We start from the raw sequence: 57,671 nt of genomic DNA on the forward strand, positions 1-57,671 counted from the left end.
ATATTACTTACATGGGAATTATGATTGCTTGCTCTGTTTCAGTTACAGTTGTTATTTCATTAGTTGCACCAATTACAGTATTTCCACCAATTAGAGTTGCCTTTGAAGGTATTATGATCAAAATTACAGGAATGATTTTTGGACCAATCATTGGTTTAATTGTTGGATTGATTACTGAGTTATTAACTATGCTATTTATTCCGTCATTTATTCACCCTGCGTATTTTGTTGTTGCAATTGGATTTGGATTCTGAGCAGGATTAGCTTCATTTACTTTTAAATTTGAAGCCAAAAAGCAATGAATAACTATTGCTATCATTACAGTATTTATTATTCTAGCAACTCTATTCTTATACAACACACTTCAATACTTGGATGCTGATGAAAATGGAAATGTAAAATTATTTGGCATTCATGTTAAAAAGGAACTTATTCCAAGTTTATTCTTAATAATGATGGGAATAATGTTAGGGATATGCTACACAATGTGTGGTGTTTTAGTATTATTAAAAAAACAAAGATGATTACAAGTTATCTTACCAATTTTTTTAATCTGTATTGTGACAGAAATTATTGTTACAATTTTAACTGCTGCTTGAGGAGATGCAAGCTTATTAACTTCAAATAGTGATGAAGGATATATTAGTATGGTTGCATTAAGGGTAATTCAAATGCCAATAAAAATAGTATTTAACACAGCTTTATTAGCAACAGTTTATTCTGTGCTAAGACCATTAATTAAAAAATAATAAGGAAGTGATCTATATGAAATTATTTGATACATTAACTCAAGAACAAAAATTATTGGATAAAAAAAACATAAATATATATTCATGTGGACCAACAGTTTATGATTTTATTCACGTTGGTAATGCTAGACCAATAATTTTAATGGATACTTTAATTAGATTTTTAGAAGCAAATAATGTAAAAGTTAATTTTTTACAAAACATAACTGATATTGATGACAAAATCATTGAACGAGCAATTGCTGAAAATATTACAGAAGAAGAAATTGCAGACAAATATACAAAAGCTTTTAAAGATAATCTTAAAAAATTAAATATTAGAATGCCAGATAAGTTAATTCCTATTAGTGACAAGATAAAACAAATGGAAACATTTATTTTAGAATTACTAAATACTTCTGATGCATATGAATCAAATCGAAACATTTATTTTAATATAAAAGAAAATGCTGACCAGTATGGTAAATTATCAAAAGCCAAAATTGAAGATTTAATTTCAGGTGCTAGAGTTCAAGCAGATGAAAATAAACAAGATCCTTTAGATTTTGCTTTATGAAAAAATACTGAAAAAGGTAAGAAATGAAATATTGGCAATAGTGGAAATTTAGGAAGACCTGGATGACACACTGAATGTGCAGTTTTAATTGATGAATATTTCAATAAAGAAACAGTAGATATTCATTCAGGAGGAATTGATTTACAATTCCCTCATCATGAAAATGAAAGAATTCAATATATTGCTAAAAATAAAAAAGAAATTGCAGATATTTGAATGCACAATGGTCACTTAACAATTGATAGAGAAAAAATGAGTAAGTCTTTGGGTAATGCTATGACATTAACTAATTTCTTAGAAAAATATAATCCTGACATTTTAAGATGAATATTCTTAATAACTTATTACAAACAACCAATTAATATTTCAGATGACTTAATTGAACAAGGAAATAAATTTATTGTAAAACTTAATAATTTAAATAAGAAAGTTAAGCAGTTAGTAATAACTGATAACTTTAAATTAGATGATTCAATTGATAAAGAAATAATTGACGAATTTAATAATTTTATGAATGATGATCTAAATACATCAAGGGTTTTAACATTAATTGAAGATGTCTTAAAAGATATTAATAAAGTTTTATTATCTAAAGACTTTTTAGTGATAACTAAAAAGATTAATGCACTAAACTTTGTTTTAAATACATTAGGTTTATCAATTAAAATAGATGCAAATGTAAATGTAAATGATAAACAAACTTTCTTAATGTGAAAAGAATTAATTTCTGCAAAAGACTTTGAACAAGCAGACAAAATCAGAGAATCATTAGTAGAAAAAGGAATCTTATAGTATGGAAAATTTAAGTTTAATATATGGAAAACATGCTGTAAATGAATTTATTAAAAATCATTCAAACTTAATTAAAAAAATATATGTTTCTAATAATTTTAAAGTTGAATCAAGTGAATTTGATTTTACAGTTATTCATACTGATATTAAAAAAATTGAAGCTATGGTTGGAGTAGAAGTAAACCACCAAGGTGTTGTAGCGGAAGTTAAAGAATTTAATTACAAACCATTTGGTGAAGCATTAAATGAACTAAATAATGAAGGACCAAAACTAGTTTTAATTCTTGATCAAATTCAAGATCCTTACAATTTTGGTGCAATTATTAGAAGTTCTAGTTTATTAGGTGTTGATCAAATTGTTATATTAGATCACAAACAAGTATTTGTTAATTCAACAGTTGTCAAAACATCAGCTGGAATAGTTTATGATATGAAGATTAGTAAAGTTACTAATCTAAGTAATGCAATTAAAGATTTACAAAAAAATGGGTTTTGAATTTATTCAACACATTTAAACTCTGAATCTAATGACATGCGAAAAGTAGACTTTGCAAATAAGACTGCAATCGTAATAGGAAATGAACATAAAGGTGTTAGTGAATTAGTAATGAAAAACAGTGATATGAATGTTTATATCCCTTCAACAAATACAATTGATTCATACAATGCTAATGTGGCAACTTCTTTAATTCTTTATCATGTTGCTAATTATATTGGAAAACTAAAATAATAAATGTATAATAAACATAGTTATTAGGAGGTCAACCTCCTTTTTAATTAGACAAATACTTTATTTAGGAGGGTTAATATGCAAAAATCAAAATTAACCAAAAAGATAATTTTAGTATGTGAAGATTGTTTAAGTAGAAACTATTCACTGAATAAAAACAGTTTAACTCAAAAAGAACGTTTAGAAATTAAAAAGTTTTGTTCTATGTGCAACAAACATACATTACATAAGGAAACAAGATAATGGCAAAGAAAAAAGATAAAGACATAATTGTTGAACAAGTAGTTGAACCAATTGAACCAATTGAAATAATTGAACTTGTTGAACATGTAGAAACAAAAAAAGCTAAAAAACAAAAAATTAAAATTTCTAAAGAAACTAAAAAATCAATTAAAGTTAAAAAACAAAAAGAAAAGAAAAATTTTAAATTGGCAATGAAAGAATTGCCAATTAAAATAGTAAAAGAAATAAATAAAATCAAATGATCGGGTTGAGACAATTTAAAGAAAAAATACATAATAGTGTTATTATTTATGATATTTTTCGCTGTCTTATTCTTCTGCATTGGATTAGGTATAGAAGCAATATTTAGATTAATTAAAGTTTATTAAAAGGAGCTAGTATGAATAAAGAAGAAATATTAAAATTAGAGGCCGAGATATTATCATCAAAAGGACAATGATTTGTTGTTAACTCTCAAACAGGACATGAAGAAAAAGTTTTAAATGATTTAAAAAATAAAATTAAAGCTGAAAAAATGGAAGATCAAGTTTTTGATATTAAAATTTCAAAAGGATGAGTTTTAACTAAAGCTGGAAAAGAAAAAGAAAAAAACTTATTCCCAGGATACTTATTTATTAACATGATTATGTCTGAAGAGTCATGATTTGTTGTTCGTAATACTCCAGGAGTTACTGGATTTATTGGTTCATCAGGACGTGGTGCAAAACCATTTCCATTAACAGTTGATGAAGTTGTTGAAATGTTAATTCCAAAAACTGAAGTAATTAAAGAAGAAACACAAACTGAAAATGAAGCAGTTGCGAAAAAACCTTTATTCACTGCACCATTTGAAATTGGTGACTTTGTAAGAGTTAAAGAAGGAATCAATGCTGGTGAAGAAGGCGAAGTAAGTTCAATGGACTTTGAAAAAGGTGTTGCTGTTGTACTTATTGAAATGTTTGGTAGATATACAAACTTAGAAATCGCTTTTGATAGCGTAGAACCTGTTAAAGAATATTAATAATTATTAAGTGACGTCAGTCATTTTTTATTTTTTCTTTTATATGTTAAAATATTTAAAAGCAAAACTGATCTAATCTAACGTTAATCGCGATTAGTGAATAATAAATTATAATTATGAATTAATAATAAGGAGAAACTAAATGTCAAAAATTAAATTTATGGCACTTGGTGGACAAGATGAACGAGGAAAAAATCTTTATGTCTTAGACATTGATGACAACCTACTCATTTTAGATGCCGGTGTTAAATATCCTGATAAAGGAATTTTAGGTGTAGATATTGTTACACCAAAACTAGATTATTTAAAAAATAATAAACAAAAAATCAAAGGAATTTTTTTAACAAACTCAGCAAGTTACAACATGGGAGCTGTTCCATTTATTTTAAAAAGTATGGATGTTCCAGTTTACTGTAACGAAATTACTCAATTAGTTGGTAAAATTAAAATTTCTAGAATGCGTATTAAAAATACAAAAGACCAAAACTTTGTTGTAGTTAAAGATAAACAAATCTTAAACTTTGGAAATATTAAAGTTGAAGTATTTAGAACAACATCAGCTTCACCACAATCTTATGGTTATGCTTTCCATACAGAAGAAGGAACTATTGTTTATGCAGGTGATTACATTATTGATGGTAAAGAACAATCATACTTTTCAACAGATTTTAATCACATTAATGAAATTGGAAAAAAAGGTGTTCTTGCATTAATTGCTGATAGTGAATATGCTTCAAGAAGTGGTTTCACTGTACCTAATCATAAAATTGAGAATTTTATTTCTACTTCATTTAAAGAAAAGAAAACAAAAATTGCAATTGGAATTTTTGAAGAAGATATTTTTAAATTAGGTGAAATATGCATGGCAGCAAAAGAAAACAATCGTAAGATTGCTGTTTATGGAAGAACAATGACTGAAATTCTTAATTCAAACTTAATCAATGAAAACTTGAAAATAGTTTCAGATGATTTAATCACAGTTGAAGAATACATGGAATCAGAAAATGGGTTATTAATTATTTCAGGAACAGGAGATATACTTTATTCAAAACTAGCAAAAATTGCTACAGGGAATGATGAAGTTGTTGAGTTTACTGAAAAAGATTTAATTATTTTAGCAACACCTCCAGCACCTGGTGTTGAAAAAAGACATGCTCAAATTCTTGACGAATTAGCAAGAACAGATGCAAGATTAATTGCTTTAAGTGATAGAAACATTTGATCAATGCATGCATCATATGAAGATGTAAAAGTTTTTACAAGTATGTTAAATCCAAAATACTTTATCCCAGTTAAATCATTATTTAAAGATTCATTAAAAGCTGAAAAAGCTGCAATTGAAGCTGGAGTTAATGAAAAAAATGTTGTGATATTAGACAATGGACAAGTTGCTAATATTTCAAAATCAGGAATTTCTGTTGCTGACAAAAAAGTTGATATTGGTAATTCATATGTTGACCAAGCAGGAGTTGGAGACGTTGGAGCAATAGTTTTAAATGAAAGAAAACTATTAGCAACTGATGGTGTAATGATTATTGGAGCAACTATTGATACAAGAAATAAAGAATTAATTTCAATGATCGATACTCAAATGCGTGGAGTTTTATATATTAAAGAAGAAAATCCAATTTTTAAGATCATTCAAAAAGAAATTGAATTACTTTTAGAACAAGGACAAAGTCTATTTAAAGAATCACCAAATAAATATGATATAAATGAAATTAAAAAAGATATTGCAACAAAAGTTAGATCATTAATTAAACAAGAATCAGGTAAACAACCAATTGTATTAGTTATCGTAAATGAATATGAAGGAAAAGACTACGTTTTTAAACCAAGAAATAATTCAAATAGAAATAACTTTAAAAATAATAATAATAATAATAATAAAAAAGGATCAAATTAATTGATCCTTTTTTCTATACACAATACATAACAATTGTGAAAATTATAAATAACATTAAACAGATTGTAACAGTATTTCTTCATTTAATTAAAATAGATTCTCTTTTAGTATAAGTCTTTTGGTATCTTAATCTTTTATCATTAAAATAATTAACTGCTTTTTTATTTCTCACATAATTAATAATAAAGATTGTTAAGATTTCAATAAATAAAAATGCTGTAGCAACAAAAGCTGTTGCTTGTAAAAATCTTTTATCACTACTTAGGTTAGGAGCAATACTAGCAACATTTCTAAGGGCATATCCTAATCCAAAACTAAAACCAATCCCAATTAAAGTTATTAAAAAAATTGCAATTCAACTAATTCAATCTAATTTTTTATTTTCACGAAAATTTTTCATTTTTGTGTAATTTTCAGCTGCTTTTAAATCACTATTTAATTCTTTGTTAACATCCTTATAGTGCTTGTCTAGCCCTTCTTTTCTTAATTTCTTAAGGTTTTTTAATTCGTCCTTTGCCATATTTGCTCCTTTCAATTGACTTACATACTCTTTTAGTTTATCATATTAAAAACTAATATAAATATGGAGGCAAAGACCGTGATTAAATCAAAAAACAAAAGTACATTAAAAAACTTTAATTTAGACGCTTTGGATTTAGATCTAAATGAAGAGTTAATTTATGCTCAACCAACATTCTTAAGAACTGTTTCATATAGACTTGAAGAATTAAAAGAAGAGACTTCAAAATATTTTAGAAGACATCCTCTAATTGGATACTCATTTAAACGTATTGTTTATGGGTTATTAACATTAATTGTAAGTATTGCAATAGTTTTCTTTTTAGTTAACTTTGTAACACCTGACTCATCATACTTACCTGATCCTCAAGAAATGGCAAAAATGGGAATAGGTGACTCTGGTGCACGTTATGATGCATTCTTACAAACAAGATTAGAATTATTTGGAGTTAGTGGGTCTGCTATTGAAAGATTATTAACATATTTCAAAAACATTATTCCATTTATTCCAAAACACATTTTAGTTGGACAAGCAGTTGAATTTCCTGAAAGTTCAACAACAGATGCTATTATTAAAAACACAATTTTTTATACTGGTGGACAAGTTGATTGAATTCTTAGATCAGGTTCACAAGAACTAATTGATTTAGTAAAAGTTCATGCAAACTATAAAACTATCTGAGTATATTTAGGAATTGTTAAATCAAATTCAATGGGAATGCCAGGTTCAACTGAGGTAACTTCTCTATTTGCAGACGCAATTCCTTACTCATTTGGAATTGGAAGTATTGCAGTTTTAGTTTCATACATAATTGGTATTCCACTAGGCATTGAAGCAGCTAAAAGAAAAGGTAAAACAGCAGATGGTGTTATTAATGGAGCATCAACATTTTTATTAGCAATACCTTCATTAGTTATTGTTATTGCTGTTTACTTAACATCAATCTTAGTTTTCGGACATTCATCAATTTTTAGTTCTGGTTCTTTCTGAACTAGATTCTGACCAGTTGTTGCATTAATTATTTTAATGGCACCAACAACAATTATTTTAACAAGACGTTATGTTGTTGATGAAATGACTGCAGAATATACAAAATTTGCATATGCAAAAGGTTTAGGAGAATCAAAAGTATTCTATATCCACATTTTTAGAAACACTGGAGTAAGAATTTTACGTGAATTACCATTAGACTTAGCATTTACATTATTCGGAGCTTCAATTTTAACTGAATCTCAATGAAACATACCTGGTATGTCTCAATTAATTATTAGTGGGGTAAACAACCGTGACTCATTTGTTATTTTAGGATTTATTACTTTTGCATCATTAATTAAAATTGCTGCAACATTAATATCAGACTTATTTATGGTATTGATGGATCCTAGAGTTAAATTAAGCGGTAAATAAGAAAGAGGGGGAAATTATGATAAACATCGATAGAGAAAAATTCGAAAGAGAAAACAAAGTTGATTTTGATAATATTGATTCAAAAATGTTTGAAATGGTCGAAGAACAAACTAGCGAAAGCGAAAGATTAAATTCAAAACCATATAGTTATTGAAAATCTGTAGGTAAATTATTAATTACATCTCCTACTTTTATGATTTCTATTTTAGTTTTAATTGGAGTTGTACTGCTAGCTTTCATTGTTCCAGTAGTAACAGGTTATAAAAATGGAGCAAGTACAATTGGTGATCCAGCATTACCATCATGAGAGCACTTATTTGGAATCGGTATGAATGGTGAAGATTTATTTCAAAGAGTTTGAGCTGGAACAAGAACAACATTATTGTTTGCTTTCTTAATTGCAGCAATTCAATTAGTAGTTGGGGTTGTTTTAGGTTCAATTTGAGGTTATTTTAGAAAATCAGATTTAATTTTCATTCAAGTAGCAAATATTATTACAATTGTTCCTCAATTCATTCTATTACTATTAATGGTTTTCTTATTTAATAGTAAAGGTTACTGAGTTATTGTTTTTGCGATATCACTTCAAGCATGAGTTGGTATTGCTCAAATGGTAAGGGTACAAATTATGCTAGTTAAAAATACTGACTACAATACAGCATCAATTAGTTTAGGTTCAAGTTCATACAGAATTATTAACAAAAACATTATGCCAAAAATTTTACCAGTTATTGTTCAAACAACTGCGTTTGCAATTCCAACTGCTATTTCAATCGAAGCATCACTTGCATACTTAGCATTTGACTTCATTCCAGCAGGACAAACATCACTTGGACAAATCTTAAACCAAGTTATGAACGAAACAAAATGACAAATTTATCCAAACTTATTAATTGCTCCAATGGCAGTTATTATGGTTGTTTCAGTTGTATTCTTTTTAGCTGCTAGAGTATTTGCTGACTCATTAGATCCAAAAAATCATAGATAGGAGACCAACTTATGGCTACAAATAAAGAAAAAATTATTTCGCTTCAAGACGTTGTTGTAAAATTCAACGTTCGTGGAAAAATGTTAACAGCTATTAGAAACGTTTCTTTTGATATTTATGATGGAGAAACAATTGCAATAGTTGGTGAATCTGGGTCAGGTAAATCAGTTTTAACTAAAACATTAACTAACATGTTAGAAAATAATGGTTACATTTCAAATGGAACAATTATGTATTTTCTAACTGAAGAATCAAAAAACAATCCTGAAACAGCAATTAGAGAAGATGTTAACTTAGTAAACTACCACAAAGGTTCATTAACTTCTGACACAAGAAGAAAAATTAAAAAAAGTAATTACAAAACAATTAATAACGCAAAAATTCGTTTAGAAGCATTAAACGCACGTTTAGGAATTAAAGGTGCAGATTCTAATGAAGTTTTAGAAAAAATTAAAGAAGAAAGTGAAATTATTCATGATGCATATTTTGAACTTTCAACATTCTCAAGATTAAGAAAAAGAACTGTTTTACGTTTAACTCCAATAATGAAAGAAATTTCAGCTAAAAAAACAAATCTTTCAATCATGAAAGGTAGACAAATTCTTGCTGGTTTAAGGATTCTTGCTGAACAAGAATTTTTAACTGAGTTTGAATTAAACTTAAAATCAGTTTTAGAAAAATTAAAAAGAGCTGAAGTTGTTGAAGAACATGAAGTTAATACTTTATTAGCTGCATGAAAATTCCAAACAAAACCAACTTGAGTAAACAAAAGAGAAGCTATTAAAAAATTAAAACAAGTTAGAGGGGGAACAATTGCTACAATTTTTCAAGACCCTATGACTTCATTAAACCCATTATTAAGTGTAGGTTTCCAAATTTCAGAAGCAATCAGATTACATAATAAAGTTTCTAGACATGCTGCAAAACAACAAGCAATTGAATTAATGAACAAAGTAGGTATTCCAAATGCTGAAAAACGTTATCACGATATTCCAGGTAAATACTCTGGAGGTATGAAACAACGTATCGTTATTGCTATTGCATTAGCATGTAATCCAAAAGTTTTAATTTGTGATGAGCCAACAACAGCACTTGATGTTACTATTCAAGCTCAAATTTTAGAATTAATTAAAGATCTTAAAAAAGAATTTAACTTAACTGTAATTTTCATTACTCACGACTTAGGAGTAGTTGCTAACGTTGCTGATCGTGTTGCAGTATTATATGCTGGGCAAATTATTGAATATGGTACAACTAAAGATATTTTCTTTGATGCAAGACACCCATATACTTGAGCATTATTATCATCATTACCTCAATTAGGTACAAAAGGTGAAGAATTATTTGCTATTACAGGTACACCACCAAGTTTATTCAACAAAATAAAAGGTGATGCTTTTGCACCAAGAAACAAATATGCTTTAGCAATTGACTTTGAATATAACCCACCAATGTTTGAAATTAGTAAAACACATGGTGCAAAAACTTGATTATTAGATCCAAGAGCCCCTCAAGTTAATAAACCTAAAATGTTAGACAACTTAAAAGAAGCTGTAAGCGAAGCAAAGGTAGGTGAATAGTATGGCTAAAGAATCATTAGTAAAGGTACGTGACCTTTTAATTGAATATGGACACGGAAAAAACAAAGTTTCTGCAGTTAAAGAAGTATCATTTGATATTTACAAAGGAGAAACTTTTGGATTAGTAGGTGAATCAGGTTCTGGTAAATCAACAATTGGTAAAGCCTTAATGGGAATTGAACCAATTAATGATGGAACTGTTTACTACCAAGATACTTTAGCATTTGGTAAAATACCTAACTTGATTAAAATGAATGAAAAAATGGAACACCATATTAAAGTAATGAAACTTAATCAAACAGCAATTACTAAAGCTTTAGAAGTTTATTCAGAAGATTACAAACGTGTTTACTTTAAATATGTTGAAGGAAAATACTACGATTTAAAATCAAAAGAAACAGTTGATTACTCTGATAACAAAATTAGAAAAATTGAAGAAGGTTTAGATTTAAAAGAACACAAATTAGTTTCAAAAGCGAGAGATCCAAAATTAAAATTAGTTGATGATGCTATTAAAAAAAATATTAAAAGAATTTTAAAATTATACAAACTTCAAGATAAATCATTATCATTCTTAAAAATGTTAAAAGCTGATGGAATTATTAATCAAGATTTATTAAAAAAAGTTAATGAATTACACACAAGAACAAATAAATTAACTTTAAAAATTAGAAAATCAGAATCAACTATGTATTTAATTATTCAAGAAATTGAAAAAATTAGAAATGATGTTAAAAAAAGTAAATATAAATCAGTTAAAAGATTCTTCTTTGAATTAGGAAAATTATTAGAAATATTAATTACTGAACATAAATTAGTTTCTCCAATGATTGTAGAATTAAAACAAACACAAAAATTAAGTTCTGCGATTGTTTCAAAAGGAAGCGATAAAAAAGATTGATTAAAATGAATTGGTGAAAAATTAGCAACTATTAGTGATGAAGAAAAAATTGCAGAATTACAAGCAGTTAAAGAATTCATGGCAATGGATAATATTCAAAAAACATTAGAACAATCACCAAAATATTGCTTACCTACAAACTCAGAAAGACATCAACTAAAAAAACAAATGCAAATGATTTTCCAAGATCCAGCATCATCATTAAATGATAGAATGCCAGTTGAACAAATTATTGCAGAAGGTTTAGATAACTTTCCTGAATTATATAAAAATGAACAAGCAGCTCAAACATACATTGATTGATTTAATTTAAACAATCCAAGTAAAGCAGGAAAAATTACATTACAAAACATTAGATATTCAAAAGTAAAACAATTTTTAATTTTACAATTATTAACTACTGTTGGTATGTTACCTGAACATTTATCTCGTTACCCACATGAATTTTCAGGGGGTCAACGTCAACGTATTGGAATTGCTAGAGCATTAGTTATGAAACCTTCATTTGTTGTTTGTGATGAACCTATTTCAGCACTTGACGTTTCAATTAGAGCACAAGTTATTAACTTATTATCAAAATTCCAAATTGAGTTTGATTTAACATATATCTTTATTGCTCACGACTTAAGTGTAGTTAGATTTATTGCAAATAGAATTGCAGTTATTTATCGTGGTGATATTGTTGAATTAGCTGATGCTGATGAATTATTCAACAACCCATTACACCCATATACTCAATCACTGTTATCTGCTGTGCCATTACCAGATCCAGAATTAGAAAAAAAGAAAAAGAGTATTAAATATAATCCAGAAGAACAACATTTTGATTACATTACAGATTCACCAAAATGAAAAGAAGTTCAGAAAGGTCACTTTATTTTAGCAAATGATAGAGAAATTGCTGAAATCAAAGCAAGTAAAAGAAAAGCTAAAAAAATTGAGAAAGGAGCATAATTATGAAAAAATTACTTAGTATAATTGCTGCTGGTACTTTAGTTATAACAGCAGGTTCAACTTTAGTTTCATGTGGAATGTCTGCAACAAAACTAATGGCAAGAAAAGTAAATACAAAAGAGTATAAAGGTTTCATGACTGCCGCTCTTAACACTTGATCACCTGGTTCTTCAAACCAAAATAGTGATGCAATTATTGGGGAAAACTTATACGATGGTTTATTAACTCCTAACGCACATAATGAAATTGAAGGTCAAATGGCAAACTGATGAGGACATAATCAAGAAGGTACAGAATACTACTTCCATTTAAGAGATAAAGAAACATCTTCAGAAGATGGAAGAAAAACTGGAATTCCAAAATGAACAATAACTAAAGATGGAAAAGTAACAGGGACAGAAAATGTATCTCCAATGGATTTTTATAATGCATTCAGATTTACTTTCAACCCTAATGCTTCAGCTGATGGAGCTGCACCAACAAATGGTTTATTTAAAAATGGTAGTGCGCTAGTTGATGGGATTTTACCAACAATTACAGAGTATGATACATTGTTAAACAAAGGAAAAAACTTTGGTAGAACAACTGAAAAAGGTGGAACATCAAATATTGCTCAAGAAGCTATTTCAACTAGAAACTTTGATATTATCATCATGTTAGTAAACCTTTGATCTGCTACAGAAGAAGGACAAGCTAAAATTAATAAATTAGCAGCAGCTAAAATTGATGCAATTACAGAAGAGAAAGATGGAAAAGAAGTTATAACAGGTTATAATAGAATACAAGAATTTGATAATTTAATTACTGAAATCAAATATTATACTACTGAAGCAAACTTCCAACAATTAATTACTGATTCTGCACAAAATGGTGGAATGATGGCTGTTTCATTAGCAACTGAAGGTTTAGGAACTGCCACTTCAGAAAAAGCAGATTCTGGACAAATGTATAACATAAGATATACTTTACAAAATCCTTCTACATCATTCTTTACTTCAGCAGCAGGTTATGGTTCATTAAAACCACTACCTTTCTATGCTGTTAGTTATTCAGATACTCAAAATAGATCTTGATATAATTTTTCAAAAAGATATCAACCAAGTATCAATGAAATGTGATTCTCTGGTGCTTATTATGTTCAATCATATAAAGCAGGTACTAATGCAGTTTTATTAAAAAATCCTCATTACTACCAAGCTGACAGAACATATATTGAAAAAGCAACTTATACTTTAACTAGAACAGCATCAGTTGACTCAAACAGACTTTGATTTGAAGGTGGAGATGCATCTGAAGTTGCTATTTCACCAAACGATGCTAGTGGTTGAAAAAAATATGTTGGTGATGATTATAATGCTGATGAACAAAAATTTGCATTTGAAGGTACTCATGCAACATCAACAGTTCCTAGTCAATATAGTTTTACAACATTCTATAACTATGGTAGAGTAAGTCAAAAAGATGGCAAAAAAATAATATCAGCGTCATCAAAAGCAATGGCTCAAAAATCTGTAAGATTATACTTGAATTACATTATGCAAAGAACTCAATTCCCTGCATACATTGCTGGTAAATTAGACAATAATGAAAATACTAAAGAGTCATTAGCATGAGATAAAGACAAAAATGTTAAAACAAGATCATCAACTTTACTAAGAAACGTATTTACAATTCCAAAATTAGCTGTAAATACAGATAAACAAGAAGATGCAGTTGCATCATCAGCTCCTGATGAAATCAGAGGAGTTTCAGTTAAAGACTATACAATTCAAAATGTTGGTTCAGATTATAATAAAATGTATGGAACAAAAAACATGGAATTAGAACCAACTGAAACAGCTCCAACTGCAGATACTGATTCAAAAACTAGATTAGCAATCTTAGAAGAAAATATAACAACTCCTAACTTTGACAAAGAAAAATTAGAAAAATTCTACAATGAACAATTTGGTTCATTAGTAGATGGTAATGATGCATTCTATCAAAATGACTTAATGGCATTAGGAATGTTCTTAAAAGATGATGGAACAGATGTTATACCAGAACTTGAAGATGAATTGAAAAAATTTGCTGATTCAGCATATAAATCAGTTATTGATAGAGAACAAAACGACAAATCTGTTGACCAAGCTAACGAAAAAGCTAAAGCAAAAATTCTTGGTGATGTAGTTAGACAAGATCTTGAAAGCAAAAAAATTCTTGAAAAAGGTAAAAATCAATCAATATCACTTGAATGACTATTAAATGGACTTTCAAGATTAACTTTAAATCCAAGAGTTGAATATATTGTTGAACAATTTAACAGTACTGTTGGTGATAATAGTCCAATTAAATTAGTTGCAACAGTTTCAAATGATAATGCAGACTATGTAAATAAATCAAAAATTGGTGAATATGATATCCTTGTTAGTGGATGAGGACCAGATTATACTGATCCATATAACTTCTTACATACAATGATTTTTGGTGGAGAATATAATTCATATACAAAACTAAAAACTGTAGTTAAATCTAATGGTACTAGTGAAGGAAGCGAGAACGTTCCTAAATTAATAATGAATGATGGATACGAAGAATATGATAGTGTTTATCAAGATTTAAGAAATACTGTTGCTAATTATACTGGAATAGTTGAAACTGCAAAAGGTGAATCTGATTTTACTCAAAGACTAATTCAATTATCTAAAGCAGAAACTTATGCATTGTATAATGTTGGATTCACAGCTACTTTATACAACAAAACTCCAATGAAAACTATTCAACTTTCATATTTAGATCCATTTACAAGATCTTCATTTATTGCTGGAAGTTCTAACTTAAGATTATTTGGTGTAAAAATGATTGAATCTCTTTGAAATAAAGAAGAATTCTTAAAAGCACAAGCACAATTTAATGAAGGATCAGATAACTCTGTTGCAGAGTACAAAAAATTATATGTTTATGATCCTAAATCAGATGGAATTGTTACTGCTTCAAATTCAGGGATACCAAGCAAATAAATAATTTAAAAATTAAGAGTGCAAATGCATTCTTTTTTTATTTTCGTTTTAAAGTGTAAAATAAAAATAAGTAAAAAAAGGAAACTGTAATATGAAAAATGAAAACTTAAGAACATTAGATGGCAAAAACATTAGTTTGTATATTTGAGATGAAGTACAAGAAGGTAAGTGTATAATTCAACTAGTGCATGGAAGCTGCGAACATGCACTAAGATATGATGAGTTTGCAAAAGAAATGAATAAACAAGGATTTATTGTAGTTGCCAATGACCACCGAGGTCACGGGAAGACAGCTGAATTAAACCATAAACCGCTTGGCTATTTTTCTTCAAAAAATGGTTGAAACAAAATTGTTAATGATTTAAAGATTGTTAATGAATTTATTAAAAGTAACTATGCAAATTTACCAATTGTTATGTTAGGTCTTTCAATGGGAAGTTTTATGACTAGAACTTTTATGATTGATTATCCAAATACAATTGATGGGTTTATTATTAGTGGAACAGCATGACATAGTACTGCACTACTTAAAACATCTTGATTGATTGCAAAAATTAGACAAACTTTTAGAAAAACTGATGGACCAGATGATTTTATTTGAAAATTAAGTTATAAACCACTTAACAAAAAATATGAATCTATTAACACTACTGGTGTTGAATGACTTTCTAATAACAAAGAAAATAATGATGGATTCTTAAATGATCCATTAACTGGTCAAATCTTTACGTCTTCAGCATTTAAAGATATGTTTGCAGGATTACTATATAATCAAAAATCTAAGAACATAAAAAAGGTAAATAAAAATCTTCCAATTTTACTTGTGTCAGGAAGTGATGATTCAGTTGGTAACTATGGAAAAATGGTTGAAAAAACTTATAAGAAATTTAAAAAACAAAACTTAAATGTTAAATTAAAACTTTATGATAACCAACGTCATGAAATCTTATTTGATAATGATAAAGAAATAGTCGAACAAGATGTTATAAAATTTGTAAATTCAATTATTAATACAAAACAGCAAGATTAATATATTTTGTTGTTTTTTAATAAAGTTATGGTAAATATAAAATTAACATTAAGTTAAGCAAAATTGGTATAATTATATTATTGCAAAGGGTGATTAGATGGAAAATAAGAAAGAAGAAAAGTTTTTAGCTAACTACGAATGAAACGAAGAAAAAACTGCTGCTTTTGTTACAACTAAACAAAAGCGAAGAAGTGACTCAATTTCATGAATGGTTACAGGATTAGTTATTTTATTTATAACTGTTTTTTCATTAGGAAGAATTACAGTAATTGGACAATTTCTTGATGATGTTATTTTCAACTTTTTATTTGGTTGATTTAAATACTTTATCTATGTAATTTTATTTATTGTAGATTTATCAATTTTTTCAGGAATTAGATTTAAATTTAAAAAACGATTCTTATTAATGGTAATGTCTTCGTTTATATTATTATGTTGATTAATTTCATTGATTTTGTTCACACAAATAATAGCTTTAAAGAATGAACACTTAAATAAGCTATGACAAAAAGACTTTTTTGGTCAAATGTTTGGCGTTTATGCTACAGAATGATTTAATCACTCAATTTTTTCTGGACAGTATTATAAAGAAGTAATTGACTACTTCTTAAAAACTGGTGGAGATGGATACTTTAACTTATACAGTGGTGGTGGAATAACTGGAACTTTAATGGTTGCTACTACTTCTTATTTATCAATTGTAGGATCATACCTATTACTTGTTGCTTTAATGTTTATTAATGGAATGTGAATATTTACAGGTGATCCAATTTTCTTATTTAAATCTAAATCAAAAAGAAAAGGTAAAGCTTTAAGAATTCTAACTTTAAAATCAAAAAGAAATCCAAATACTAAAAAAATGAAAGAAGTTGCTAACCAGGTTTCAACTGAACCTAAACTTGAAAAAAATGGTTGGGACTCAATTAATGTATTTGGAAACATGGATTTTGATGAAGAACAAGAAACTAGAACTAGCGATTTAACAATTCAACTACCTTCATATGTTAAAAAAGATGACAAAGAATTATTAGATCAAATTAAACAAGAAGAACATTTAGAATGCTCATTACCCGAAGAAGTAATAGATGCTAAATATGTTAAAAACAAAGAACTAATTTCAAACAACTTATCTTCATCTTCATTGATGGATGAAAATCTTAATGATCCAAACCGTAGAAGATTTGTTTCAAGAAGAGTTCAAGAAAACAATCAAGTTGAAACTCTAGTTAAAAACCCCGATCTAAAACCAATTACACAAAATAGTCAAGTTGTTAAAGAAGAACAAAGTGCAGAAATTAAACAAGTTATTTCAGAACCAATCATTGAAAATGAACCTGAAGTAACAGTTGATGGTGATGATACTTTCTTTGATGCAATTTATCAAGAAAATGAAGTTGAAGTAAAAAGTGAAACAGCAGAAGCACTTGATGCCTTAAGTAAATATGATATTTCAGATAATAATATAAATGAAGAACCAATTGTTGAAGAAGTAAGCACTCCAATTACTAAAACTGTAGTAGAACCAACACCAGTTCTTGAAGAAATAAATGAAGAAACAGTTGAAGAACCAAAAATTATAATGAATAAAAATTATAAACTTCCACCACTCGATGTATTAGCTGTAATGGAAAAAGATTACAACAAAGAAAGATCTAATAAAGAGAATGCTGCATTAAAAGCACTTGCAATTAATGAAACATTTAACCAATTCGGAGTTAAAGCAAAAGTTATTAACTCAATCATTGGACCAAGTGTTATGAAGTTTGAAATTGAAGCTGAACCTGGTGTAAAAGTTAATAGTATTACAAACCTAGAGAATGATTTAAAATTAGCTTTAGCTACTCAAAACATGCGTTTAGAAGCACCAATTCCAGGAAAAAACTTAATTGGAATTGAATTAGCTAATGCAAGTTCTGAAATGGTTTCAATGCGTGAAATTATTGAATCAATTTCAAAAGAACAAGAAGGTGAAAAATTATTATTCGTTTTAGGTAAAAACGTTTTAGGTGAACCTTTAACTGCACAATTAAACAAAATGCCTCACTTACTTGTTGCCGGATCAACAGGTAGTGGTAAATCAGTTATGATTAATGCTTTAATTTGTTCAATTCTGTTAAGAGCAAAACCAAATGAAGTTAAATTCTTAATGATTGACCCTAAAAAAGTTGAACTTTCAGTTTATTCAAGAATTCCACATATGTTAGCTCCAGTTGTTTCAGATATGAAGCAAGCAGCCAATGCATTAAAAATGGTTGTTGCTGAAATGGAAAGACGTTATGAATTATTCATGAATCTTGGAGTTAGAAACATTGATGGGTATAACAGAAAAGTTTCAGGATCTAAAAAAATGCCATTCCAAGTTATTATTATTGATGAGCTAGCTGACTTAATGATGACTGGTGATAAAAAACAAGTTGAAGAATCAATTATGAGAATTACACAAATGGCACGTGCTGCAGGAATTCATTTAATAGTTGCAACACAAAGACCATCAACTGATGTTATTACAGGAACAATTAAAACAAACATTCCAACAAGAATTGCGTTTGCTGTCACAACAGGAATTGACTCAAGAATAATCTTAGATTCAATCGGTGCAGAAAACTTACTTGGTAGAGGAGATATGTTATTCATGCCTCCAGGTGGTGGAGACTTAATGAGAGCACAAGGAGCTTATTTAAGTGATGAAGAAATCAAAGAAATTGTTGATTTCACAATTGCTCAACAACAACCAATGTACTCAGAAGAGTTTGACCATGATAACTTAAAATCAGTTGGTTTAGTTGATGAATTTTATGAAGATGCTAAAGCATTTGTAATTGAAAAACAAGATGCATCTTCATCTGCAATTAGAGGTAAATTTAGAATTGCTGATGCTAGAGCAACAAATATTTTAAATCACTTAGAAGATGAAGGAATAGTTGGACCAAAAAATGCTTCAGGGCGAAGAGAAGTTCTAATTAAGAAATAAACCCTTTTATTTAGGGTTTTTATTTTCTAAAATAATAGAAAGGATTTAGTTATATGGATTTAAAAAGTAAAGTTAGTAATTTACCAAATAAACCAGGATGTTATTTATATTTAAATAAAGACAAACATTTTATTTATGTTGGTAAAGCCAAAAATTTGAAAAAAAGAGTTTCTACATATTTTGATCGAGTGCAAAACCTTAAAACAACTAGATTAGTTAGAGAAATTGCAGATATTGAATACTTTGTTGTTTCAAATGAAAAAGAATCGTTATTACTTGAAGAGAATTTAATTAAAAAATACAGACCAAAATATAATGTTTTATTAAATGATGACAAATCTTATCCATATATAATCATTACCAATGAAAAAGATCCAACCTATAAATACGTTAGAAAATTAGATAAAAAAGCATTAAGAAGCTTTGGTCCTTTACCAATTGGCTCTAATGCAAGAGAAACATTAATAACATTAGAACGATTATTTCCACTTAGAAGATGTAAAGGGAATTTAAGAAAACCTTGTTTACATTATTTTATTGGACAATGTAGTGGAGCTTGTTTTAAAGAAGTTGATAAAGCATATTACCAAGAACAAATCAAAAGAGTTGATAATTTCTTTAAAGGAAATATTAATGAAGTGAAAACAATTTTAACTAATCAAATGTTAAAAGCTTCAGAAAATTTACAATTTGAAGAAGCACAAAGAATTAAAGAACAAATAATAAGTTTAGATTTTACAACTACTAAACAAAATGTTGAGTTTAAAAGTCAAACTGATCTTGATGTTATAAGTTATTTTATTGAAGATGACAAAATAGCGATTGTTACATTATTCTATCGTGCAGGAAAACTTTTATTTAAAGATGAACATATTCAACTTTATTTTGAGCAAGACATTACTGATTTATTAGATTCATTTATGACTCAAATATATGAAAAAAATATCTTACCTCACAAAATTATTGTTGATAAAGAAATTGAATTGTTTGAACTAAATGATAAGTATAAAAATCTAACAACTCACCCAATTAAGGAAGAAGAAAAAATTATTTATAACATTGGATTACAGAATGCTCAAGAAGCAATTAGAAAATCAAAAATATCAACAACAACAAATATTGGTAATGAAAATGAATTAATTATTCAATTACAAAAAGTTGCTAAGTTAAACAAAGAACCATATCGTTTAGAAATGTTTGATATTTCCAATATTGGTAATGAGTTCATTGTTGGAAGTTGTGTAGTTTACATTAATGGTAAACCTGTTAGAAATGAATTTAGAAAATATAATATTGAAAGTAAATTTACATCTGATTATGATCGTATGAAAGAAATGTTGTATCGTAGATTTCAAAAAGCTTTATTGGAACAAAGAATGCTTCCTGACTTAATTATTATGGATGGTGGAATTATTCAAGTTCACGCAGCTAAAGAAATTATCAATGCATTAGGCTTAAATGATATTCAAATTATTGGATTAGTAAAAGATGATCATCATAAGACTTCGTTCTTAATTAATACAAATGAAGATGATGTAAAAATTAAAGATTATCCAAAATTATTTAACTGATTAAGTAGCATTCAAATCAGAGTTGATGAGTATGCAAAATCAGGTTTTAAAAAAAAGCAAAATAATTCATTTTTAAAAGTTGAGTTAGAACAAATTGAAGGATTAGGTAAAAAACGAATTCAAAATTTATTCAAAAACTATAATACAATAAGCGAAATTCGACAAGCAAGTGAAGTAGATCTGTTTAAAATATTAAAAAATAAAAAGACTTTGGATAACTTATTAAACTATTTAAAGAATAAGAAATAGATACAAATTTTTAAACAATTATTATATAATTAAAAAAGTTAGTTACTAGGAGAAGAACATGGAAAAAGAAATTATTTTAACTCAAGAAGGTATTGAAGAATTAAAACATGAATTAAAACACTTATTAGAAGTTGTTAGACCAGAAGTAATTGAAGAATTAGTTGAAGCACGTAACCAAGGTGATTTAAGTGAAAATGCAGATTATGATGCAGCTCGTAATCGCCAAGCTGAAGTTGAAGCAAGAATTAAAGAACTTGAAGCAATGATAAGTAAAGCTAAATTAATTGAAGATGCTTCTACAACTGATGGAGCAATTAAAATTGGTTCAAAAGTAAAATTTATTATGTTAAATACTAAAAAAGAAAGAGAAGTTAAAATCGTAGGAGCTGTTGAAGCAGATCCATTTAAAAACTTAATTTCAAATGAGTCACCAATCGCAAAAGCAATTATGGGTAAAAAAGTTGGAGAATCAGTAGAAGTTAAAGATATTAACAATCCTTACTCAATTGAAATCAAAGAAGTTAATTAATGATTACCCTTTAGGGTATTTTTATTTTCAAGGAGTATTATGAGAAATCAATCAACATTTAAAAATAATAAACCGACTATTTATTTAGTTGGTACACCAATTGGAAATTTAGAAGATATAAGTTTTAGAGCAATTGATACATTAAAAAATGTTGATGTTATTTGTTGTGAAGATACTAGAACTAGTCAAACATTTTTAAAAAAATATAATATTAATAAAAAATTAATTTCATTACATAAGTTTAATGAAACAGAAAGAATTAAAGAATTAATTCAAGTTTTAGAGAACCAAAATAATATTGCAATTATTAGTGATGCTGGTTGTCCTGCAATTAGTGATCCAGGTGCTACATTTATTAATGAAATATTGAAAGTTTATGATTGTAATGTAACAAGTGTAAACGTTGGACCAGCATACATTCATGCAATAGTAGCTAGTGGTTATATGACAAAAGAGAATTATTTTCATGGTTTTTTAGATAGAAAATCTGAAAAAACAAAAATGAATGAGTTAAAAGAAATTATTAATAAAAATTCAAATGCTATTATTAGTTTTTATGAATCTGTTTATAGAATTCAAGACACAGTTGCAAAATTAAAAGAAATTTTAAATCCTGCACAAAGTGTTTTAATTGGAAGAGAACTAACTAAAATTAATGAGCAATACATTCAAGGAAATATTATTGAAGTTAACGAATTTATTCAAAGTGAAGCATTTGTGTTAAAAGGTGAATTTGTAATTGTGATAGATGCTCAAAAACAAATTAACATTGAAATTGATGAACAAGAAATCATCACACTTGTAGAAGAACTAATTAAAGAAGGTTACAAGTTAAAACAAGCTTGTGATATTATTGGTGCTAAGATAAATAAATCAAAAAATGAGGTTTATCAAATATTTATTAAAAAGTAGATTTTCAATTGACAAAGCAAACTAATTTTAAGATAATAAAAACGTTATCTTTTATGGCGCCGGTGGTGAAGTGGTTAACACATCAGGTTGTGGCTCTGACATTCGCGGGTTCAATTCCCGTTCGGCGCCCCATTAAGTAAAAAAACAAGCAGGTAGCAATACCTGCTTTTAATTTATCCCGTATAATCTGACAAGCAGAACATAAACATTTGCATAGCCTTTTTGATGATAAGTCTTTGCTGTTAATCTACTTCTTCAACCATAATTACAAACAATAATTAATTTTTCATTTTTATCTGGAAAGAAAGTATCAGCTTTATGGATAACTTGTGATATGGGAATTATAAGAACCAGCGTAACTTAATCCTGTCATTTTATCTTCGCTAGGATTACGAACATCAATTACTTTATAACTTTCATCTACTAATTTGTAAAATGTATCTTTATTTATTTCGCAATTATTCATATTAAAATCTTTTTTATATAAATATTATCTCAGTTATAAGTTAAAATAATTAAAAGAATAATGTGGAGGGTTTATGAAAAGAATATATATCGGAAATGATCATACAGCAATTGAAATGAAGAATGCTATTAAAAAACATTTAATTGAAAATGGTTATGAAGTTGTTGATGTAGGTAATAATGATGGAAATTCATGTAACTATGCAAATATTGGTATTACTTTAGCAGAAGCAGTTGTTGCTGATAAGGATAGTAAAGGAATTGCATTGTGTGGAACAGGAATTGGAATAAGCATTGCAGCTAACAAAGTTCAAGGAGCTAGAGCTGGATTAGTTTATGAAGTTCAAACAGCTGAATTAACAAGACAACATAATAATGCAAACATTTTAGCAACAGGAGCAAGATTAATTGCAGTTGATAAAGCAATTTTATTAGTTGACACTTTCTTAAATACAGAATTTGAAGGTGGAAGACATCATGAAAGAGTAGGAACATTAGATGAGTACAATAAATAAAAATATCTTAGAATCACTAAGAAAAGAATTAAAAAGACAACAAGAACATATTGAATTAATAGCAAGTGAAAATTATGTTAGTGACGCAGTTTTACAATTATCAGGAAGTATATTAACTAATAAATATGCTGAAGGATACCCAGATAAAAGATATTATGGTGGATGTGAATTTGTTGATCAAATTGAAAAACAAGGAATTGAGTTAGCTAAAAAAATCTTTAATGCAGAACATGCTAACTTACAACCACACTCAGGTAGTCAAGCAAACGAAGCTGTTTATCGTGCACTATTAAAAAATGGCGATAAAATTGTTTCAATGAGTTTAGATGCTGGTGGTCACTTAACACATGGATATCCTATTAATTTTTCAGGAAACAATTATGATTTTAAATTTTATGGAGTAAACAAAGAAACAGAAGAAATTGATTTTGATGAAGTAAGAAAAGTTGTTTTAGAACATCAACCAAAATTGATTGTGGCTGGAGCAAGTGCTTACTCAAGAATTATTGACTTTAAAAAATTTAAAGAAATTGCTGACGAAGTTGGAGCATTATTAATGGTTGATATGGCTCACATCGCTGGTTTAGTTGCTGGTGGAGTTCATCCTAATCCAATGGAATATGCTGATGTAGTTACAACAACAACACATAAAACATTAAGAGGAGCAAGAGGAGGAATGATTTTATCAAAAGCTGAAATTGGTAAAAAAATTGATTCTGCTGTATTCCCAGGTACACAAGGTGGACCATTAGAAAATCAAATCGCTGGTAAAGTACAAGCATTATATGAAGCTGATACTTCAGAATTCAAAGCTTATGCAAAACAAGTAGTTGAAAATTCAAAAGCCTTTGCAGCAGCCCTTGCAGATAATGGAATGCGTTTAATTGCAAACGGTTCAGACAATCACTTAATTAATTTAGATGTTAAAAACACGTTAAATGTAACAGGTAAAGATGCAGAAAAAATTCTTGAAAGCATTGGAATTGTTTCAAACAAAAATATGATTCCATTTGACACTGAAAAACCATTTGTAACAAGTGGTATTAGAGTTGGAACAGCTGCAATGACAACGCGTGGATTCAAAGAAAAAGAATTTATTGAAGTTGCAAGAATTATTGCTAGTGCTTTAAAAGATCAATCACAAAGTAATTTAGATAAGCTTGCAAAAGAAGTAGCAAGTTTATGTAAGTCATTCCCAATTTATGAGCATTTATCAGAACATTTATCATATTAATGCTTTATAATATTAATAATTTGTACAAATAGGGGGAAATAAATATGACATTTACAGAATTAAAACATCCGCTAATAATTGATAAATTATCAAGAATGCGTAAAAAGGAAACATCATCAAAAGATTTTAGAGAGAACCTTAATGAAATTGCTCAATTAATGGTTTATGAAATTTTTAGAGATTTAGAATTAGAACCAATTGAAATTGAAACACCAATGACAAAAACAACAGGTTATACAATTGATAAACCAATTGTGTTAGTTCCAATTTTAAGAGCAGGAATAGGAATGCTTGATGGAATTCAAAAATTAATTCCAACAGCAAAAGTTGCTCACGTTGGTTTATATAGAGATGAAGAAACTTTAGAGATTCACCAATACTTTGCAAAGAAAACAGAAGACATCGATAAGAGTTATATAATTATTGTTGATCCAATGCTTGCAACAGGTGGAAGTGCAATCAAAGCAATTGATATTGTTAAAAGTTGAGGGGTTAAAAATATTAAGTTTGTTTGTTTAGTAGCAGTTGAACCAGGAATTTCAAATGTATTAAAGAAACATCCAGATGTAGAAATATATGCAGCTTCAAAAGATGAGAAGCTTTCTGATAAAGGTTATATAGTTCCAGGTCTTGGAGATGCTGGAGATAGAATATTTGGTACAAAATAAAATAGAAATTTTCTTTCAAAAAAACTCCCATAATTGGAGTTTTTTTACTTTTCATGATTTGGTTTCATTTTTTTCATATAGGAGTAGAATATTATAGAACGTAGTAGACGAGGTGACTACTTATATGGAATTAAAAAGTATTTATAAAAACTGAGTCAAAAGTTCAACATGATTTATTATAATAACAATGATTTTTTTAACGGGAATAACAATCTTGTTGTTGTTTGCGTTAAAAATTATTAATTATAATTGACTAACAGGTTGAATTTTAGGTTTTACTTCATTTTTAGTTGGTATTTTTATTAGCAAAAAGTCAGTTAAGCTTTTGCTGGAGAATGAAAATCACTTTTTATTTTACTTTTTCTTTTTATTAAGATTAGGCATTTACGCTGCTCCGTTATTTATTGCTTTTTTTAATAACAACGTTATTTTTGATTACAAAGGTGTGTTAATTGGTCTTAGCCCAATTCTACTATTACTATTTACTAACCAAAAGATCTTGAATATAACAAGTTATTAAAAATTTAAGGAGGGTTCAAATTGGACAATATGCTTGAAGGAGTATGAAAATTTACTAGTCAATTTAGTGCAATTATCATAACCACAATTATTATTTGTGCTATTTGTATTACTTATAACATTAAAGTGAGAGGACAAGAAGAAGACAAAGAACTATCAGGGTTAATTGTTATTGTTGATATGTTTATTTTATCAGTTGAAAACTTAGTTGTTTCAATTATGGGAAAAAACTATCGTAAATTAACTCCATACTTCTTATACATTTGCTTGTATATTGTAGTTGGTTCACTGGTATCATTACTTGGTTTTGAATCACCATCTTCTTCATATACAATTACTTTATCAATGGCTTTCGTTACTTTTGTGATGATTTATTACTTTGCGTTTAAGTATCAAAAATGAGCTTATTTAAAAAAATATATAAACCCAATTGAAATATTCACACAATTTACACCATTGTTATCTATGTCATTCCGTCTATTTGGAAACTTATTAGGGGGATCAATTATTTTAGGATTAGTGTACGCAATGTTCATTGGATTCCAAAGTAGTTGAGCACATGGAACAATTAGTTTTGGTGACGAAGGAATGCACTGACCAAGCTTTGGTATTTGAAATGCCGCTGCTTTAGGTGGAGATGCTTGAAAGATGCAGTATACATACTGATGATCAGGGGTTAACATTTTCACAAGTGTGATAACACCATTCTTACATATGTACTTTGATATGTTTGACGCTGTTATTCAGGCTGTTGTATTTACAATGTTATCACTTTCATACTGAGCAGAAGGTATGGGAGAAGAACAAGAGTTAACTCATAAAGATGAGGAAAAAATAGTTCAAAAAAAACTCATAAATTAAAAAAAATAGAATTACAAAAATAAAATAAAAGGAGATTATTATATATGTTATTTACAGATTACATGGCAAATTTTTTAGTAGGATACTTTAGTGTATTATCAAGTATTTTACCTTTATTAGCAGAAACTACAACAACAGGAGATGGTCTTAAATTATTAGGAGCCGGAGTTGCTATTGTTGGGGTTGCTGGAGCAGGAATCGGACAAGGAGCTGTAGGACAAGGTGCATGTATGGCAATTGGAAGAAACCCAGAAATGGCACCAAAAATTACTTCAACTATGATTATTGCAGCAGGGATTGCAGAATCAGGTGCTATTTATGCATTAGTTGTTGCTATCTTATTAATTTTCGTAGCTTAAGAAATAAAAGAAGAAAGAAGGGTGTTTTAAATGACAATTTTCGCAGAAACACAAACAGCTGGAGTTCCAGAAATCATAACATCTTTATTTCCTAACTTCCCAAATTTTATTGCGCACTTTATAGCTACAATTGTTTTAGTAGTAATACTATGAAAATTGATGTATAAACCATTTAGAAAAACTATTAAAGATAGAAGAAATAAAATAAATGAATTATTAAGCGAAGTTGTGCAAAAACAAACAGAAGCAAATATTGGTGTTAAAAAAGCCGAAGCATTATTGCAAGACGCTAAAACTGAATCTTCATTAATTATTCAAACTTCAAAAGTTGATGCTGATATTCAAAAAACTCACATCATCACTGAAGCACACAAATACGCTGATATTATTAAGAATCAAGCAGAAAAAGATATCGCTCAAGAAAGATCAAGAGTTGAAGCAGAAATCAAAAAAACAATAGTAAATGTTGCATTTGATGCTGCTGAACAAATATTACAAAAAGAAATTAATAAAACAAAAAACAAACAAATTGTTGATGAGTTTATTGAAAACCTAGATAAATAATTATGGTTTTAAAAGACAACGTTATTGATAATTGAGCGAATGCTTTAACAAAAATTGCTGTAAAAGAAAACAAAGTCAAAAAAATGCTTGAACAATCACACGTGCTTATTGAAGCACTTAAAAATAAAAATGAATTTGTTGACATTCTTACTTTTAAAGCAGCACATGATGAAGAAAAAAGAATAAAAATTATTGATGATACTTTTGGGCAATTTAAAATTGATCAGGATATCATGAATGCATTTAAAATATTAGTGCATATGCAAGCATTTGTTAATGCAAGAGATATTTTAAAAAGATTAAGAGGAAAACTTGTTGAATTAGACAATATGACTTATGGAGTTATTTGATCAACTGAAGAAATTTCAGCTGCTCAAATTAAAGAAATTGAAGAAAAAATTTCTAAGAAAATTAATAAAGAGGTTAAATTAATAAATAAAATTGACCCTAAATTAATTGCAGGTATTCAAGTAGTTGTTCATAACAAAGTTTATGATGGCTCAGTAAGAAGTAAACTTGATGAAATGAAATATCAAGTAATGAAAGAAAAATAGGAGGTTTAATATATGGCATTAAATATTAAAGAAATCTCTGAAGTAATTGAAAAACAAATTAAGAACTATGGTAAAGATATTATCGAAGCAGAGCAAGGTAGTGTAGTTACTATTGGGGATGGTGTTTCTTTAATTTATGGATTAGACAAAGCTTTAATGGGTGAATTATTAATTTTCCCTAACGATGTTTATGGTATGGTTTTAAGTCTTGAAGAAGGAGCAGTTGGTGCTGTTATTCTTGGGGATTACAAACTTATCAAAGAAGGTGACACTGTTAAACGTACTGGTAAAGTTGTTGAAACACCTGTTGGTGATGCAATGGTTGGTAGAGTTGTTAACGCATTAGGTCAAGCAATTGACAATAATGGACCAATCAAAACTAAAAAATCTAAACCAGTTGAAAGAATCGCAACTGGAGTTATGGCACGTAAATCAGTTAGTCAACCTTTAGAAACAGGAATTTTAGGAATTGATGCATCTATTCCAATTGGTAAAGGTCAACGTGAGTTAGTTATTGGTGACCGTCAAACTGGTAAAACAGCTGTTGCAATTGATACAATCATTAACCAAAAAGGTAAAAATGTTAAATGTATCTATGTATCAATCGGACAAAAAGATTCAACAATTGCCCAAGTTGTTGAAAAACTTAAAAAATTTGGTGCAATGGAATATACTACTGTTGTTAACGCAGGAGCTAGTGATCCAGCACCATTACAATACTTAGCACCTTATACTGGTGTTACTATTGGGGAAGAATGAATGGAAAATGGAGAAGACGTTTTAATTGTTTATGATGACTTATCAAAACATGCGGTAGCTTACCGTGAAATGTCTCTATTATTAAGAAGACCACCAGGTCGTGAAGCTTACCCTGGGGATGTATTCTACTTACACTCACGTTTATTAGAAAGAGCAGCAAGAGTTAATGAAAAATTTGGTGGTGGTTCAATTACTGCTTTACCAATCATTGAAACTCAAGCAAGTGATATTTCAGCATATATTCCAACAAATGTTATTTCAATTACTGATGGACAAATTTTCTTATCAAGTGATTTATTTATGGCAGGTATTAGACCAGCTATTAATATTGGTCCTTCTGTTTCAAGAGTTGGTTCTTCAGCACAAATTAAAGCTGTTAAACAAGTTTCAGGAACATTGAAATTAGAATTAGCACAATACTATGAATTAGAAGCCTTTGCAAAATTTGGTTCAGATTTAGATGAATCAACAAAAGCAACTTTAGATCATGGTGCAAGAATTATTCAAATGTTAGTTCAACGTCAATATTCACCATTAAGTCAAATTGATCAAGCGATTATTTTATTTGCAATTAAATCTCACTTAATTAAATGAATTCCTTTAGAAAACATTAGAGATTTTAAATCAGAAATAATTACATGCTTCAACAATGAAAAAGAAGCCAAAAAATTAAAAGCAGAATTAACTAAATTACAAGAATGAAATGCAGATCTTGAAAATGGAATTCAAAAAGAAATTGAAAAATTAGTTGTAAAATTCACTTCTTCTTTAAAAAACTACAACTCAGCTTTATTTGGGGATGTAAAAGAATTTAAAAAAATAGGTAACTAATGGCAAATTTAAGTAATTTAAAAACAGAAATTTTAAATACAAGAGATATTGGTAAAATTACAAATGCGATGCAATTAGTTGCAAGTGCAAAATTACGTCGTATTGGTAAAAAAGTTACTGAGACTCAAGAATACGTATTTGAAGTTTACTCAATTTTTAATGAAATAATTAAACATTCAAGTGAATCAATTTATTTAAAAAATTCTACTAATGATATTAAAAAAACTTTATGAGTTGTTGTTAACTCAAATTTAGGTTTATGTGGTGGTTATAACACTAACGTTAATAAATTAGTAATAAGTAATTTCAAAAAAGAAGATCAAATATATGCTATTGGATCAAAAGCTGTTTCAGCTTACAATAGTAAAAAATTAAAAATTAAAAATGAATGTGCTAGTGTTGATATTGATTTCACACTAGAACAAGCAAAACAAATTGGAAACGAATTGTTAAGTTATTATTCAAGTGGAGAGTTTGATGAAATTCAAATTGTTTACACTAAGTTTATTAATAACGTAACATTTGAACCAACAATCTTAAGAGTATTTCCAATTATTAAAGATGATACTCAAGAAATAACTTCAAGCAGCTACTATAGTTTTGAACCAAGTGCTGAAGAAGTTTTAAATAACGCTGTTACATTGTATTTAAGTACTATTATTTTTGGAACAATTGTTGAATCACAAGTTAGTGAACAAGCAAGCCGAAGATTAGCGATGGAAAATGCAACAAACAACGGAAAAGAATTAGAATATAATTTAAGTATTAAATACAATCGTGAAAGACAAGCATCAATTACACAAGAAATATCAGAAATTGTTTCTGGTGCTAATGCTTTAATGGAATAGGAGAAAAATATGGCAGCAAAAAAAACAACAAGTAAAAAAATTGTTAATGAAGCAACTGGTTTTGTGTTTCAAATTTTAGGACCAGTTGTTGATGTTAAATTTAGCGAAGATAATATTCCTATGATCTATGATGCTTTAGTTGTAGATAACAATGGAGTTGAATTAGTTTTAGAAGTTGAACAACACATGGGTGATGAAGTTGTTAGAACAATTGCGATGGGACCAACTGAAGGATTATCAAAAGGTTTACCAGTTACTAACACAAATGCTCCAATACAAGCACCAGTTGGTGAAGATGTATTAGGACGTATGTTTAATGTTACAGGGCATGCAATTGATGAAAAACCTGAATTTACTGGTAAAAGAATGCCTATCCACCGTGATGCACCAGCTTATGAAGAATTAATTACAAACGCTGAAATCTTGGAAACAGGAATTAAAGTTATTGACTTAATGATACCTTTTGCAAAAGGGGGAAAAATTGGATTATTTGGTGGAGCCGGAGTTGGTAAAACTGTTTTAATTCAAGAGTTAATTAATAATATTGCTAAAGCTCATAGCGGGGTTTCAGTATTCGCTGGGGTTGGTGAAAGAACTCGTGAAGGGAATGACCTTTACCACGAATTCATCGAAGCTGGGGTTTTAGATAAAACAAGTTTAGTATTCGGACAAATGAATGAACCACCAGGAGCACGTATGCGTGTTGCCTTAACTGGTTTAACAATTGCTGAACACTTTAGAGATGAAAAAAACATGGACGTGTTATTATTCATTGATAATATTTTCAGATTTACACAAGCAGGTAGTGAAGTTAGTGCCTTATTAGGACGTATGCCTTCAGCTGTTGGATACCAACCAACTTTATCAACAGAAATGGGAGCATTACAAGAACGTATTACTTCTACTAATAAAGGATCAATTACATCAGTTCAAGCTGTTTATGTGCCAGCTGATGACTTAACTGACCCTGCACCTGCAACAACATTTACTCACTTGGATGCAAAAATTGTTCTTGACCGTTCAATTGCAAGTTTAGGAATCTATCCTGCAGTTGACCCATTATCATCTTCATCAAGAATGTTAGATCCAGAAATTATTGGAGAAGAACACTACAATGTTGCATTAGGTGTTCAAGGAACTTTACAAAAATACCAAGACTTACAATCAATCATTGCGATCTTGGGGATGGATGAACTAAGTGCTGAAGATAAATTAGTCGTACAAAGAGCTCGTAAAATAAGAAACTTCTTATCACAGTCATTCTTTGTAGGGGAAAAATTCACAGGTCGTCCTGGACAATATGTTAAAGTATCTGACACTGTAAGATCATTTAAAATGATTTTAGATGGTGAAATGGATGACATCCCAGAAATCTTGTTCTTATACAAAGGAACAGCTGAAGATGTTATTCAAGCATATAATGAATCAAAAAAAAGTAAAAAGTAGGTGAATGTAATGGCAATTAATTTAATAATTACAACTCCTAATGGGAAGTTCATTGATAATAAACAAGTTGATATTATCAATTTAAAAACTATTGATGGAGATATTGGAGTATTAGGAAATATGTCACCTTTGGTTACAGCTTTAAAAATTGGTAATATGAATTTTAAAGCTAATAACGAAACTCATTGAATTCACTTACATAGAGGCCTAGCAATAATTAACGCAATAGAATGTAAGATCATTACAGAAAGATTATATTTGGTTGATCAGAGTGGTACTAAACTACCTACACCAGATAAATTAAATTAAATATAAAAAGCTTTACTTGATGTGGTAAAGCTTTTATTTTGCTATTTTAGTTATTAAGCATATAATTAAAACATATAAAGGAGTTACTATGATTAAGATTTATGAAGCTGAAATAAAAAACATTGGAGGAAGAACTGGGGAAGTTTTTTCACCTGATAAAAAATTTAATTTAAAAGTTTCTTCACCAACTTTAAAAGTTGAAGGAACAACTAATCCAGAACAATTGTTTGCTGCTGGATATAGTGCATGTTTTAATGGAGCGTTACAAGCAGTGATGCATAAAAATAAAACAGTCTTTCAAACAGCTGTAACAGCAAAAGTTGCTTTACATAATAATGGAGATTTAAACTTTAATATTTCTGTTGATTTAGCAGTTGAAATTTTAGGAGCGGATAAAGAAATTGCTGAACAATTAATTCACGAGGCAGATTTAGTTTGTCCGTATTCAAAAGCTTTAAGAAACAATGTTAAAGTTAATGTGCATTTGAAAAAATAAATTTGAATTATAAAAGTGAGTAAAAATGTTTTGCTTACTTTTTTATTAGAAAAAGAAATATTGTAATGAAAAAAGAAACAAAAAAGATCTTAAAAAATGCATTAGTTCTAAGAAAGAAAAATGATTATATTGAATCTAATAATCTATTAAAAGATTTAGTTACACTTGAAGATACTGCAAATATAAATTATCAACTTGCTTGAAGCTATGATCTTATTGATAAAGAAAAAGAAGCGGTATTTCACTAGTTAAGAGCAATTAATTTAGGTCTTAATAAAAATGATCAAGTTGATGCTTATATTTGATTAGGCAGCTCATATCGAATTTTAGGTCAGTATTAAGCAGCAAAAGAAACGTTTGAACAAGCTTTATTTATTTTTCCATCAAGTTTAGTACTACATTATTTTTATGCGATGACACTTTATAATTTAAAAGAAGATGCTTTATCATTTGAAATTCTAACAAAATTAATCTTAACTAAAACTGCTAAAAAAGAATTATTAAAATATGAAAAGGCAGTTAAACATTATTCAATTAATTTAGATATGGTTATTCATTAAAATAAAAAAATAGTAAAAGCGATGAAACACTGATTTACTATTTTTTTTATCTAATAATTTTAATAATATTTTTTGAATCAACTTTTGTTTTATAAATGTTAAAACTACTTTTTGCTTTTTTAATTGATTCATCATTGAATTCATGATTAGTATAAAGAGTTAAAACAACATGACCATTTTTAACTTCTTCACCATTTTTTATTTAAATAAATTCCAGCAGAGAAATCGATTAAATCTTCTTTTGTTTTTCTACCAGACGGAAGATCCATTGATAAATATCCAATTGTTTCTACATCTTGTGAAGAAATGTAACCATCTGACTCAGCTTTTATTTCAATTACGTTTTTAGTTGTAAAGTTTTTACCATAATTTTTCAATTAAACTAAAGTCCCCATTTTGTGCTTCAACAAATTCTTTTAAATAATGTGCACATTCACCAGTTTCCAATTTTTTATAACAATCTTTTATTGCATCATTTAAATTGTTAAAGATGCCTAAATCAATTAAAGTTAAACCAGCAGCTGTACAAAAAACTTCTTTTAAATCTTCAGGTTTTTTATTGTTAAGCGTATCTCATGCTTCTTTTACTTCAATAGCATTTTCAATTGCTTTTCCTAAAGGTTTTTACATATCAGTTAAAAGAATTGAAACTTTTCTACCATAATCATGTCTAATTTCTATCATTTGATTTGCTAATTGCTCAGCGGTATTGGTATCTTTCATAAATGCACCAGCTCCAACTTTAACGTCTAATACTAAACTGTCACTTTCAATCACTAATTTTTTACTCATAATTGAAGCAGCAATCAAAGGAATTAAATCAACTGTTCTAGTAAGATCTCTTAATGCATATAATTTTTATCAACTGAGACAATATCATTTGATTGCCCTGTAATACTAATTCCAACCTTATTAACTGTATTAATAAATTGTTCCTTAGTTAATTCACTTGTTCAACCTTTACATGATTCAAGTTTATCAATAGTTCCACCAGTAACTTCAAGAGCTCTCCCTGATAGTTTACAAACTTTAACTCCATAACTAGCTACAAGTGGAGAATAAACTAAACTTGTTTTATCACCATCTCCACCAGTTCAATGTTTATCAGCTTTTAAACCTTTAACTTCACTAACATCATAAACATATCCAGATTCTAGATAAGCCTGAGTTAATGCTAATCTTTCAGCTTTAGTCAATCCATTAAAATAAATGGCCATCGCAAATGCAGCATTTGATAATCCTTAACATTGTTGTTTGCATAGCTTTTAATTAAGCATTTTATTTCTTCACTAGTCAATTCGATAGAATGTTTTTTTTAAATTATTTCGTTAAAACTAAAATTCATAAGTCACTTTTTTGTATTGAGTAAAAAATATTTAACACAATAGCCTTTCCACTATATTATAATAGAAGTATCATATAAATATGTAAGGAGAGCAAATGGTTTTTAACAAAAATAACAAAGTTTATTTAGAATGATTTAATAATAACAAGTTAGATGAGGAAATGAAAAATCTTTTACAGAATGCTAATGATGAAGAATTACACGCAGCATTTGAAGATATTGAATTAGAATTTGGTACAGCTGGAATTAGAGGAGTCTTAGGTGCAGGACCTGGACGCTTTAACATTTACACTATTAAAAAAGTAACAATTGCTTTTGCAGAATTATTAAAACAAAATTATGCAAATAGATTAAATGATGGAGTTGTTATTGGACATGACAACAGACATAACTCAAAAGCTTTCGCACAAGTTGTTGCAGAAGTATTATCTAGTTTTGGAATTAAAGCATATTTATTTAAAGACAATGAGATGATGCCAACACCAGTTGTTTCATATTCAACTAAAGCATTAAACTGTATTGGAGGAATTGTGATAACAGCATCGCATAACCCATCAGAATATAATGGTTATAAAATATATGATTCATATGGATCTCAGTTACAAGATGAACAAACAGCTATCATTGCTAATAGAATGGATCAAATTACTGATATTTTAAATTGAGAATGTAAAACAGATAAAACTTTAATTAAAGTTGTTGATCAAAGTGTTATTGATAGTTATGTTCAAATGATTAAAAACCTAGAATTTTATATAGGTGAAGAAAAATCTAAAAAAGCTTTAAAGATTATTTTTAGTGCAGTAAATGGAACTGGTAGCAAATTTACTCCTAGAATTTTACGTGAATCAGGATATGATGTTATTGAAGTTGAAGAACATGCATTTGAAGATGAAACATTTAAAAATGTAGTTAATCCAAATCCTGAGTTTGATTCTGCTTGAAAAATTCCACTTGAATATGGTGTTAAACATAATGCAGATATTATTATTATGAATGATCCAGATGCTGATCGATTTGGTATGGCAATTAAACATCACAGAGAATTCATACGATTAGATGGGAACCAAACTGGATCTATTTTAATTGATTGAAAATTAGCTAACTTAAAACGTTTAAATAAATTGCCAAAAAACCCAGCTTTATATTCAAGCTTTGTAACAAGTGATTTAGGTGATCGTATTGCTCATGAAAAATATGGAGTTAAAATTGTTAAAACATTAACTGGTTTTAAATGAATGGGTAGAGAAATTGCTAAAGAAGTCGATAACAGATTAAACTTTGTTTTTGCTTATGAAGAAAGTTATGGATATGTTATTGATGACTCTGCTAGAGATAAAGATGGAATTCAAGCTTCTATTTTAATTGCAGAAGCGGCATGATTCTATAAAAAACAAAATAAAACATTAGTTGACTATCTAGAAGACTTATTTAAAGAAATGGGTGCTTATTACACATTTACTTTAAACTTAAACTTTAAACCTGAAGAAAAGAAATTAAAAATTGAACCATTGATGAAATCATTAAGAGCAACTCCTTTAACTGAGATAGCAGGACTTAAAGTAATTAAAGTAGAAGATTATATTGATGGAATGTATAACATGCCAGGTCAAGATTTACTAAAATTTTATTTAGAAGATAAATCATGATTTGCTGTGCGTCCAAGTGGAACAGAACCAAAATTAAAAATTTATTTTATTGGAGTTGGTGAAACTGTAGAAGCAGCACAAGCTAAAGTTAATAAAATACTTGAAGAGTTAAAAATTAAAATGAACATATAAGAGAAGTTATGGAATTAAATAAATATATCGATTATACATTATTAAAACAAGATGCTACAAAAGCCGAAATTAAACAATTATGTAAAGAAGCAATTGAATTTGATTTTGCAACAGTTTGTGTTAATTCATGTTGAACAAGTTATTGTAAAGAGTTATTAAAAGGTACAAATGTTGGAATTACTAATGTTGTAGGATTCCCATTAGGTGCGTGTACAACTGCTACAAAATCATTTGAAGTTCAAGAAGCAATTAAAGACGGTGCAAATGAAATTGACATGGTTGTAAATATTGGTGCTTTAAAAGATAAGAACTATGAATTAGTACTTGAAGATATGAAAGCAGTTAAAAAAGCAGCAGGTAAACATGTTGTTAAATGTATTATGGAAAACTGTTTATTAACAAAAGAAGAAATCATTAAGTCTTGTGAACTAGCTGTTGAAGCTAGATTAGAATTTGTTAAAACATCAACAGGATTTTCAAAATCAGGAGCTACATTTGAAGATGTTAAATTAATGAAATCAGTTGTTAAAGATAACGCATTAGTTAAAGCAGCAGGTGGAGTTAGAACATTTGAAGATGCTCAAAAAATGATTGAAGCAGGTGCTGATCGCTTAGGAACAAGCGGTGGTGTAGCCATTATTAAAGGTGAAAAAAACAATGCAAGTTACTAAACTTGTGTTTTTTATTATTTATGAAAATTATGTAAATACACTTGTTTTTTAATTAAAAATGTTTAGTTCATGTAGCTTTTATTATTAAAGAATGACTTTTAATTGATTTTATAAGGCTCTTAGAATATAATATTTTAGCATGTGTATTTTGTGTGCTCATTTACAACACACCAGTAGGGGTTGTTGATGAATGAAAAAAAATATTAAAAATGGAGGTTACAATGGCAGAACAAAAAATGAGAATAAAATTAAAAGGCTATGATCACGCAATCATTGATCAAAGCATTTCAAAAATTATTGAAGCTGCTGAAGGAACTGGGGCAAAGGTTAGAGGACCAATCCCATTACCAACAGATAAACAAGTTATTACCATCTTAAGAGCTGTTCACAAGTACAAAGACTCACGTGAACAATTCGAAATGAGAACACACAAAAGATTATTAGAGATTTTAAATCCAACACCAACAACAATGGACGTATTAAAAAGAGTTCAATTACCAAGTGGTGTAGACATCGAAATCAAGTTATAAAAAATTAAACACAAAAATTAAAGTAACGAAATATACATGATTATCAATTAGGAGGATAAAAAGATGAAAGGAATCTTAGGACGTAAGGTTGAAATGACTCAAGTTTTTACAGCTAACGGGAAATTAGTACCAGTTACTGTAGTTGAAGTTCAACCAAACACTATCTTACAAGTTAAAACTCTTGACACAAATGGTTACGTTGCTACTCAATTAGGAGTATTCGACAAAAGAGAAAATTTAGTAAACAAACCTGAATTAGGACAATTCAAAAAAGCTAACTCAGTTCCTAAGCGCTTCGTAAAAGAGATCAGAAACATGGAAGGGTTTGAAGTTGGATCAACAATTTCAGCATCAGACATTTTCGAAACTGGTCAATACGTTGACGTTACAGGAATTTCAAAAGGAAAAGGATTTGCAGGAGCAATTAAAAGACATAATTACTCAACTGGACCAATGGCTCACGGGTCAGGATACCACCGTGGTATAGGTTCAATGGGAGCTATTATCAACCGTATCTTCAAATCTAAAAAAATGGCAGGTCACATGGGACATGTTAAACGTACAGTTCAAAACTTAGAGGTTATTGCAATCGATAACAACGTCATGTTAGTTAAAGGTTCAATTCCAGGACCAAACAAAGGATTTGTAACAATCAAAGCCAATGTTAAAGGTTTAGAAAACGCACAAGCAGCAGAATTATTAGTAAGAAACGCACCAGTAGCTACTGAAACACCAGTTGTTGAAGAAACAGTTGAAGCTCCAGTAGTTGAAGAAGCAGTTTCTACAGAAGAGTAATAAGGAGACAAATATGGAATTAAAAGTATTAAACGTCCAAGGACAAGAAGTTAAAACAATTTCATTAAATGATAGTGTTTGAAATGTGACACCACATCAACAAGCTATCTATGACACTGTTGTTGCTCAACAAGCTGCTTTAAGACAAGGAACTAAAAAAACTAAAACTCGTGCAGAAGTACGTGGTGGAGGTAAAAAACCTTGAAGACAAAAAGGAACTGGACGTGCACGTCAAGGATCAATTAGAGCACCACACTGAAGAGGTGGAGGGGTTACTTTTGGTCCAACACCTGATATTAACTACAAAAAATCAGTAAACAAAAAAGTAAGAGCATTAGCATTTAAATCAGCATTATCACTTAAAGCTAGTGAACAAAATCTTGTAATCGTTGATAAATTCGATTTCGCAAAAGCATCAACAAAAGAAATGGTAAGCGTAATGAAAAATTTACAAATTGATGATCAAAAAACATTAATCATTACTAAACAAAACGAAGAATTAGTAATTAAATCTTCAAATAACATTAAAGGGGTAAAAACTTTACCATCAATTAAATTAAACTTATTTGATATTTTAAACGCTACTAAATTAGTTATGACAGAAGAAGCTGCAATGGCTGTTGAGGGGGTATACGCATAATGCATTTAACAGAAGTAATTAAAAAACCTGTGTTAACTGAAAAATCATTTTTAGGTCACGCAAATGGTGTATATACTTTCTTAGTTGACAGAAAAGCTAATAAAGTTCAAATTAAAAAAACATTCGAAGAAATCTTTGAAGTTAAAGTTGAATCAGTAAGAACAATGAACTACGACGGAAAAGAAAAAAGAATGGGAAGATTTGTTGGAAAAACAAATAACTACAAAAAAGCAATCATCACTTTAAAAGATGGTGAATCATTAGATATCTTAAGTGATTTATAGAAAAAACCTAGCCCATAGGCGAAACTATTATAAATCAAATTAAATAAAGCTATAGAAAGGGATATTATGGCAATTAAAAAATATAAACCTACGACAAATGGCCGTAGAAATATGACTACTATTGATTACAAGGCTACTTTAACAACAAGTACTCCTGAAAAATCATTATTAGCTGCTAAAAACGCTAAAGCTGGACGTAACAACCGTGGTTTAATTACTACTCGTCACAAAGGTGGAGGTCACAAACAAAAATACAGAATTATTGACTTTAAACGTAACAAAAGAGATGTTATTGGAACAATCGCTACAATCGAGTACGATCCAAACAGAAATGCATTTATTTGTTTAGTTAATTACTTAGATGGAGAAAAACGTTACATCTTATTTGCAAAAGGAATGACAGTTGGAATGAAAATTGTTGCTTCAGAAAATGCAGATATTAAAGTTGGAAATGCAGCTCCATTAAAAAACATTCCTGAAGGGACATTAATTCACAACGTTGAATTAAAACCTGGAAAAGGTGGACAAATGGCTAGAAGTGCTGGAACATCAGTACAAATCTTAGGGAAAGATGATGACGGTAAGTATATAACTTTACGTTTAACATCTGGAGAAGTTAGAAAAGTTCTAGCTGATTGTTACGCAACAATTGGTGAAGTTGGAAACGAAGAATACAACTTAATTAATTGAGGAAAAGCTGGACGTAACCGTTGAAGAGGTATTCGTCCAACAGTTCGTGGTTCAGTTATGAACCCTAACGATCACCCACATGGAGGAGGGGAAGGACGTACTCCAATCGGACGTAAAAACCCAGTTACTCCATGAGGTAAAACAGCTCTTGGTGTTAAAACAAGAAACAGTAAGAAATCATCAGAAAAACTTATTGTAAGAAAGCGTAATGCTAAGAAATAGGGAGGAGAATAGAAGACATGGCAAGATCATTAAAAAAAGGACCATTTGTAGACGAAAACTTATTTAAAAAAGCTGAAGTTGCAAAAGATGGAGAAGTTATAAAAACTTGATCACGTAGATCAACTATTTTCCCTGAATTCATCGGTAAAACTTTCGGAGTATACAATGGTAAAGAATTTATTCCCGTGTATGTAACAGAAGATATGGTTGGGCACAAATTAGGAGAATTTGCCCCAACTCGTAAATTCGGTGGACACGGAGACGACAAAGGTAAAAAATAGAAGAGGTAGGATCACAATATGGAAGCAAAAGCTTATTTAAATATGATTCGTATCTCTCCTAGAAAAGTTAGATTAGTAGCAGATACAATCAGAAACAAACCAGTTGCAGCCGCAATTGCAACACTATACAACTTAGATAAAAGATCAGCTGAGCCAGTATTAAAATTATTAAACTCAGCAATCGCAAACGCAGTTAACAACAATGGAATGGACGCAGATAAATTATTTGTAAAAACAATCTTTGTTAACGAAGGACCAACTTTAAAACGTTTTAGACCAAGAGCTCATGGTAGAGCATATGAAATTTTAAAAAGAACATCACACGTAACTATTATTGTTAGTGATGAAAGAAAATAGGGAGGACGAGAAGAATATATGGGACAAAAAGTATCACCTAATGTTTTACGTTTAGGAATCGTTAGAGACTGAGAAGACACATGATATGCTGAAAAAGATCAATACGTTAAATGATTAGATCAAGATATCAAAATCCGTGAAGGAGTTCTTAAATTATTAAAAGATGCAGCTGTATCAAAAATTAAAATTGAAAGAACAAACTCAAACATTACTTTAATCATTAGAACTGCTCGTCCAGCTATTGTGCTTGGTCAAGAAGGTAAAAACGTTTCAAATATCGCAACAACAGTTCAAAAAATTGCTAAAGATAGAAACTTAAAAGTTGAAGTTAAAGTAATTGAAGTAAAAAACCCTGATGCAGATGCAACATTAGTTGCAAGATGAATCGGAGAACAAATTACAAACCGTGCTTCATTTAGAACAGTTCAAAAATTAGCTATTAGAAAAGCTTTAAAAGCAGGGGTTAAAGGAATCAAAACTTCTGTAAGTGGACGTTTAGGTGGAGTTGAAATGGCTCGTACAGAAGGGTACATCGAAGGATCAGTGCCTCTATCTACATTAAGAGCTGACATTGATTATGCTTTATATGAAGCTCCAACTACATATGGACAAATCGGTGTTAAAGTTTGAATCAATCATGGTGAAATAATCGGAGGTCAAAGCCAACGAGTATCAGAAAAAGCACCAATGAATAATGACAGAAGATTCAACAACAAAAACAACAACAGAGGAGGACGTAAATAATGTTATTACCAAAAAGAACAAAATATCGTAAACCTCATAAAGTTAGTTTTAAAGGAAAAGCAAAAGGAGCTAAAACAATCAACTTTGGTGAATATGGATTAATGTCTTTAGATGGAGCATGAATCGATAACCGTCAAATTGAGGCAGCTCGTATTGCAATGACACGTTACATGAAACGTGATGGAAAAGTTTGAATGAGAATTTTCCCACACATTTCAATGTCAAAAAAACCTGCTGAAGTTCGTATGGGATCTGGAAAAGGTAACCCAGAAAAATGAGTAGCAGTTGTAAAAGAAAGAACAGTTATGTTTGAAATTGCTGGAGTTAGTGAAGAAACTGCAAGAGAAGCTTTACGTTTAGCAATGCACAAATTACCAGTTCGTTGCAAATTCGTTAAAAGAGGTGAAGAATAATGGCAGATAAATTAATGGAAGAAATTAAAGCGCTTTCAGTAGAACAATTATTAGAAAGAAACGAAGCTAAAAAAGCTGAGTTATTCGCTTTAAAATTTCAAGCAGCTGTTGGAAGTTTAGAACAAACACACCGTATTAAAAAAATTAAAAAAGAAATTGCAAGAATTCAATTAGTTATAGCTGAAAAAGCTAAAGCTGGTGAAGAAGTAAATAAAACTGTTAAAACAAACTATAACCAAGCTGTAACTGAAGCTGAAAAAGCTGGAAAAGAAGTTAGAGCAAAACAACGTAAAATGATCGAAGAATTACAAGTTCAATATGAAAACAACGGAGCAGGTAATGATGACGCTATTGCAGAAGCTATGGCTAATGCAGTAGTTGAAGAACAAAATGATGTAAACGAAGGAGAAACTAAATAATGGAAAGAAATAGTAGAAGAATACTAGTTGGTAGAGTTGTATCTGACAAAATGGATAAAACAATTACTGTACTAGTTGAAACTTATAAAAACCACCCAATCTACAAAAAACGTGTTAAGTATTCTAAAAAATATAAGGCACACTACGAACAACAAGTTGCTAAAATAGGGGACAAAGTTCAAATTATGGAAACACGTCCTTTATCAAAAACTAAAAACTTCAGATTAGTAAAAGTAGTAGAAAAAGCTGTTTTATAGGAGATAAGAAGATATGATTCAAACATTATCAAAATTAAAAGTAGCAGATAACTCAGGTGCTAAAGAAGTTCGTGTTATTCGTAATTTAGGTGGATCAGTTAGAAAGTTTACAGGAATTGGAGACATCATCGTTTGTTCAGTTCAATCAACAACTCCAGGAGGAGCTGTTAAAAAAGGTCAAGTTGTTAAAGCTGTTATTGTTAGAACTACTAGAGAATTAAAAAGAGAAGATGGAACATATATTCGTTTCTCAGAAAATGCTGTAGTAATTATTAAAGAAGATAAATCTCCACGTGGAACTCGTATTTTCGGTCCAATTGCACGTGAGATTAAAGAAGCTGGATTTGCAAAAATTGCATCTTTAGCTCCAGAAGTATTATAAGGAGGAACCAGAGAATGAGCAAATCAAAAATCTTAGTAGGTGACGTGGTTAAAGTTATCGCTGGTTCACACAAAGGTGAATTAGGACCAATCACTTGAATTTCAAAAGACAAAAAATGAGTTTCAGTTCAAGGAATTAACTCTTTAAAACATGTTAAACCTTCACAAACTGATTCAGAAGGTGGAATTAAAGAAGTTTCATCAAAAATTAATTTATCAAACGTAGCATTACAAGATCCTAAAAATAAAGATGGTATTTCAAAAGTTGGATACCAAATTGAAGATGGTAAAAAAATTAGAGTTGCTAAAAAATCTAATTCACCATTAAAAAAGGCAAGTAAATAAGAAAGGGACAAGAAGAAATGAAATCAAGATTAGAAACTAGATACAATGAACAAATTGCTCCTGAATTATTTAAAGAATTAGGATATAAATCAGTGATGCAAGTTCCAAAACTTACAAAAATCGTTATTAATATGGGAGTTGGAGATGCTACAACAGATCCAAAAAAATTAGATGCAGCAGTTGTTGAATTAGAACAATTAACTGGTCAAAAACCATTAGTAACAAAAGCAAAAAAATCATTAGCTGTATTTAAATTAAGAGAAGGAATGCCAATTGGTACAAAAGTAACTTTAAGAGGGAAAAAGATGTATGACTTCTTAGACCGTCTAACAAACGTTGCATTACCACGTGTGCGTGACTTTAGAGGAGTTCCAAAAACTTCATTCGATGGATTTGGAAACTTCACATTGGGAGTTAAAGAACAAATTATCTTCCCAGAAATTGATTATGATAAAGTTCAAAAATTACGCGGAATGGATATCACAATTGTAACTACTGCAAAAACAAACGAGGAAGCATACAAATTATTAGAAAAATTTGGAATGCCTTTCGCTAAATAATAAAGGGGATTAGAATAAATGGCTAAAAAATCATTAAAAGTTAAACAAGCTAAACACCAAAAGTTTGGCGTAAGAAATTACACAAGATGTAATAACTGTGGTAGACCACATGCTGTGCTTAAAAAATTCGGAATTTGCCGTCTATGCTTTAGAAAATATGCATACGAAGGACAAATTCCTGGGGTTAGAAAAGCTTCTTGATAATAGGAAATAGAAAGAAAAGGAAATAAAGAATGACAACAGACGTAATCGCAGATATGTTAACTAGAATCCGTAATGCAAACCAAAGAATGTTAAAAACTGTTAACATTCCTTCATCAAAAATGAAATTGGAAATTGCTAACATCTTAAAAGAAGAAGGATTCATTTCAAGCTTCACTGTTGAAGGTGAAGTTAAAAAAATTATTACTATTGAATTAAAATATCAAGGAAAACAAAGAGTAATCTCAGGACTTAAAAAGATTTCTAAACCAGGTCTAAGAGTTTATGCACCAGCAAATGAAATCCCACAAGTATTAAACGGTTTAGGTATTGCAATAGTTTCAACATCACAAGGAATCATGACAGGAAAAAAAGCACGTCTATCAAATATTGGTGGAGAAGTATTGGCTTTTGTCTGATAATAGGAGGTAGAGGTAAAATATGTCACGTATAGGAAACAGAATTTTAATTATCCCTGCAGGTGTTGAAATTAGTGTTGCAGCAGACAACACAGTTACAGTAAAAGGGTCAAAGGGAACTTTAACTCAAAAATTCGCGGAAGTTATCACAATCAAAGTTGATGGAGCAAATCTTTCAACAACTAGAGCTAATGAAATTAAACATACAAAACAATTACACGGAACAACAAACTCTTTATTACAAGGAATGTTAACTGGTGTAAGTGAAGGGTTCAAAAAAACTCTTGATATTAACGGGGTTGGATATAGAGCAGCATTAGCTGGAAGTAAATTAAATCTTTCACTAGGTTACTCACACCCAGTTGAATATGCAATTCCACAAGGAATTACATTAGAATGTCCAAAACCAATTCAAATCATTATTTCAGGTATTGATAAACAAGTTGTAGGACAAGTTGCAGCAGAAATTAGATCATACAGAAAACCAGAACCATATAAAGGTAAAGGAATTAAGTACTCAGATGAAATCATTATTAGAAAAGAAGGGAAAGCAGCTGGTAAATAATATCAGAGCTTAAGGTTATAGAATTATGAAATATACTAAACAAGAAGCAAGAAAAAGAAGACATTACCGTGTTAGAGGTAAAGTTTCTGGTACAGCTGCTAAACCAAGATTAAATGTTTTCAAATCAAATACTAATTTTTACGCACAAATTATTGACGACACAACTGGAACAACTTTAGTTTCAGCATCATCATTAAACTTGGGATTAAAATCAGGAAACGTTGAAGCAGCTAAAAAAGTTGCAGCAGAAATTGCTAAATTAGCAATCGCAAAAAGCATTGTTGATGTAGTATTTGATCGTGGTGGATATTTATACCATGGTAAAGTAAAAGCTTTTGCTGAAGCAGCAAGAGAAAACGGATTGAAATTCTAGAAAGGTAAAGAGTGAGAAATATGGAAAATAAAACAGAAGTAGTAGTAGCTAAAAACGCTAACAATCAAACTCAACCTGAAAGAAAAAAGTTTGATAGAAAATCAAACCGTGGCCCTCAAGGACCAAAACAATTCCAAAAAGATGATTTTGAAGAAAAAGTAGTATCAATTAGACGCGTTACTAAAGTTACAAAAGGTGGACGTCACTTTAGATTCGCAGCAGTTGTTGTTGTTGGAGATAAAAAAGGTCAAGTTGGTTTAGGAACTGGAAAAGCAAACGAAGTTCCTGAATCAATTAAAAAAGCTGTTAAAGAAGCTAAAAAGAACTTAATTAGAGTCCCTTTAAGAGGAACAACTGTACCTCACGAAGTGATTGGTCACTTTGGAGCAGGACAAGTTTTAATTAAACCAGCTAAACCTGGTACTGGAGTTATTGCCGGTGGACCAGCTCGTGCTATTATTGAATTAGCAGGTATTGCAGATGTTTATGCTAAATCATTAGGTAGAAATAATCCAATTAACATGATTAGAGCTACAATCGATGGTTTAACATCAATGCATACAGCTAAAAAAGTAAATGACTTAAGATTTGGTAAACCAGTTGTTAAAACTGAAAAACCAAAAGTAGAAGAAACTAAATAAGAAAGGAGCATACACAGATTATGAAATTACATGAATTAAAATATACTGAAGGTAGCAAAAAAGACGTTACTAGAGTAGGTAGAGGTATGGCTTCTGGAAAAGGGAAAACTTCTACAAGAGGTCACAAAGGACAAAACTCACGTTCAGGTGGGGGAGTTCGTGTAGGATTCGAAGGTGGACAAACTCCTTTATACAGAAGACTACCAAAAATTGGATTCACTTCTCCAAACCAAAAAGAATATGTTATTTTAAATCTTTCAGACTTAGAAAGATTGAATTTATCAACAGTTGATCACAAAGCTTTAATTGAACAAAAAGTTATCAAAAACGAAAAACAATTAGTAAAAGTTTTAGGTAATGGTTCAATTACTAAGACAATTGATGTAAAATTAAACAAAGTTTCAAAATCAGCGCAAGCTGCTATTGAAAAACTTGGAGGAAAAGTAGAGGTGATTTAGTATGGCAAAAAAGTTCGCTAAAAAAAGCAAACAATATTATGCCAAAAAATCAAAAAGTAATAATAGTGATTTAAAAACTGGCAACTTCTTTATCAAAAATAAAGATATTTTAATAAGAATCGCTTTTACTTTATTATTATTAGTGATTATTAGAATTGGAGTATATATAACAGTGCCTGGTATCAGATTAACTTCTGATTATCAAAATGCTATTAACAATTCACAGTTCTTTCAGTTACTTTCAACATTAGGGGGAGGTACTATTGGAAGATTCTCAATCTTAGCATTAGGAGTATCTCCTTATATTACAGCCTCAATTATCGTTCAATTACTTTCAACTGATGTTGTTCCAATCTTAACTAGATGAAACAAATCAGGGGAAAGAGGAAGAAAAAAATTAGATAAACTTACTAAAGTGTTGATGATACCATTTGCACTGATGCAAGGAATAGCAACAATCTTTACATTACAACAACAAGGTGTTATTGAACCGGGTTGATCAAGTGATAATGTAATGGCTTCTCCTGCGTTCTACTATGTACTAGTACCTTTAGTTATGTTAGCTGGTTCATACTTTATGTTATGAATTGCTGATCAAATTACAATCAAAGGTGTTGGAAATGGTATTTCAATTGTAATTTTCATTGGAATTATTGTTCAATTACCAAATCAAATGAAAGCTACATATGATTTCTGAATCCCTTCAAATGAAAGTATTAATGTTTTCTTTGATGGAATCATTAAATTCTCAATTTATTTGTTAGTGTTTTTTATTGTTATATTTGCTGTTGTACTTATGAATGAAGCGGAACGTAAAGTACCAATTCAACAAACCGGTAGTGGATTGATTGATTCAAAAGATCATACTCCATATCTACCGTTAAAACTAAATAACGCTGGGGTTATTCCGGTTATCTTTGCTTCTGCATTGATATCAACACCAATTACAATTGCACAAATTATTGATCCAACAGCTAGCACGTCTGTAGTTGATTCAATCAATGGCTTTGTAAGGTTTACACAGCATTATCTATCATTTAATACTTGGTGAGGAATAGGAATCTTTGCTGTGATGATTGTGTTATTCACATTCTTATATGCACAAGTTCAAATTAATCCTGAAAAGATAAGTGAAAACTTTCAAAAATCAGGAACCTTTATTCCGGGAATTAAACCAGGTAAAGATACAACAAACTTTTTAAAAGGCACAATTAATCGATTATCGCTATTTGGAGCTATCTTCTTAGCCTTAATTGCTGCATTACCTTATATTATCTCTAAAGTGACTAATTTACCTAGTCAGTTAGCGATTGGGGGTACTGGGCTGATTATTTGTATCTCAGTTGCAATTCAAACAACTCAACAATTACAAGGTCGAATTACACAACATAAATTTATCGAAAGTAAAAAACAAAATTTTACTGAAGAAACTTCAAGTCAATGTTCAACACATATTTGATAGAAGACTCATTTGAGTCTTTTTTCTATCTCTTTAAAATTATTTTTTAAATATATTATAATAGATATGAAAGAGGTATAAAGAATGGATAGCAATCAAATGATATTTGAAGAATTATTAAAACTAAAAGAAAATTCTTATAGTCCGTATTCTAACTTTAAAGTTGCTTGTTTAATTTATTTACAAGATGGACAAGTGATTAAAGGAATAAATGTTGAAAATGCTTCATATCCTGCAACAATTTGTGCAGAAAGAACAGCTTTATCACAAGTTTATGCTTTGGGTTATAAAAAAGCAGATATTAAGTCTTTAGAACTATATACTGATTCTGAAATTTTAGGATCTCCATGTGGAGTATGTCGTCAGTTTATTTCAGAATTAATAGATTGATCAACACCAATTTCAATTTATAGTAAAAAAGGTTTTCAAATTAAAACCAATATTAAAGAGTTGTTACCATATGCTTTTGAACCAGAACAAATTTTAAAATAAAAAAGAGGAGAAAAATATGAATATTATGTTATTAGGTGCCCCTGGGTCAGGAAAAGGTACATTAGCTGAAAAATTAATTAAAAATCAAGGATTTAACCAAATGTCTACTGGTGATTTAATGCGTAAAGAAATTAAAGATAAAACACCATTAGGAATTGAATGCGCAAGATATATGAATGAAGGAAATTTAGTACCAGATGAAGTTACAATGGAGATTGTTAAAAACTTCTTAAAAGACAATCATAATCAATTAATTTTTGATGGTATTCCAAGAACATTAAATCAAGCAAAAATATTAGAAGAAAACTTATCAGAATTAAACTCACAAATTGATAAAGTGATTTATATTGATGTTCCAACAGAACTTTTATTAGAAAGAATTAGTGGAAGATTAATTTGTCCAAAATGTAAAGTAAGTTATCATATCGTTACAAGAAAACCAAAAACAGAATGAGTTTGTGATAATGATCAAACTGAATTAGTACGTAGACCAGATGATGCACCAGAAAAAGTTAAAGTAAGATTATATGTATATGCAAATGAAACTGCACCACTTGTTGATTACTACAAAAACAAACCAGGTTTTGTACATATTGTTGATAATGCAGACACAACTGCTGAAGAAGTTTATCAAGAAGTTTTAGGAGCATTATAAATGGTTGTTACAATTAAATCACCACAAGAAATTGAAAAAATGCGTGTTGCTGGACAAGTCTTGTCTGAAGCAATTGACATGCTAAAATCAATGATTAAACCAGGTGTAAATTGCTTAGATTTAGATAAAGAATTTGAAAAATTTATTACTGAAAAAAAATGCCAATCAAACTTTAAAGGCTATCACGGATACCCAAAAACTATTTGTGTTTCGATTAATGAACAACTAGTTCACGGAATTCCACAAGATCGTATTTTACAAGAAGGAGACATTGTTTCTGTTGATACTGGGTGCATTTTTGAGGGATATCATGCAGATAGTGCGTTTACTATGATAGTTGGTATTGCAAAAGATAAAAAACATGATATACTATTAAAAGTCACTGAAGAATGCCTGGACTTAGCGATCAAAGCTTTAGCTCCAGGTCTTCGTATAGGAACAATTGGAAATATTGTGCAAACTCATGCTGAAAGCTTTGGGTTTGGAGTTCCAAGAGATTATACAGGGCATGGAATTGGCACACAAATGCATGAAGATCCATTTATACCAAATTATGGTAGAAAAGATACAGGAATGCGTTTACAAGCTGGAATGGTTATTTGTATCGAACCAATGATTCAAATAGGAACTTACAAAACAAAACTTGCAGCAGACAATTGAACAGTTCTTTCAGCTGACAAGAGTATGACTGCTCACTTTGAACACACTATCTTAATTACAGATAGCGGTTATGAAGTATTAACTAAATCAAAAAGATAGGAGTTGTAGTTTATGGCTAAAGAAGCAGAAATGGAATTTGAAGGTACAGTTGTCGAAGTTTTACCTAATGCAAAATTTAAAGTACAACTAGAAAACGACATAGTTATTGATGCACACGTGTCAGGTAAAATCCGAATGCATTACATTCGCATCTTACCTGGAGATAAAGTAACTGTCGTGATTTCACCATATGATATGACACGTGGAAGAATTACATATAGAAAAATTGCTAAAAAAGCAGAAATGTAATTATAAAAAAAATCGGCTTGTGTCGATTTATATTGTTTAAAAACAAGAGAACAAATACGGAGGTTACAGATGAAAGTAAGATCATCAGTCAAAAAAATTTGCGACAAATGTCGTGTTATTAGACGTAAAGGCCGCGTAATGATTATTTGTGCACAACCAAAGCACAAACAAAGACAAGGTTAATTAGTCTAACTTAAAAATTATTAGATTAAATCATTTAAGAAAGGAATTAGAGATATGGCTCGTATTAGTGGAGTAGAAATCCCAAACGAAAAAAGAGTTGTAATTTCATTAACATATATTTATGGTATTGGATTATCAACATCTCAAAAAGTTTTAGCTAAATTAAACATCAGTGAAGATCTACGTACAAAAGATTTAACTGAAGAACAAATTAAATTAATTTCTACAGAAATTTCAAACTATAAAGTTGAAGGGGAATTACGTAGAGAAGTTTCATTAAACATTAAACGTTTAATGGAAATAGGATGTTACAGAGGATTAAGACACCGTAAAGGATTACCTGTAAGAGGACAATCTTCAAAAACAAACGCAAGAACTGTTAAAGGTCCAAGAAAAACTGTAGCTAACAAGAAAAAATAGAAGGTAGAAGGAGATAAACAAACATGGCAAAACCAAAAACAAATAATACAAAAAAACGTATTAAGAAAAATATACCAAAAGGTATCGCTCATATTCATTCTACTTTTAATAACACAATTGTTACTATAAGTGATGAAAAAGGAAACGTACTTTCTTGATCAAGTGCTGGAGCGATCGGGTTTAAAGGATCTAAAAAATCAACACCTTATGCTGCACAAATGATTTCAGAAGCAGCTGCTAAAGGTGCAATGGATCAAGGTGTTAAATCAGTTCAAGTTGAAGTAAAAGGTCCAGGTCCAGGTCGTGATGCTGCTGTTAGAGCATTAACAATTGCTGGGATGGAAGTAACTTCAATTAAGGATTGTACACCAATCCCTCACAATGGAGTTCGTCCTAAAAAACGCCCAAGAAAATAATTATAGAACAAAGGAGTTTTAGCGAATGAAACAATTTAATAAACCAGAATTCGGAATTGTAAAAGAATCACCAAATAAATTTTATGGTAAGTTTGAAGTGGCTCCTCTTGAAAGAGGATTTGCTGTAACTTTAGGTAATGCTTTAAGAAGAACATTACTATCTTCAACACCAGGAGCAAGTGTTTATGCAATTAAAATTGCAGGAGCACAACATGAATTTATTTCTATTGCAGGTATTGAAGAAAATGTTACACGTATCGTTTTAAATATTAAAAAATTAATTTTAAAAATTGATAACGCAATTTATAGCGATGATGAAACTGTTGAACTAAAAGTAGGAACATCTACTGTAGGTCCAGTTAATGCAGGAAGTTTAGTTTTACCAGCAGGAATAGAAGTTTTAAATAAAGACCTTGTCATTGCTAATGTTGCAGAAGGTGGTAATTTAGATTTAGTATTATATGCTAAAAACTCAAGAGGTTACAAAACTTTCAAGGAAAACAAAGAATTAAAAGATGTAGTACCAGGAATGATTACAATCGATTCAAACTACTCACCAATTATAAAAGTTGCTTATGGATCAACTCCAATCAACTTAGGTAAAGCTCAAGATTATGAAAAATTAATCTTAGAAGTAGAAACAGATGGATCAATCTTAGCATCAGATGCTGTTTCATTAGCATCAAAAATTCTAATTTCACACTTTGATGTATTTACAACTTTAGCTGAAGAAATTGAAGAAGTAGCAATCATGGGTGTTGAAACTGTGGAAGAAAAAGAATTAGACAAACCTGTTGAAGAATTAGAATTTACTCAAAGAAGTTTAAACTGTTTAAAACGTGCTGGAATCAGTACATTAAGAGAATTAGTTTCTAAAACAGAAGATGAAATTCAAGATATTAGAAACTTAGGACGTAAGTCATTAAAAGAAATTAAAGATAAAGTTGCGGCTTTAGAATTAACATTCAATCAAAATTAAAATATTTAAAGGGAGGTAAATGTATATGTCATATATTCAAAAACGTGGTAAGAACACAGCATGAAGAAATTTTTTAATGCGTAACTTAACAAGTGAATTAATTGTTTCAGAACGTTTAGAAATTACTGAAACAAGAGCTAAAGAATTAAGAAAGCATTTAGATAAAATGATTACTTTAGCTAAACGTGGTGATTTACACGCTAGACGTCAAGCTGCTTCATGATTAAGAAATATTGAAGCTAGTTCAAAAGAAGATGTTCTACAAAAATTATTTACAACTATCGCTAAAAAATATAAAGATAGAGATGGTGGATACACACGTATCTTAAAATTAGATAACCGTAAAGGTGATAATGCTCCTATGGTTATTATCGAATTAGTTTAGTAATAAAGAATTAAGGTTAATTACCTTATTTTTTTCGCCTTTTTTGCTTATTTTAATTTATAATATTTATAAATAATTTTTAAACAGGAGGACACATGGATTCATTAAAAAAATTTAAACAGACTAAGTTAACTACAAAAGACCTTAATGATTTTAAAATTAAACTTCATGCAAAATATATTCAAATGCTTGAAGCTAACAATGAATTCTTCAAATTTAAAGAAGAAGAAAAACAAGGTAAGATCTCAAAAGAAGATTTAGTTCAATACAAAACAAAATCAAAAGAAGCAAAAAAAGAATTTAAAGATGTTTGTAAAGATAAATCATTTACTAATAATTACAAAATAATTTTAAAAATCCATAATTCTACAACAAGAAAAAATAGTTCAGTTATTTTAGAACAAGCTAAAGAAGAGTTAGCAGAAGCTAAAAATTTAAAAAGAGAGTTTATTGATTCTGTTAAAGATCATGGTAAAGGTGCTCAATTAACTAAACTGGACAAAGTTGCTGTTAAAGTAGAAAATCTAAAATTTAAATATGCTCCTGATTTTCCATATGCCTTAAATGATGTTTCTTTTGAAATTAATGATGGAGAATATGTTGCTGTTATTGGACATAACGGTAGTGGTAAATCAACACTATCAAAAATGCTAATTGGTGTACTTTCTGCACAAGAAGGACATGTAAGTATTTATGGTAATGTAGTAACTCAAGATAATTTAGACCAAGCGCGTAAATTCTTAGGTATAGTATTCCAGAACCCAGATAATCAATTTATTGGTTCAAGTGTTGAAGCAGATATTGCATTTGGTTTAGAAAACAAACGTGTTAATCCAAAAGAAATGCAAAAAATAATTTATGAAGCAGCTAAAAAAGTTGGAATGGAAAACTTTTTAGATAAAGAACCTTTAAACTTATCAGGTGGACAAAAACAACGTGTTGCAATTGCGAGTGCTCTTGCATTAAATCCAGATATTTTAATATTTGATGAAGCAACAAGCATGCTTGATCCAAAGGGAAATCGTGAAATTAAAGAAATCATGGTTGAGTTAAGAGACAAAATGCGAAAAACAATTATCTCAATTACACACGATATGGATGAAATTCTTAATGCAGATAAAGTAATTGTTATGAATGGTGGAAAGATGGTTAAAATCGGAAAACCAGAAGAAGTATTAAAAGAAAAAGAATTCTTAAGATCTATTAAACTAGAAATTCCTTTCTTATCATTAGTTGAAGAAGCTTTAGGTAATCAAGGGATTAAAGTTAAACATAGTCAAAATATGGATGAGTTGGTGAAACAGTTATGCAAGTAAACAAAAAAGAAATAAAACAAAATTTAAAAAAATGAAATGATGAGAAAAAGAATATTGAAAGCTTTTCATTTACAGGAGATATTATTTTAGATAATGTAAGTTATACATATTCAAAGAAAACTCCATTTGAATTTAGAGCACTTGATAACGCTGACTTAACAATTGCTGACAAAAAAATTACATGTGTAATTGGAACCACAGGTTCTGGTAAATCAACTATGATTCAATTAACAAACGGATTATTAATTTCTGAAACTGGACAAACTATTGTTGGGGATTATAAAATTCCAGCTGGGTTAAAAAAGATTAAAGAAGTTAAAGATTTAAGAAGAGAAGTTGGATTAGTATTCCAATTCCCTGAATATCAATTATTCCAAGATACAATTGAAAAAGATATCGCATTTGGACCAATCCATTTAGGAGCTAATAAAGAAGATGTTTATAAAAAAATTCCTGAATTATTAGATCTTGTATCATTACCAAAAGATTATGCAAAAAGATCTCCATTTGAATTATCAGGTGGACAAAAAAGAAGAACTGCAATTGCAGGAATCATTGCAATGGATGGTAAAACATTAGTGCTTGATGAACCGACTGGAGGATTAGATCCAAAAGGTGAAGAAGACTTTATGAATTTATTCTTAAGATTGAATAAAAAACAAGGTAAAAGAATTATTATGGTTACTCATAATATGGACCAAGTTTTAAAAGTAGCTGATGAAGTAATTGTTATGCATGAAGGAAAAGTTATATCAAAAGGTACACCATTTGAAATTTTCTCTAACCAAGAGCTATTAGCAAAGATTCAAATTGAACCACCAAAGTTATACAAGCTAATGTATAAACTAAAAGCACAAGGAACTGATTTATTAAATCAAGAAATTAGAACAATTGATGAATTTGCCGAAGCATTTAAAAAAGTAAGAAAGGAGAAGTAAGATGAGAGTAACATTCGGTAGATATTTACCAAAAAATTCTATTGTCCATGCAATGGATCCTAGATTTAAACTGGTTATGATTATTCTGTTAATCGTAAGTATTTTCTTACCTATTGGTTTTACAGGTTATATTATATGTTCAGTTGTCATATTATCATTATTTGCATTATCTAAGTTAAGTTTCAGAATGTTACTTGGATTATTGCCTCCCGTACTATTTGTATTTTTAGTAATCTTCTTTATGAATGCATTCTTAACGCATCCAGATGCAGCTTTTATTAAGCAGTTATCAGTTTGATTAGAAGGACAAGATATAAAAGGATTATCAGTTACTCAATTACCTGGTGGATATTCAGGTCAATTATATTTAAGAGACACAAGTGTATTAAATGGTTTTGAATTAGCTTGTCAATATCAAAACATTGGTTGATTCTACAACTGAAGTTTTATTTGATTTAGTGAAAAAGCTTTATATAATGCATTAATCATGGCATTTAGAATTTATTTAATGATTTCATTAACTTGTATTCTGACTGCTTCAACTTCACCTTTACAACTAACATTAGCAATTGAAGATATTTTATATCCATTAAAATGAATTGGAATCCCAGTTTATATTTTATCAATGATTATATCAATTGCTTTACGTATGATTCCTACTTTAATTGATGAAGCAGGAAGAATTATGAAAGCTCAATCATCAAGAGGGATTGATATTAAGAATGGTAAATTTAAAGATAAGTTAAAAGGATTAACATCATTAATTATTCCACTATTAGTTTCAGCATTCCAAAAAGCAGAAGATTTATCATATGCGATGGAAGCAAGAGGATATGATCCTTATGCAAAAAGAACAAGATATATTCAATTCAAATTTAGAGTAATTGACTTAATCTTGTTATTAGTAGGATTTGGTCTAATGTTATTCTTAATTCTATATTCAGCAAGTGTTTTAGGATTATGACATATTGGTATTCCAAGACTTGATACTATTATTGGAGTAAAGAGTTAATAATATAATGTTTAAGTTCTTATTAACATTACAATATGATGGTTCTGACTTTCATGGATGAATTGATCAACCAAATGCTAAAACGATTCAAGGTGAATTAAATAAAGCAATTAAAAAAGTAACAAAAGACACTGCTTTTAAAACAATTAGTGCTAGTAAAACTGATGCTGGAGTTCACGCAGTAGATCAAAAAGTAATTTTAAAATTAGCTTTCGAACCTAAAATTGAATTGTTTGAAAAAGCAATTAATAAAGCTTTGCCTGAAACAATCCATATAGCTTCTATTGTTAAAGTTAATGATGACTTTAATATAAAAAATGTAATGTATAAAGAATATACTTATACAATCAATGATCATGAATATAATTTATTAACAAATCGTTTTGAACTTAATTGAAAATATGCAAAAATAGATATTAATAAACTACAAACTATTTTTGATTTATTTGTTGGTAAGCACGATTTCAAATTGTTTTCTGGTTTAAATGAAAAAGATTTTTTAAACTCTGATATTAAAACAGTTAGAACAATAGAAACAATCAATGTTGAGCGAACAAACAATCGAATAATTATTAATTTCAAAGCTAAAGGATTTATCAGATATCAAATTAGAATGATTGTACAATCAGCGCTAAGTTGCTATTTAGATAAACGAATTACGCAAGCAGAAATAAAAGACAAATTGCTGGGTAATGGAGATAAACCACCATTTAATGCACCAGCTAAAGGCCTAAAACTAAATAAGGTTGTATTTAATTCATAAAATAGTGTATTATATGTTTAAGGGTGTTGTTAAAACAATATCACTAAATAGTAATATATTGATAAAATAATCGTCTGTTTTTGAATAAGCTTATGCAAGAAGGAAAACGATTTATTTATGAGTTTATTACAAAACAAACACCCCAAAAAAGACAATTTTTTGTCTTTTTTTTCTTTATTTTGGTAAAATTATATTAATACATTTTAACTTTTAAGGAAGGTATAAAAGACATGCATTTTAAAAAATTTTACTTAATATTAAAAAATTCATTTAAAAATGCAACTAAAAACAAAACACAATTAATAGGTGTTACGGTTTTAGCTTTTTTACTGTCTCTTGTTTTAACTTTAGTTGTTTCAATGAACGTTCGTGTTCTTGAGAAATATAAAGACATGAATGAACACTCAAGAGTTCATGATGCTATTGTTGATTTAAATCCTTATGATAAAGTTACAACTGGAGAAAATGAAGAATCAGAAGAAGCTCCAAAAAACTTAGTTGCTGCTCAACAATACTGACTTTATAAGTTACAAGAAAAATACTTTGAAGAGTCAAATGAATTACAATTTCAATGATCAAGAACAGAAGCAAGAGAGTTTTCACAAGTTAAACAAAATGATAAAGATTTAACAATTAAAGCGATTGCTAAAACAACACAAAGTAATTCATTTAACAATGATGGAGTAGATAAACTTGTT

Annotated in this window: 74 protein-coding genes and 1 tRNA gene (2 of these 75 running past the window's edge); 70 read left to right on the forward strand and 5 right to left on the reverse strand. The window is 29.2% G+C overall.

The window, feature by feature from the left end; all coding sequences use genetic code 4:
* The 7 genes from EMELA_RS00530 to EMELA_RS00560 form a co-directional block, all read left to right on the forward strand.
* Positions 1-749 carry the 3' portion of an ECF transporter S component gene (locus EMELA_RS00530; RefSeq protein WP_028124003.1) on the forward strand. It extends 166 nt beyond the left edge of the window, so 749 of the gene's 915 nt are visible here — the last part of the coding sequence; the start codon falls outside the window, past its left edge; the stop codon is at positions 747-749.
* 16 nt (positions 750-765) lie between these two features.
* A complete protein-coding gene (cysS, locus tag EMELA_RS00535) occupies positions 766-2,097 on the forward strand; it encodes a cysteine--tRNA ligase (RefSeq protein WP_028124004.1) in 1,332 nt (443 codons plus the stop codon).
* 1 nt (position 2,098) lies between these two features.
* Complete coding sequence (rlmB, locus tag EMELA_RS00540) at positions 2,099-2,827, forward strand: 23S rRNA (guanosine(2251)-2'-O)-methyltransferase RlmB (protein ID WP_028124005.1); 729 nt, start codon at positions 2,099-2,101, stop codon at positions 2,825-2,827.
* A gap of 78 nt (positions 2,828-2,905) precedes the next feature.
* Positions 2,906-3,070, forward strand: a complete 165-nt coding sequence (gene rpmG / locus EMELA_RS00545; protein WP_034971113.1) for a 50S ribosomal protein L33 — start codon at positions 2,906-2,908, stop codon at positions 3,068-3,070.
* Positions 3,070-3,438 carry a preprotein translocase subunit SecE gene (secE, locus tag EMELA_RS00550; protein WP_100608942.1) on the forward strand — a complete coding sequence of 123 codons (369 nt, stop codon included), beginning with the start codon at positions 3,070-3,072 and terminating at the stop codon, positions 3,436-3,438. The genes rpmG and secE overlap by 1 nt, the downstream gene beginning before the upstream one ends.
* An 11-nt stretch (positions 3,439-3,449) precedes the next feature.
* On the forward strand, positions 3,450-4,070 hold the full coding sequence (gene nusG, locus EMELA_RS00555) for a transcription termination/antitermination protein NusG (RefSeq protein ID WP_028124008.1): 621 nt from the start codon (positions 3,450-3,452) through the stop codon (positions 4,068-4,070).
* 142 nt (positions 4,071-4,212) lie between these two features.
* The gene (locus EMELA_RS00560) at positions 4,213-5,976 is read left to right on the forward strand and encodes a ribonuclease J (protein WP_028124009.1); all 1,764 of its coding nucleotides are present in this window, start codon (positions 4,213-4,215) and stop codon (positions 5,974-5,976) included.
* A gap of 13 nt (positions 5,977-5,989) precedes the next feature.
* Here the strand turns inward: EMELA_RS00560 and EMELA_RS00565 are convergent, their stop codons facing one another.
* Positions 5,990-6,496 (reverse strand): hypothetical protein, encoded by a 507-nt coding sequence (locus EMELA_RS00565; RefSeq protein WP_028124010.1) that lies wholly within the window; start codon positions 6,494-6,496, stop codon positions 5,990-5,992.
* Positions 6,497-6,574: 78 nt separating this feature from the next.
* Between EMELA_RS00565 and oppB the strand changes: the two genes are divergently transcribed.
* The 11 genes from oppB (at position 6,575) to EMELA_RS00620 (ending at position 22,719) form a co-directional block, all read left to right on the forward strand.
* Entirely contained in the window at positions 6,575-7,903 is a 1,329-nt protein-coding gene (gene oppB / locus EMELA_RS00570) for an oligopeptide ABC transporter permease OppB (protein WP_028124011.1), read from the forward strand.
* 16 nt (positions 7,904-7,919) lie between these two features.
* Positions 7,920-8,891: an oligopeptide ABC transporter permease OppC gene (gene oppC / locus EMELA_RS00575; protein ID WP_028124012.1), complete on the forward strand. Its 972-nt coding sequence runs from the start codon at positions 7,920-7,922 to the stop codon at positions 8,889-8,891.
* Between the two features lie 11 nt (positions 8,892-8,902).
* A complete protein-coding gene (locus EMELA_RS05240; RefSeq protein WP_028124013.1) occupies positions 8,903-10,471 on the forward strand; it encodes an ABC transporter ATP-binding protein in 1,569 nt (522 codons plus the stop codon).
* A 1-nt stretch (position 10,472) separates the two neighbouring features.
* Positions 10,473-12,326 carry an ATP-binding cassette domain-containing protein gene (locus tag EMELA_RS05245; protein WP_028124014.1) on the forward strand — a complete coding sequence of 618 codons (1,854 nt, stop codon included), beginning with the start codon at positions 10,473-10,475 and terminating at the stop codon, positions 12,324-12,326.
* 2 nt (positions 12,327-12,328) lie between these two features.
* A complete protein-coding gene (gene oppA / locus EMELA_RS00590) occupies positions 12,329-15,325 on the forward strand; it encodes an oligopeptide ABC transporter substrate-binding protein OppA (RefSeq protein ID WP_028124015.1) in 2,997 nt (998 codons plus the stop codon).
* Between the two features lie 91 nt (positions 15,326-15,416).
* Positions 15,417-16,355, forward strand: a complete 939-nt coding sequence (locus tag EMELA_RS00595; RefSeq protein WP_028124016.1) for an alpha/beta fold hydrolase — start codon at positions 15,417-15,419, stop codon at positions 16,353-16,355.
* A gap of 97 nt (positions 16,356-16,452) precedes the next feature.
* A complete protein-coding gene (locus EMELA_RS00600; RefSeq protein ID WP_028124017.1) occupies positions 16,453-19,326 on the forward strand; it encodes a DNA translocase FtsK in 2,874 nt (957 codons plus the stop codon).
* 53 nt (positions 19,327-19,379) lie between these two features.
* Positions 19,380-21,146, forward strand: coding sequence for an excinuclease ABC subunit UvrC (gene uvrC, locus EMELA_RS00605; protein WP_028124018.1), 1,767 nt, complete (start codon positions 19,380-19,382; stop codon positions 21,144-21,146).
* A gap of 58 nt (positions 21,147-21,204) precedes the next feature.
* The gene (greA, locus tag EMELA_RS00610) at positions 21,205-21,675 is read left to right on the forward strand and encodes a transcription elongation factor GreA (RefSeq protein ID WP_028124019.1); all 471 of its coding nucleotides are present in this window, start codon (positions 21,205-21,207) and stop codon (positions 21,673-21,675) included.
* A 39-nt stretch (positions 21,676-21,714) separates the two neighbouring features.
* Positions 21,715-22,587 (forward strand): 16S rRNA (cytidine(1402)-2'-O)-methyltransferase, encoded by an 873-nt coding sequence (gene rsmI, locus EMELA_RS00615; RefSeq protein WP_028124020.1) that lies wholly within the window; start codon positions 21,715-21,717, stop codon positions 22,585-22,587.
* A gap of 56 nt (positions 22,588-22,643) precedes the next feature.
* A tRNA-His gene (locus EMELA_RS00620) sits at positions 22,644-22,719 on the forward strand.
* A 184-nt stretch (positions 22,720-22,903) separates the two neighbouring features.
* On the opposite strand, the gene EMELA_RS04655 is transcribed toward EMELA_RS00620, so the two are convergent.
* Complete coding sequence (locus EMELA_RS04655) at positions 22,904-23,053, reverse strand: hypothetical protein (RefSeq protein ID WP_169733529.1); 150 nt, start codon at positions 23,051-23,053, stop codon at positions 22,904-22,906.
* 73 nt (positions 23,054-23,126) lie between these two features.
* Between EMELA_RS04655 and rpiB the strand changes: the two genes are divergently transcribed.
* The 15 genes from rpiB to EMELA_RS04410 all read left to right on the forward strand — a co-directional run bounded on the left by rpiB (position 23,127) and on the right by EMELA_RS04410 (position 33,575).
* Positions 23,127-23,567: a ribose 5-phosphate isomerase B gene (gene rpiB / locus EMELA_RS00630; RefSeq protein WP_028124021.1), complete on the forward strand. Its 441-nt coding sequence runs from the start codon at positions 23,127-23,129 to the stop codon at positions 23,565-23,567.
* The gene (locus tag EMELA_RS00635; RefSeq protein WP_028124022.1) at positions 23,551-24,801 is read left to right on the forward strand and encodes a serine hydroxymethyltransferase; all 1,251 of its coding nucleotides are present in this window, start codon (positions 23,551-23,553) and stop codon (positions 24,799-24,801) included. The genes rpiB and EMELA_RS00635 overlap by 17 nt, the downstream gene beginning before the upstream one ends.
* A 44-nt stretch (positions 24,802-24,845) precedes the next feature.
* Positions 24,846-25,469 (forward strand): uracil phosphoribosyltransferase, encoded by a 624-nt coding sequence (upp, locus tag EMELA_RS00640; RefSeq protein ID WP_028124023.1) that lies wholly within the window; start codon positions 24,846-24,848, stop codon positions 25,467-25,469.
* Between the two features lie 124 nt (positions 25,470-25,593).
* A complete protein-coding gene (locus tag EMELA_RS00645; protein WP_051584589.1) occupies positions 25,594-25,989 on the forward strand; it encodes an MG406 family protein in 396 nt (131 codons plus the stop codon).
* A gap of 29 nt (positions 25,990-26,018) precedes the next feature.
* A complete protein-coding gene (locus tag EMELA_RS00650) occupies positions 26,019-26,849 on the forward strand; it encodes a F0F1 ATP synthase subunit A (RefSeq protein WP_051584591.1) in 831 nt (276 codons plus the stop codon).
* A gap of 44 nt (positions 26,850-26,893) precedes the next feature.
* Entirely contained in the window at positions 26,894-27,208 is a 315-nt protein-coding gene (atpE, locus tag EMELA_RS00655; protein WP_028124024.1) for an ATP synthase F0 subunit C, read from the forward strand.
* 30 nt (positions 27,209-27,238) lie between these two features.
* A complete protein-coding gene (gene atpF / locus EMELA_RS00660; protein WP_028124025.1) occupies positions 27,239-27,772 on the forward strand; it encodes a F0F1 ATP synthase subunit B in 534 nt (177 codons plus the stop codon).
* Positions 27,773-27,774: 2 nt separating this feature from the next.
* Positions 27,775-28,326: a F0F1 ATP synthase subunit delta gene (locus EMELA_RS00665; RefSeq protein ID WP_028124026.1), complete on the forward strand. Its 552-nt coding sequence runs from the start codon at positions 27,775-27,777 to the stop codon at positions 28,324-28,326.
* A 12-nt stretch (positions 28,327-28,338) separates the two neighbouring features.
* Positions 28,339-29,916 (forward strand): F0F1 ATP synthase subunit alpha, encoded by a 1,578-nt coding sequence (gene atpA / locus EMELA_RS00670; RefSeq protein WP_028124027.1) that lies wholly within the window; start codon positions 28,339-28,341, stop codon positions 29,914-29,916.
* Positions 29,916-30,764: an ATP synthase F1 subunit gamma gene (atpG, locus tag EMELA_RS00675; RefSeq protein ID WP_028124028.1), complete on the forward strand. Its 849-nt coding sequence runs from the start codon at positions 29,916-29,918 to the stop codon at positions 30,762-30,764. The genes atpA and atpG overlap by 1 nt, the downstream gene beginning before the upstream one ends.
* Positions 30,765-30,773: 9 nt before the next feature.
* Positions 30,774-32,210, forward strand: coding sequence for a F0F1 ATP synthase subunit beta (atpD, locus tag EMELA_RS00680; protein ID WP_028124029.1), 1,437 nt, complete (start codon positions 30,774-30,776; stop codon positions 32,208-32,210).
* Between the two features lie 9 nt (positions 32,211-32,219).
* Positions 32,220-32,519, forward strand: a complete 300-nt coding sequence (locus tag EMELA_RS00685) for an ATP synthase F1 subunit epsilon (RefSeq protein WP_028124030.1) — start codon at positions 32,220-32,222, stop codon at positions 32,517-32,519.
* A gap of 88 nt (positions 32,520-32,607) precedes the next feature.
* A complete protein-coding gene (locus EMELA_RS00690) occupies positions 32,608-33,015 on the forward strand; it encodes an organic hydroperoxide resistance protein (RefSeq protein ID WP_028124031.1) in 408 nt (135 codons plus the stop codon).
* 65 nt (positions 33,016-33,080) lie between these two features.
* Positions 33,081-33,263, forward strand: a complete 183-nt coding sequence (locus EMELA_RS00695) for a hypothetical protein (protein ID WP_028124032.1) — start codon at positions 33,081-33,083, stop codon at positions 33,261-33,263.
* Between the two features lie 165 nt (positions 33,264-33,428).
* Positions 33,429-33,575, forward strand: coding sequence for a hypothetical protein (locus EMELA_RS04410; RefSeq protein ID WP_156932103.1), 147 nt, complete (start codon positions 33,429-33,431; stop codon positions 33,573-33,575).
* A 179-nt stretch (positions 33,576-33,754) separates the two neighbouring features.
* On the opposite strand, the gene EMELA_RS04665 is transcribed toward EMELA_RS04410, so the two are convergent.
* The 3 genes from EMELA_RS04665 to EMELA_RS04675 all read right to left on the reverse strand — a co-directional run bounded on the left by EMELA_RS04665 (position 33,755) and on the right by EMELA_RS04675 (position 34,792).
* Positions 33,755-33,952 carry a hypothetical protein gene (locus EMELA_RS04665; protein WP_028124033.1) on the reverse strand — a complete coding sequence of 66 codons (198 nt, stop codon included), beginning with the start codon at positions 33,950-33,952 and terminating at the stop codon, positions 33,755-33,757.
* 247 nt (positions 33,953-34,199) lie between these two features.
* Positions 34,200-34,367, reverse strand: a complete 168-nt coding sequence (locus tag EMELA_RS04670) for a hypothetical protein (RefSeq protein WP_198407622.1) — start codon at positions 34,365-34,367, stop codon at positions 34,200-34,202.
* A gap of 50 nt (positions 34,368-34,417) precedes the next feature.
* Entirely contained in the window at positions 34,418-34,792 is a 375-nt protein-coding gene (locus EMELA_RS04675) for a hypothetical protein (protein ID WP_028124035.1), read from the reverse strand.
* A 223-nt stretch (positions 34,793-35,015) separates the two neighbouring features.
* On the opposite strand from EMELA_RS04675, the gene EMELA_RS00705 reads away from it, so the two are divergent.
* The 37 genes from EMELA_RS00705 to EMELA_RS00885 all read left to right on the forward strand — a co-directional run.
* Entirely contained in the window at positions 35,016-36,701 is a 1,686-nt protein-coding gene (locus EMELA_RS00705) for a phospho-sugar mutase (RefSeq protein WP_028124036.1), read from the forward strand.
* 8 nt (positions 36,702-36,709) lie between these two features.
* The gene (gene deoC / locus EMELA_RS00710; RefSeq protein WP_028124037.1) at positions 36,710-37,372 is read left to right on the forward strand and encodes a deoxyribose-phosphate aldolase; all 663 of its coding nucleotides are present in this window, start codon (positions 36,710-36,712) and stop codon (positions 37,370-37,372) included.
* Positions 37,373-37,593: 221 nt separating this feature from the next.
* Positions 37,594-37,902: a 30S ribosomal protein S10 gene (gene rpsJ / locus EMELA_RS00715; protein ID WP_027875738.1), complete on the forward strand. Its 309-nt coding sequence runs from the start codon at positions 37,594-37,596 to the stop codon at positions 37,900-37,902.
* Between the two features lie 63 nt (positions 37,903-37,965).
* A complete protein-coding gene (gene rplC / locus EMELA_RS00720) occupies positions 37,966-38,697 on the forward strand; it encodes a 50S ribosomal protein L3 (RefSeq protein WP_028124038.1) in 732 nt (243 codons plus the stop codon).
* Between the two features lie 13 nt (positions 38,698-38,710).
* The gene (rplD, locus tag EMELA_RS00725) at positions 38,711-39,337 is read left to right on the forward strand and encodes a 50S ribosomal protein L4 (RefSeq protein ID WP_028124039.1); all 627 of its coding nucleotides are present in this window, start codon (positions 38,711-38,713) and stop codon (positions 39,335-39,337) included.
* Positions 39,337-39,621: a 50S ribosomal protein L23 gene (rplW, locus tag EMELA_RS00730; RefSeq protein WP_028124040.1), complete on the forward strand. Its 285-nt coding sequence runs from the start codon at positions 39,337-39,339 to the stop codon at positions 39,619-39,621. The genes rplD and rplW overlap by 1 nt, the downstream gene beginning before the upstream one ends.
* Before the next feature lie 66 nt (positions 39,622-39,687).
* Positions 39,688-40,533, forward strand: a complete 846-nt coding sequence (rplB, locus tag EMELA_RS00735; RefSeq protein ID WP_028124041.1) for a 50S ribosomal protein L2 — start codon at positions 39,688-39,690, stop codon at positions 40,531-40,533.
* A 17-nt stretch (positions 40,534-40,550) separates the two neighbouring features.
* The gene (gene rpsS / locus EMELA_RS00740; protein WP_011183024.1) at positions 40,551-40,814 is read left to right on the forward strand and encodes a 30S ribosomal protein S19; all 264 of its coding nucleotides are present in this window, start codon (positions 40,551-40,553) and stop codon (positions 40,812-40,814) included.
* Positions 40,815-40,832: 18 nt separating this feature from the next.
* The gene (rplV, locus tag EMELA_RS00745; RefSeq protein WP_028124042.1) at positions 40,833-41,171 is read left to right on the forward strand and encodes a 50S ribosomal protein L22; all 339 of its coding nucleotides are present in this window, start codon (positions 40,833-40,835) and stop codon (positions 41,169-41,171) included.
* An 18-nt stretch (positions 41,172-41,189) separates the two neighbouring features.
* Positions 41,190-41,915, forward strand: a complete 726-nt coding sequence (rpsC, locus tag EMELA_RS00750; RefSeq protein ID WP_028124043.1) for a 30S ribosomal protein S3 — start codon at positions 41,190-41,192, stop codon at positions 41,913-41,915.
* Positions 41,915-42,328, forward strand: coding sequence for a 50S ribosomal protein L16 (rplP, locus tag EMELA_RS00755; protein WP_028124044.1), 414 nt, complete (start codon positions 41,915-41,917; stop codon positions 42,326-42,328). Before rpsC ends, rplP begins: the two co-directional genes overlap by 1 nt.
* Positions 42,328-42,747: a 50S ribosomal protein L29 gene (gene rpmC, locus EMELA_RS00760; RefSeq protein ID WP_028124045.1), complete on the forward strand. Its 420-nt coding sequence runs from the start codon at positions 42,328-42,330 to the stop codon at positions 42,745-42,747. Before rplP ends, rpmC begins: the two co-directional genes overlap by 1 nt.
* Positions 42,744-43,004, forward strand: a complete 261-nt coding sequence (gene rpsQ, locus EMELA_RS00765; RefSeq protein WP_028124046.1) for a 30S ribosomal protein S17 — start codon at positions 42,744-42,746, stop codon at positions 43,002-43,004. Before rpmC ends, rpsQ begins: the two co-directional genes overlap by 4 nt.
* Before the next feature lie 13 nt (positions 43,005-43,017).
* The gene (rplN, locus tag EMELA_RS00770) at positions 43,018-43,386 is read left to right on the forward strand and encodes a 50S ribosomal protein L14 (RefSeq protein ID WP_028124047.1); all 369 of its coding nucleotides are present in this window, start codon (positions 43,018-43,020) and stop codon (positions 43,384-43,386) included.
* A 14-nt stretch (positions 43,387-43,400) separates the two neighbouring features.
* A complete protein-coding gene (gene rplX / locus EMELA_RS00775; protein ID WP_028124048.1) occupies positions 43,401-43,730 on the forward strand; it encodes a 50S ribosomal protein L24 in 330 nt (109 codons plus the stop codon).
* Positions 43,731-43,747: 17 nt separating this feature from the next.
* The gene (rplE, locus tag EMELA_RS00780; RefSeq protein ID WP_028124049.1) at positions 43,748-44,290 is read left to right on the forward strand and encodes a 50S ribosomal protein L5; all 543 of its coding nucleotides are present in this window, start codon (positions 43,748-43,750) and stop codon (positions 44,288-44,290) included.
* An 18-nt stretch (positions 44,291-44,308) separates the two neighbouring features.
* Positions 44,309-44,494, forward strand: a complete 186-nt coding sequence (locus EMELA_RS00785) for a type Z 30S ribosomal protein S14 (RefSeq protein ID WP_028124050.1) — start codon at positions 44,309-44,311, stop codon at positions 44,492-44,494.
* 29 nt (positions 44,495-44,523) lie between these two features.
* Complete coding sequence (rpsH, locus tag EMELA_RS00790) at positions 44,524-44,913, forward strand: 30S ribosomal protein S8 (RefSeq protein WP_028124051.1); 390 nt, start codon at positions 44,524-44,526, stop codon at positions 44,911-44,913.
* A 19-nt stretch (positions 44,914-44,932) separates the two neighbouring features.
* Complete coding sequence (gene rplF / locus EMELA_RS00795) at positions 44,933-45,475, forward strand: 50S ribosomal protein L6 (RefSeq protein ID WP_028124052.1); 543 nt, start codon at positions 44,933-44,935, stop codon at positions 45,473-45,475.
* A 25-nt stretch (positions 45,476-45,500) separates the two neighbouring features.
* Positions 45,501-45,848, forward strand: coding sequence for a 50S ribosomal protein L18 (gene rplR / locus EMELA_RS00800; RefSeq protein ID WP_028124053.1), 348 nt, complete (start codon positions 45,501-45,503; stop codon positions 45,846-45,848).
* A gap of 20 nt (positions 45,849-45,868) precedes the next feature.
* Entirely contained in the window at positions 45,869-46,489 is a 621-nt protein-coding gene (gene rpsE, locus EMELA_RS00805) for a 30S ribosomal protein S5 (RefSeq protein WP_028124054.1), read from the forward strand.
* A 20-nt stretch (positions 46,490-46,509) separates the two neighbouring features.
* A complete protein-coding gene (gene rplO, locus EMELA_RS00810; RefSeq protein ID WP_028124055.1) occupies positions 46,510-46,947 on the forward strand; it encodes a 50S ribosomal protein L15 in 438 nt (145 codons plus the stop codon).
* Position 46,948: 1 nt separating this feature from the next.
* The gene (gene secY, locus EMELA_RS00815; RefSeq protein ID WP_028124056.1) at positions 46,949-48,409 is read left to right on the forward strand and encodes a preprotein translocase subunit SecY; all 1,461 of its coding nucleotides are present in this window, start codon (positions 46,949-46,951) and stop codon (positions 48,407-48,409) included.
* A gap of 81 nt (positions 48,410-48,490) precedes the next feature.
* A complete protein-coding gene (cdd, locus tag EMELA_RS00820) occupies positions 48,491-48,898 on the forward strand; it encodes a cytidine deaminase (RefSeq protein ID WP_028124057.1) in 408 nt (135 codons plus the stop codon).
* 16 nt (positions 48,899-48,914) lie between these two features.
* Positions 48,915-49,553 carry an adenylate kinase family protein gene (locus EMELA_RS00825; protein ID WP_028124058.1) on the forward strand — a complete coding sequence of 213 codons (639 nt, stop codon included), beginning with the start codon at positions 48,915-48,917 and terminating at the stop codon, positions 49,551-49,553.
* Positions 49,554-50,312 (forward strand): type I methionyl aminopeptidase, encoded by a 759-nt coding sequence (map, locus tag EMELA_RS00830; RefSeq protein WP_028124059.1) that lies wholly within the window; start codon positions 49,554-49,556, stop codon positions 50,310-50,312. It begins immediately after the preceding gene.
* A 12-nt stretch (positions 50,313-50,324) separates the two neighbouring features.
* Positions 50,325-50,561 carry a translation initiation factor IF-1 gene (gene infA / locus EMELA_RS00835; RefSeq protein ID WP_028124060.1) on the forward strand — a complete coding sequence of 79 codons (237 nt, stop codon included), beginning with the start codon at positions 50,325-50,327 and terminating at the stop codon, positions 50,559-50,561.
* A 69-nt stretch (positions 50,562-50,630) separates the two neighbouring features.
* Entirely contained in the window at positions 50,631-50,744 is a 114-nt protein-coding gene (rpmJ, locus tag EMELA_RS00840; protein WP_011183044.1) for a 50S ribosomal protein L36, read from the forward strand.
* A gap of 54 nt (positions 50,745-50,798) precedes the next feature.
* A complete protein-coding gene (gene rpsM / locus EMELA_RS00845; protein WP_028124061.1) occupies positions 50,799-51,164 on the forward strand; it encodes a 30S ribosomal protein S13 in 366 nt (121 codons plus the stop codon).
* Positions 51,165-51,187: 23 nt separating this feature from the next.
* Positions 51,188-51,580 (forward strand): 30S ribosomal protein S11, encoded by a 393-nt coding sequence (rpsK, locus tag EMELA_RS00850; protein WP_028124062.1) that lies wholly within the window; start codon positions 51,188-51,190, stop codon positions 51,578-51,580.
* 25 nt (positions 51,581-51,605) lie between these two features.
* A complete protein-coding gene (locus tag EMELA_RS00855; RefSeq protein WP_028124063.1) occupies positions 51,606-52,559 on the forward strand; it encodes a DNA-directed RNA polymerase subunit alpha in 954 nt (317 codons plus the stop codon).
* Positions 52,560-52,584: 25 nt separating this feature from the next.
* On the forward strand, positions 52,585-52,944 hold the full coding sequence (rplQ, locus tag EMELA_RS00860; RefSeq protein WP_028124064.1) for a 50S ribosomal protein L17: 360 nt from the start codon (positions 52,585-52,587) through the stop codon (positions 52,942-52,944).
* A 449-nt stretch (positions 52,945-53,393) separates the two neighbouring features.
* Positions 53,394-54,260, forward strand: a complete 867-nt coding sequence (locus tag EMELA_RS00865) for an energy-coupling factor transporter ATPase (RefSeq protein WP_084485288.1) — start codon at positions 53,394-53,396, stop codon at positions 54,258-54,260.
* On the forward strand, positions 54,251-55,198 hold the full coding sequence (locus EMELA_RS00870) for an energy-coupling factor transporter ATPase (protein WP_084485284.1): 948 nt from the start codon (positions 54,251-54,253) through the stop codon (positions 55,196-55,198). The genes EMELA_RS00865 and EMELA_RS00870 overlap by 10 nt, the downstream gene beginning before the upstream one ends.
* A 1-nt stretch (position 55,199) precedes the next feature.
* The gene (locus EMELA_RS00875; protein ID WP_028124067.1) at positions 55,200-56,210 is read left to right on the forward strand and encodes an energy-coupling factor transporter transmembrane component T family protein; all 1,011 of its coding nucleotides are present in this window, start codon (positions 55,200-55,202) and stop codon (positions 56,208-56,210) included.
* 7 nt (positions 56,211-56,217) lie between these two features.
* Positions 56,218-56,973: a tRNA pseudouridine(38-40) synthase TruA gene (truA, locus tag EMELA_RS00880; protein WP_028124068.1), complete on the forward strand. Its 756-nt coding sequence runs from the start codon at positions 56,218-56,220 to the stop codon at positions 56,971-56,973.
* A 230-nt stretch (positions 56,974-57,203) separates the two neighbouring features.
* Positions 57,204-57,671, forward strand: partial view of an ABC transporter permease gene (locus tag EMELA_RS00885; protein WP_028124069.1) — the 5' end (the start) only. 3,807 nt of this gene lie beyond the right edge of the window; the window shows 468 of its 4,275 coding nt (coding positions 1-468); it begins with the start codon at positions 57,204-57,206; its stop codon lies off the right edge, out of view.

Source organism: Mesoplasma melaleucae (genome assembly GCF_002804105.1).
Lineage (GTDB): Bacteria > Bacillota_I > Bacilli_A > Mycoplasmatales > Mycoplasmataceae > Mesoplasma > Mesoplasma melaleucae.